This is a genomic window from Bradyrhizobium genomosp. I (2014) (genome assembly GCF_000261685.1).
Lineage (GTDB): Bacteria > Pseudomonadota > Alphaproteobacteria > Rhizobiales > Xanthobacteraceae > Bradyrhizobium.
The window spans coordinates 1-56583 of sequence record NZ_AJQE01000289.1 but is presented as its reverse complement, the minus strand read 5'-3'; the positions used below and the strand labels follow the sequence as shown (position 1 = coordinate 56583).

The 56583-nt window shown below is 62.4% G+C and carries 53 protein-coding genes, 1 tRNA gene and 4 pseudogenes (1 of these 58 only partly in view); 37 read left to right on the top strand and 21 right to left on the bottom strand.

The window, feature by feature from the left end; genetic code table 11:
- The 7 genes and pseudogenes from IC50_RS42080 to IC50_RS39380 form a co-directional block, all read left to right on the top strand.
- On the top strand, positions 1 to 1658 hold the 3' portion of the coding sequence (locus tag IC50_RS42080) for a ParB/RepB/Spo0J family partition protein (RefSeq protein WP_035711687.1). It extends 460 nt beyond the left edge of the window; the window shows 1658 of its 2118 coding nt (coding positions 461-2118); its start codon lies beyond the left edge, outside the window; it ends in the stop codon at positions 1656 to 1658.
- A gap of 180 nt (positions 1659 to 1838) precedes the next feature.
- A pseudogene (locus tag IC50_RS26755) lies at positions 1839 to 3116 on the top strand (SAM-dependent methyltransferase); the annotation flags it as partial.
- Positions 3074 to 4129 (top strand): P-type conjugative transfer protein TrbL, encoded by a 1056-nt coding sequence (trbL, locus tag IC50_RS26750; RefSeq protein ID WP_081492520.1) that lies wholly within the window; start codon positions 3074 to 3076, stop codon positions 4127 to 4129. The pseudogene IC50_RS26755 and the gene trbL, both read left to right, overlap by 43 nt.
- Before the next feature lie 92 nt (positions 4130 to 4221).
- Positions 4222 to 4905, top strand: coding sequence for a conjugal transfer protein TrbF (trbF, locus tag IC50_RS26745; RefSeq protein ID WP_035711685.1), 684 nt, complete (start codon positions 4222 to 4224; stop codon positions 4903 to 4905).
- The gene (gene trbG / locus IC50_RS26740) at positions 4902 to 5933 is read left to right on the top strand and encodes a P-type conjugative transfer protein TrbG (protein ID WP_035711682.1); all 1032 of its coding nucleotides are present in this window, start codon (positions 4902 to 4904) and stop codon (positions 5931 to 5933) included. Before trbF ends, trbG begins: the two co-directional genes overlap by 4 nt.
- Complete coding sequence (locus IC50_RS26735) at positions 5930 to 7141, top strand: TrbI/VirB10 family protein (protein WP_035711681.1); 1212 nt, start codon at positions 5930 to 5932, stop codon at positions 7139 to 7141. The genes trbG and IC50_RS26735 overlap by 4 nt, the downstream gene beginning before the upstream one ends.
- Before the next feature lie 4 nt (positions 7142 to 7145).
- Entirely contained in the window at positions 7146 to 7391 is a 246-nt protein-coding gene (locus tag IC50_RS39380) for a DUF2274 domain-containing protein (RefSeq protein WP_081492523.1), read from the top strand.
- Here IC50_RS39380 and IC50_RS26730 read toward each other — a convergent pair.
- From IC50_RS26730 to IC50_RS26720, 3 genes are all read right to left on the bottom strand, one after another.
- A complete protein-coding gene (locus IC50_RS26730) occupies positions 7358 to 8317 on the bottom strand; it encodes a LysR family transcriptional regulator (protein ID WP_050991102.1) in 960 nt (319 codons plus the stop codon). The two genes, IC50_RS39380 and IC50_RS26730, sit on opposite strands and share 34 nt — an antisense overlap.
- 81 nt (positions 8318 to 8398) lie before the next feature.
- Complete coding sequence (locus IC50_RS26725) at positions 8399 to 9031, bottom strand: acyl-homoserine-lactone synthase (protein ID WP_035711679.1); 633 nt, start codon at positions 9029 to 9031, stop codon at positions 8399 to 8401.
- A gap of 84 nt (positions 9032 to 9115) precedes the next feature.
- Positions 9116 to 9844 carry a LuxR family transcriptional regulator gene (locus tag IC50_RS26720; protein WP_035711677.1) on the bottom strand — a complete coding sequence of 243 codons (729 nt, stop codon included), beginning with the start codon at positions 9842 to 9844 and terminating at the stop codon, positions 9116 to 9118.
- 433 nt (positions 9845 to 10277) lie between these two features.
- Between IC50_RS26720 and IC50_RS43330 the strand changes: the two are divergent.
- Positions 10278 to 11039 (top strand): annotated as a pseudogene (locus IC50_RS43330) (amino acid ABC transporter ATP-binding protein); the annotation flags it as partial.
- A gap of 129 nt (positions 11040 to 11168) precedes the next feature.
- Positions 11169 to 11945, top strand: a complete 777-nt coding sequence (locus IC50_RS43325) for a methyl-accepting chemotaxis protein (protein WP_347369237.1) — start codon at positions 11169 to 11171, stop codon at positions 11943 to 11945.
- Positions 11946 to 12345: 400 nt separating this feature from the next.
- Here IC50_RS43325 and IC50_RS26710 read toward each other — a convergent pair whose 3' ends face one another.
- Positions 12346 to 13248 carry a LysR family transcriptional regulator gene (locus IC50_RS26710; RefSeq protein ID WP_035711675.1) on the bottom strand — a complete coding sequence of 301 codons (903 nt, stop codon included), beginning with the start codon at positions 13246 to 13248 and terminating at the stop codon, positions 12346 to 12348.
- A gap of 150 nt (positions 13249 to 13398) precedes the next feature.
- On the opposite strand from IC50_RS26710, the gene IC50_RS26705 reads away from it, so the two are divergent.
- The 9 genes from IC50_RS26705 (at position 13399) to IC50_RS26665 (ending at position 21817) form a co-directional block, all read left to right on the top strand.
- Positions 13399 to 14601, top strand: coding sequence for a pyridoxal phosphate-dependent aminotransferase (locus tag IC50_RS26705; protein ID WP_035711734.1), 1203 nt, complete (start codon positions 13399 to 13401; stop codon positions 14599 to 14601).
- Between the two features lie 35 nt (positions 14602 to 14636).
- Positions 14637 to 15455 (top strand): transporter substrate-binding domain-containing protein, encoded by an 819-nt coding sequence (locus tag IC50_RS26700; protein ID WP_050991100.1) that lies wholly within the window; start codon positions 14637 to 14639, stop codon positions 15453 to 15455.
- A gap of 21 nt (positions 15456 to 15476) precedes the next feature.
- On the top strand, positions 15477 to 16169 hold the full coding sequence (locus tag IC50_RS26695; RefSeq protein WP_050991099.1) for an amino acid ABC transporter permease: 693 nt from the start codon (positions 15477 to 15479) through the stop codon (positions 16167 to 16169).
- Complete coding sequence (locus tag IC50_RS26690) at positions 16166 to 16894, top strand: amino acid ABC transporter permease (protein ID WP_035711671.1); 729 nt, start codon at positions 16166 to 16168, stop codon at positions 16892 to 16894. The genes IC50_RS26695 and IC50_RS26690 overlap by 4 nt, the downstream gene beginning before the upstream one ends.
- A complete protein-coding gene (locus IC50_RS26685) occupies positions 16894 to 17616 on the top strand; it encodes an amino acid ABC transporter ATP-binding protein (protein ID WP_035711670.1) in 723 nt (240 codons plus the stop codon). The genes IC50_RS26690 and IC50_RS26685 overlap by 1 nt, the downstream gene beginning before the upstream one ends.
- A 22-nt stretch (positions 17617 to 17638) precedes the next feature.
- A complete protein-coding gene (locus tag IC50_RS26680; protein WP_035711668.1) occupies positions 17639 to 18346 on the top strand; it encodes a ribonuclease activity regulator RraA in 708 nt (235 codons plus the stop codon).
- 199 nt (positions 18347 to 18545) lie between these two features.
- The gene (locus IC50_RS26675; protein WP_035711666.1) at positions 18546 to 19805 is read left to right on the top strand and encodes a Glu/Leu/Phe/Val family dehydrogenase; all 1260 of its coding nucleotides are present in this window, start codon (positions 18546 to 18548) and stop codon (positions 19803 to 19805) included.
- Between the two features lie 30 nt (positions 19806 to 19835).
- The gene (locus IC50_RS26670; protein ID WP_035711662.1) at positions 19836 to 20621 is read left to right on the top strand and encodes an SDR family oxidoreductase; all 786 of its coding nucleotides are present in this window, start codon (positions 19836 to 19838) and stop codon (positions 20619 to 20621) included.
- Positions 20622 to 21055: 434 nt separating this feature from the next.
- The gene (locus IC50_RS26665; protein WP_035711659.1) at positions 21056 to 21817 is read left to right on the top strand and encodes an SDR family oxidoreductase; all 762 of its coding nucleotides are present in this window, start codon (positions 21056 to 21058) and stop codon (positions 21815 to 21817) included.
- 485 nt (positions 21818 to 22302) lie between these two features.
- Here IC50_RS26665 and IC50_RS26660 read toward each other — a convergent pair whose 3' ends face one another.
- The gene (locus IC50_RS26660) at positions 22303 to 22980 is read right to left on the bottom strand and encodes a GntR family transcriptional regulator (protein WP_050991098.1); all 678 of its coding nucleotides are present in this window, start codon (positions 22978 to 22980) and stop codon (positions 22303 to 22305) included.
- Between the two features lie 178 nt (positions 22981 to 23158).
- Between IC50_RS26660 and IC50_RS26655 the strand changes: the two genes are divergently transcribed.
- The 3 genes from IC50_RS26655 to IC50_RS26645 are packed head-to-tail and all read left to right on the top strand — an operon-like array spanning position 23159 to position 26329.
- Positions 23159 to 24583, top strand: coding sequence for an MFS transporter (locus IC50_RS26655; protein ID WP_244429650.1), 1425 nt, complete (start codon positions 23159 to 23161; stop codon positions 24581 to 24583).
- Between the two features lie 36 nt (positions 24584 to 24619).
- On the top strand, positions 24620 to 26014 hold the full coding sequence (locus IC50_RS26650) for an acyclic terpene utilization AtuA family protein (RefSeq protein WP_035711654.1): 1395 nt from the start codon (positions 24620 to 24622) through the stop codon (positions 26012 to 26014).
- A 6-nt stretch (positions 26015 to 26020) separates the two neighbouring features.
- Positions 26021 to 26329: a DUF4387 domain-containing protein gene (locus IC50_RS26645; RefSeq protein ID WP_035711651.1), complete on the top strand. Its 309-nt coding sequence runs from the start codon at positions 26021 to 26023 to the stop codon at positions 26327 to 26329.
- An 847-nt stretch (positions 26330 to 27176) separates the two neighbouring features.
- Here the strand turns inward: IC50_RS26645 and IC50_RS26640 are convergent.
- Both IC50_RS26640 and IC50_RS26635 read right to left on the bottom strand, forming a co-directional pair.
- Positions 27177 to 28667, bottom strand: coding sequence for a tyrosine-type recombinase/integrase (locus IC50_RS26640; protein ID WP_244429649.1), 1491 nt, complete (start codon positions 28665 to 28667; stop codon positions 27177 to 27179).
- Positions 28668 to 28757: 90 nt separating this feature from the next.
- Positions 28758 to 28842: transfer RNA gene (locus tag IC50_RS26635), tRNA-Leu, on the bottom strand.
- A 153-nt stretch (positions 28843 to 28995) separates the two neighbouring features.
- On the opposite strand from IC50_RS26635, the gene IC50_RS26630 reads away from it, so the two are divergent.
- Positions 28996 to 29535: a disulfide bond formation protein B gene (locus IC50_RS26630; RefSeq protein ID WP_035711643.1), complete on the top strand. Its 540-nt coding sequence runs from the start codon at positions 28996 to 28998 to the stop codon at positions 29533 to 29535.
- Positions 29536 to 29538: 3 nt separating this feature from the next.
- Here the strand turns inward: IC50_RS26630 and IC50_RS26625 are convergent, their stop codons facing one another.
- Positions 29539 to 30624 (bottom strand): AbrB family transcriptional regulator, encoded by a 1086-nt coding sequence (locus tag IC50_RS26625; RefSeq protein WP_035711641.1) that lies wholly within the window; start codon positions 30622 to 30624, stop codon positions 29539 to 29541.
- A gap of 88 nt (positions 30625 to 30712) precedes the next feature.
- Positions 30713 to 30997, bottom strand: a complete 285-nt coding sequence (locus tag IC50_RS26620; RefSeq protein ID WP_035711638.1) for a PsiF family protein — start codon at positions 30995 to 30997, stop codon at positions 30713 to 30715.
- Positions 30998 to 31198: 201 nt separating this feature from the next.
- Here IC50_RS26620 and IC50_RS26615 point away from each other — a divergent pair, with 201 nt between their 5' ends.
- Positions 31199 to 31681 carry a hypothetical protein gene (locus IC50_RS26615; RefSeq protein ID WP_035711636.1) on the top strand — a complete coding sequence of 161 codons (483 nt, stop codon included), beginning with the start codon at positions 31199 to 31201 and terminating at the stop codon, positions 31679 to 31681.
- 124 nt (positions 31682 to 31805) lie between these two features.
- On the opposite strand, the gene IC50_RS26610 is transcribed toward IC50_RS26615, so the two are convergent.
- Positions 31806 to 32354, bottom strand: coding sequence for a TetR/AcrR family transcriptional regulator (locus IC50_RS26610; protein ID WP_035711633.1), 549 nt, complete (start codon positions 32352 to 32354; stop codon positions 31806 to 31808).
- A gap of 108 nt (positions 32355 to 32462) precedes the next feature.
- Here IC50_RS26610 and IC50_RS26605 point away from each other — a divergent pair, with 108 nt between their 5' ends.
- From IC50_RS26605 to IC50_RS26585, 5 genes are all read left to right on the top strand, one after another.
- Positions 32463 to 32891: an acyl-CoA thioesterase gene (locus IC50_RS26605; protein ID WP_035711725.1), complete on the top strand. Its 429-nt coding sequence runs from the start codon at positions 32463 to 32465 to the stop codon at positions 32889 to 32891.
- Between the two features lie 3 nt (positions 32892 to 32894).
- Positions 32895 to 33371: a PaaI family thioesterase gene (locus IC50_RS26600; protein ID WP_035711631.1), complete on the top strand. Its 477-nt coding sequence runs from the start codon at positions 32895 to 32897 to the stop codon at positions 33369 to 33371.
- Positions 33372 to 33415: 44 nt separating this feature from the next.
- Positions 33416 to 33799 carry a CidA/LrgA family protein gene (locus IC50_RS26595; protein WP_035711723.1) on the top strand — a complete coding sequence of 128 codons (384 nt, stop codon included), beginning with the start codon at positions 33416 to 33418 and terminating at the stop codon, positions 33797 to 33799.
- Positions 33796 to 34518 carry an LrgB family protein gene (locus tag IC50_RS26590; RefSeq protein WP_035711628.1) on the top strand — a complete coding sequence of 241 codons (723 nt, stop codon included), beginning with the start codon at positions 33796 to 33798 and terminating at the stop codon, positions 34516 to 34518. Before IC50_RS26595 ends, IC50_RS26590 begins: the two co-directional genes overlap by 4 nt.
- 87 nt (positions 34519 to 34605) lie before the next feature.
- On the top strand, positions 34606 to 35268 hold the full coding sequence (locus IC50_RS26585) for a DsbA family protein (RefSeq protein ID WP_035711624.1): 663 nt from the start codon (positions 34606 to 34608) through the stop codon (positions 35266 to 35268).
- Between the two features lie 80 nt (positions 35269 to 35348).
- Here the strand turns inward: IC50_RS26585 and IC50_RS26580 are convergent, their stop codons facing one another.
- The 3 genes from IC50_RS26580 to IC50_RS26570 all read right to left on the bottom strand — a co-directional run bounded on the left by IC50_RS26580 (position 35349) and on the right by IC50_RS26570 (position 37703).
- A complete protein-coding gene (locus IC50_RS26580) occupies positions 35349 to 35555 on the bottom strand; it encodes a hypothetical protein (protein WP_027573305.1) in 207 nt (68 codons plus the stop codon).
- A gap of 81 nt (positions 35556 to 35636) precedes the next feature.
- The gene (locus IC50_RS26575; RefSeq protein ID WP_035711621.1) at positions 35637 to 36707 is read right to left on the bottom strand and encodes a phospholipase; all 1071 of its coding nucleotides are present in this window, start codon (positions 36705 to 36707) and stop codon (positions 35637 to 35639) included.
- 24 nt (positions 36708 to 36731) lie between these two features.
- Entirely contained in the window at positions 36732 to 37703 is a 972-nt protein-coding gene (locus tag IC50_RS26570; RefSeq protein ID WP_035711619.1) for a S1C family serine protease, read from the bottom strand.
- 277 nt (positions 37704 to 37980) lie between these two features.
- Here IC50_RS26570 and IC50_RS26565 point away from each other — a divergent pair, with 277 nt between their 5' ends.
- The 6 genes from IC50_RS26565 to IC50_RS26540 all read left to right on the top strand — a co-directional run bounded on the left by IC50_RS26565 (position 37981) and on the right by IC50_RS26540 (position 45284).
- A complete protein-coding gene (locus IC50_RS26565; RefSeq protein ID WP_035711616.1) occupies positions 37981 to 39399 on the top strand; it encodes a M20 family metallopeptidase in 1419 nt (472 codons plus the stop codon).
- 262 nt (positions 39400 to 39661) lie between these two features.
- Positions 39662 to 41452 (top strand): peptide ABC transporter substrate-binding protein, encoded by a 1791-nt coding sequence (locus tag IC50_RS26560; RefSeq protein ID WP_035711613.1) that lies wholly within the window; start codon positions 39662 to 39664, stop codon positions 41450 to 41452.
- 29 nt (positions 41453 to 41481) lie between these two features.
- Complete coding sequence (locus tag IC50_RS26555) at positions 41482 to 42441, top strand: ABC transporter permease (RefSeq protein ID WP_035711611.1); 960 nt, start codon at positions 41482 to 41484, stop codon at positions 42439 to 42441.
- Entirely contained in the window at positions 42407 to 43324 is a 918-nt protein-coding gene (locus IC50_RS26550; protein ID WP_035711609.1) for an ABC transporter permease, read from the top strand. Before IC50_RS26555 ends, IC50_RS26550 begins: the two co-directional genes overlap by 35 nt.
- Positions 43324 to 44319, top strand: a complete 996-nt coding sequence (locus IC50_RS26545; RefSeq protein WP_035711607.1) for an ABC transporter ATP-binding protein — start codon at positions 43324 to 43326, stop codon at positions 44317 to 44319. Before IC50_RS26550 ends, IC50_RS26545 begins: the two co-directional genes overlap by 1 nt.
- A complete protein-coding gene (locus IC50_RS26540; protein ID WP_035711605.1) occupies positions 44316 to 45284 on the top strand; it encodes an ABC transporter ATP-binding protein in 969 nt (322 codons plus the stop codon). Before IC50_RS26545 ends, IC50_RS26540 begins: the two co-directional genes overlap by 4 nt.
- A gap of 75 nt (positions 45285 to 45359) precedes the next feature.
- Here the strand turns inward: IC50_RS26540 and IC50_RS26535 are convergent, their stop codons facing one another.
- Positions 45360 to 45581 carry a dodecin gene (locus tag IC50_RS26535; RefSeq protein ID WP_035711602.1) on the bottom strand — a complete coding sequence of 74 codons (222 nt, stop codon included), beginning with the start codon at positions 45579 to 45581 and terminating at the stop codon, positions 45360 to 45362.
- Positions 45582 to 45755: 174 nt separating this feature from the next.
- Here IC50_RS26535 and IC50_RS26530 point away from each other — a divergent pair, with 174 nt between their 5' ends.
- On the top strand, positions 45756 to 46637 hold the full coding sequence (locus IC50_RS26530; RefSeq protein WP_035711599.1) for a DMT family transporter: 882 nt from the start codon (positions 45756 to 45758) through the stop codon (positions 46635 to 46637).
- 23 nt (positions 46638 to 46660) lie between these two features.
- On the opposite strand, the gene IC50_RS26525 is transcribed toward IC50_RS26530, so the two are convergent.
- The 6 genes and pseudogenes from IC50_RS26525 to IC50_RS26500 all read right to left on the bottom strand — a co-directional run bounded on the left by IC50_RS26525 (position 46661) and on the right by IC50_RS26500 (position 54199).
- A complete protein-coding gene (locus IC50_RS26525) occupies positions 46661 to 47218 on the bottom strand; it encodes an HNH endonuclease (protein WP_035711596.1) in 558 nt (185 codons plus the stop codon).
- A gap of 204 nt (positions 47219 to 47422) precedes the next feature.
- Positions 47423 to 48399: pseudogene (locus IC50_RS26520) on the bottom strand (peptidyl-alpha-hydroxyglycine alpha-amidating lyase family protein).
- Between the two features lie 121 nt (positions 48400 to 48520).
- Positions 48521 to 50296 (bottom strand): flavin-containing monooxygenase, encoded by a 1776-nt coding sequence (locus IC50_RS26515; RefSeq protein WP_035711721.1) that lies wholly within the window; start codon positions 50294 to 50296, stop codon positions 48521 to 48523.
- Between the two features lie 160 nt (positions 50297 to 50456).
- Positions 50457 to 51992, bottom strand: a pseudogene (locus IC50_RS26510) (acyl-CoA synthetase); the annotation flags it as partial.
- A gap of 15 nt (positions 51993 to 52007) precedes the next feature.
- Positions 52008 to 53192, bottom strand: a complete 1185-nt coding sequence (locus tag IC50_RS26505) for an ABC transporter substrate-binding protein (RefSeq protein ID WP_035711592.1) — start codon at positions 53190 to 53192, stop codon at positions 52008 to 52010.
- 32 nt (positions 53193 to 53224) lie between these two features.
- Positions 53225 to 54199 carry an NAD(P)H-dependent flavin oxidoreductase gene (locus tag IC50_RS26500; protein ID WP_035711719.1) on the bottom strand — a complete coding sequence of 325 codons (975 nt, stop codon included), beginning with the start codon at positions 54197 to 54199 and terminating at the stop codon, positions 53225 to 53227.
- A gap of 179 nt (positions 54200 to 54378) precedes the next feature.
- Here IC50_RS26500 and IC50_RS26495 point away from each other — a divergent pair, with 179 nt between their 5' ends.
- Complete coding sequence (locus IC50_RS26495) at positions 54379 to 55266, top strand: LysR family transcriptional regulator (protein ID WP_035711590.1); 888 nt, start codon at positions 54379 to 54381, stop codon at positions 55264 to 55266.
- A 97-nt stretch (positions 55267 to 55363) separates the two neighbouring features.
- Here the strand turns inward: IC50_RS26495 and IC50_RS26490 are convergent, their stop codons facing one another.
- Positions 55364 to 56017, bottom strand: coding sequence for a DNA-3-methyladenine glycosylase family protein (locus tag IC50_RS26490; RefSeq protein WP_035711585.1), 654 nt, complete (start codon positions 56015 to 56017; stop codon positions 55364 to 55366).
- A 115-nt stretch (positions 56018 to 56132) separates the two neighbouring features.
- Here IC50_RS26490 and IC50_RS26485 point away from each other — a divergent pair.
- Positions 56133 to 56583 (top strand): glutamate--tRNA ligase family protein (locus IC50_RS26485; RefSeq protein WP_035711717.1); only part of this gene is annotated, 451 nt, incomplete at its 3' end.

Sequence of the window (56583 nt, the reverse complement as noted above, 5' to 3'; positions counted from 1 at the left end):
AGCAGCGGCTGCGGCTGGCGTCGGTGTCGCCGAAGCTGCATGAGGTCTACGCCGAAGACGGCATGACGCTCGAGCAGCTCATGGCGTTCTCGGTCACAGCCGATCACGCCCGTCAGGAGCAAGTCTGGGAGAACGTCAGCCGTTCCGGTTATGACGAGCCTTACCAGATCCGTCGGCTGCTCACTGAGAACACCGTGCGCGGGTCCGATCGCCGGGCGCAGTTTGTGGGCCTCGATACTTATCAGCACGCGGGTGGCGGCGTTCTGCGGGATTTGTTCGAGCACGACGACGGCGGCTGGCTTCAGGACGTCGTTTTGCTCGACCGCCTCGTAACCGAAAAGCTCAAAGCTGAAGCTGAGACGATTGCTGCCGAAGGCTGGAAGTGGATCTCAGTCGCCGTAGACTTCTCCTACGGTCACACGCAAGGCCTACGAGAAATCGAAGGCAGACCTGTCGATCTCTCACCTGAGGAGCAGGCCACCATCGATGCGCTGAATGCCGAGCGGGCCAAGCTGGAAACCGACTACCAGGATGCCGACGAATTGCCCGAGGAGGTCGATCAGCGTCTTGGCGAAATCGAGTCGGCACTGGCGGCATTCGAAGACCGGCCGATGCTTTACGAACCGACCGAGATCGCCCGAGCTGGTGTCTTCATCAGCATCGATTCCGAAGGACGCCTCTCCGTGGACCGGGGTTACGTCCGGCCGGAGGACGATGTGCAGGAAACTGATCCTGATGTCGGGCAGGACGCCGACGTGTCGTCGACTGAAGGGCAGGAGCCTGGCACTTCAGTTCAGCGCGCGATCATCGCAGTCGCAGGTGGCGCTTCTGATACCGAAGAGGATGATGAGGACACGGCGAAACCTCTGCCGGATCGGCTGATCACCGAGCTGACGGCGCATCGTACGCTGGCATTGCGGGATGCGCTGGCAGAAAATCCAGCGGTCGCGTTCCAGGCAGTGCTGCATAACTTCGTGCTGACGGCTTTTTATCGGTTCGCGTCATCCGGAAGCTGTCTCGAGATCGGCCTTCGCACGCCGAACTTTCCAACTCAAGCTCCGGGGCTGAGAGAAAGCGTCTCCGCCAAGGCTGTCGAGGCGCGGCATGAGGCCTGGAAGGCGCGGTTGCCGAAGAGCGAGAACGATCTTTGGGATGCGCTGACGGCTCTCGATGGTGGTGCACAGGCGTCGCTGTTCGCCCATTGTGCATCATTTGCCGTCAACGCCGTCTATGAGCCCGCCAATCGCTACAATCAGGGGCGCGTCTCCGCTCACGGTGTCCGCACGCGACTCGACCAGGCTGATGTGCTGGCCCGCTCGGTCGGGCTCGACATGGTGCAGGCTGGCTGGCGACCGACCGTCGACAACTATCTCGGCCGGGTCACCAAGCCGCGAATTCTGGAGGCGGTGCGGGAAGCCAAGAGCGAGTCGTCGGCACAACTGATCGACCATCTGAAGAAGGCTGAGATGGCAAAGGAGGCCGAGCGTCTACTCGATGGCTCGGGCTGGCTGCCGGAGCCGCTGCGCCTCGTCGATTCCGATGCGGCGCCAGTGGCGCAGGAGAGCGAAGCGGGAATGCTGCCCGAATTCCTGGCCGACGATGAGGATCGGGAGAACGCGGGCGACGACGATCCGCAACAGCTTGACGCGGCTGAGTGACATGGAGCGGAACGGCTCCGGCCGTCCTACAGTTGCTTGGGGACCGGTGTGCGGCGCCGGTCCCCATTTTTGTGGGCGAGCGCTCAGAGGGAGAGTCGGGCCGGGAAGGGTTTGAGCCGTTGGGTCAAAGGAGAGCGCCTGATGGTTCGACCCGTTCCTGCTCTCCCGAGAAATCCTGTCATGACCGAATCTCTCGCGGGCGGCGCTGCCGCCGCGCCGCTCTCGATGCGTGCCGCTGCCACTCTCACCTCTGCTGCCATTGAGGCCGCCCGACAGATCTTGACTGATCTCGAACGCGGACGTCCCATCGATGCCGCCGTTCTGCGTAGCGCCATGGAGGCTGCCTTCGGTGCCTCGGACGCGGCCGGCGCCTGGAACTGGAAGACCGCCTATGACGTCTGCGAGGCGGCAACCGTTCTCTTCCTGCGCAAGTTCGGTCCGGCCATGCGCACCAAGGCTGGCTCGGCGGCCTCAATGCTGCCAATGCTCGCGCAAATCGCGAGCTGTCTGCCGACCCATACGCGGCGTTCCGAGGACAGTCAGGTGTTCCAGCAATTCTCGACGCCGATCCCGCTTGGGCTGGCCGCATGCACGGCAGCCGGCATTACGCCTGCCGACCGCGTTCTGGAGCCATCCGCTGGGACGGGCTTGCTCGCCATCCTGGCCGAGCTCGCCGGCGGCTCTCTGATGTTGAACGAGTTGGCCGTAGGCCGCGCGGCGCTGCTCGATCATCTGTTCGCCAACGTTAAGGTCACGCGGTTCGACGCCGCACAAATTGATGATCATCTCGACGCGGGGGTCGTACCGAGCGTCGTTCTGATGAACCCGCCGTTCTCCGCGGTGGCGAATGTCGATCGACGGATGGCGGACGCGGCTTTCCGGCACATCGCTTCGGCGCTCGCGCGCCTTTGCGACGGTGGACGCCTCGTGGCCATCGCTGGCGCGGGCCTTGCGCCGGATAACCCGGCGTGGACTGGCTCCTTTGTTCGCCTCCAGGAGCGCGGACGGGTCGTATTTTCCGCCGCGATCGACGGCGCCGTCTACGCCAAGCACGGCACCCAGACGGACACGCGGCTGCTCGTCATCGATAAGTTGCCCGCCGCCGATCCGAAGGCTTTTCCTGCCTCGCCAGGCATGGCCGGCGATGTCGCTAAGTTGCTTGGCTGGGTGAACCAGCATGTGCCTCCAAGGCTGCCCCTCGCCGCGCCGGTCGTAGCCGACGTCGTCGGGCGGCGTGCAATGTCTCGATCAGCGGGCGCTTCCGCATCACGTCCGTCGTCTACTTCGGAAAGTGCAGCGCCAAAGGGCGTCGAACTAACTTACGAGACGGTCGAATGGTCGCCGCCGGAAGGCGCCCGGCTAACCGACGCGCTCTATGAGGAGTACGGATTGCAGTCGATCCGTATTCCTGGATCGTGCGCGCATCCGACCAAGCTCGTGCAGTCTGCTGCGATGGCTATCTCATCGGGAACTGGAACAGCCTGGCGCGCATCGTCTTCGAGAGCTTTGCCGGTCTCGGGCTGAAAGCATCCGGCGCAAGCCTGTCTGCATCGGATTTCCTGCGGCCGGGAAAGATCGCTCAGGTAGGACTTGATGCCGGCCGACCATTGCTTGAGTCGATCTCCAACCTGATGGGCTACATCAGCTTTTTCGAGAATTTCGTCCAAATCGTCGTTCTCCTGTTCGCTTGGGTCGTGGTGCTGCTCGCCTTCTTCATTCTGGCGATCCAGCTCTTCGTCACCCTGATCGAGTTCAAGCTTACGACGCTGGCCGGCTTCGTGCTCATTCCCTTTGGCTTGTTTGGCAAGACGGCTTTCGCGGCAGAGCGGGTCTTGGGCAATGTCATATCCTCTGGAATCAAAGTTCTCGTTCTGGCCGTTATCGTCGGCATCGGATCGACCTTGTTCTCGCAGTTCACCGCTGGCTTCGGCGGCAACCAGCCGACCATCGAAGACGCGATGACGCTGGTGCTCGCGGCGCTTTCCTTGCTGGGTCTCGGGATCTTCGGTCCAGGTATCGCAAACGGCCTGGTGTCGGGCGGACCTCAACTCGGCGCCGGAGCCGCGATTGGAACAGGCCTTGCTGCCGGCGGCATTGTTGCGGCTGGCGCGGGACTTGCCGCTGGCGGTGCCGGTCTCGCTGGTGGTGGGATTACAGGCGCCGCGCGCGGTGGCGGCGCTGTCATAAGCGGAGCATCAGCCGCCTATCGAAGCGGCGGCCTAGCTGGCGTCGCGGAGGCGGGCGCTTCGGCTGCGACCAGTCCATTGCGTCGAGCTGCGGCTGCCAACGGACGTAGCTCAGCGGGCGATCAGGGCGCGAGTGCGGCGGCCGAAGGGCAGCCTGATTGGGCTCGCCGCATGAAGCGCGCCGAGACCATTCGGCATGGTGCCTCGGCTGCTGGCCAGGCCGTCCGCTCGGGCGATCATGGTGGTAGCGGTTCCTCCGTTGATTTGTCCGAAGGAGAGCGCTGAGACGGACCGGTCCACCTCTGCGGCACAGCGTGCCTCAAATCTTTCCATCCCACGACTTGAAAGCGATCACTCGATACCAGGGGCAACCATCGATGTTTAGACGAACTTCCGTTCATTACGGGCGCATGCCCGAACCGGTCACACCGTATCAGAAAGCAGCGCAGGTTTGGGACGAACGCATTGGATCTGCACGCGTGCAGGCCAAAAACTGGCGCCTGATGGCGTTCGGCTGCTTGATGCTATCGGCTGGACTCGCAGGCAGCCTTGTCTGGCAATCGAGCCAAGGATCGATCACGCCCTGGGTTGTCGAAGTCGATCATCTTGGCCAGGCCCAAAGAGTTGCACCGGCCAACATCGACTATCAGCCGACAGATGCGCAGATCGCCTACCATCTGGCACGCTTTATCGAAGATGTCAGGGGTCTACCCGCTGACGGCATCATTCTGCGCCAGAATTGGCTCCGGGCCTATGACTTTACTACTGATCGCGGCGCAGCCGCGCTCAACGATTATGCGCGCAACAACGACCCGTTCGCCAAGTTGGGCAAGCTCCAAATCTCCGTCGATGTCTCGAGCGTCATTCGCGCGTCGTCGGAAAGCTTTCGGGTCGCGTGGACCGAGCGTGTCTACGACAACGGTTCGTTGAACTCGACCGAGCGCTGGACGGCCATTCTCACCATCGTGATCGAAACGCCGCGAGATGCCGAGCGTCTGCGCAAGAATCCTCTTGGCGTCTACGTTCGCGCCATCAACTGGTCAAAGGAGTTGAGTCAGTGACCAAGACGAAGTCTGGCGTTCATTCGATGAATCACTTCGCAGAATCCAGGCTCAATTCGGCTTGGCCCGAGTTCGTGACCTCGAAGCGTGCATTCCTGTCTGCTCTTCTGCTTTGTTCTTCTGCGCTCGGTGGCTGCGCGACCTACCTTCCGCCGGAGATCAGCTATGACGCGGAAGTGCCTCCGTTGGCGCGCCCAGTGGCTCCCGACGACAAACCGAGACCGCTGCACGTTCCACCTCTCTGGAAACCCGCGCTCGGGGGCAAGTCGGGAGGGAAAGAAGACGCTGAACCCGTGAGCCGTGTTGAGACGGCAAACAGCGCGGCTCGGGTCGAACCACGCAAGCGGGGGTATTTCAACGCGGCGCAAATCTACGCCTACAGTCCCGGAGCGCTCTATCAGATTTACGCAGCACCAGGGCAGATCACGGATATCGCGCTCGAGGAGGGAGAACAGTTGACGGGATCGGGGCCGATCGCGGCCGGAGATACCGTACGCTGGGTTGTGGGCGATACCGAGAGCGGGAGCGGCGACACACGGCGGGTCCATATCCTGGTCAAGCCGACCCGAGCGTCGATCGAGACCAACCTGGTGGTCAATACTGACCGGCGCACCTACCTGATCGAGCTCCGCTCCCGCGAGCGGCCATACATGCCCTCTGTTGCCTGGTACTATCCAGAAACCGTGCGCGAACGATCGCGCTCGGTCGCCCTGAAGCCCGTTATTCCGGAGCCGGCGCAACGCATCTCCCGCTATGCCATCGAAGGGGACAGTCCTCCCTGGCGGCCGCTCGCCGCATATGACGATGGCCGCAAGGTCTACATCGAATTCCCGGCGGGGATTGTGCAAGGCGAGATGCCTCCGCTCTTCGTCATTGGTCCAGACGGCAAGACCGAACTCGTCAACTATCGTGCTTACGCCAACGTATTGATCGTCGATCGGCTGTTTGCTGCCGCGGAACTGCGGCTTGGCGGCGAACATCAACAGAAGGTCAGGATTGTCAGGACTGACGGGAGACCGTCGTCATGAACACGCGGAATGCAAACAATGACGAGCAAGCGGCTCCCTCGGAGACACAAGGGGAAAAGTCCGAAAGTTTCCGCTTGAGAGCAGAGCATCCGCGCGTGACAAGATTGTCACGGAAGGTCTTGGCGGGCGGGAGCGCGGTCGCATTGCTCGTCATCGGTGGGGCGGTGCTGTGGTCGCTGCAGAGCAATCGCCCCCGAAATCAGGCGGCCGATGAGCTTTACAGCACCGACCATCACAATGTTGCTGACGGCATCACGATGCTGCCAAAGGACTATTCTGGCGTTCCCCATCAGCCGATCCCGCAGCTTGGTCCGCCGCTGCCCGGTGACCTCGGTCGCCCCATCCTCGCGGCCCAGGGCCAGCCGCCGGCGATCGGCGGAGATCCGGAACAGCAGCGTCGAGAACAAGAAACCGAAGCTGCACGCATCAGCCATTTGTTCGCTTCGACCAATGGAAAGGAAGTGCGTCCGCCCGCGGCCGCGGCTGTTGAAAGCGACCGTCTTATGTCGCCGAACGCAACAAGTCCGGGCGACGATGGAGCGGCGCAAAACGGTCAAGACCGCAAGCTTGCCTTCGTCAACGCTTCTGTGGACCGCCGCACGGTCAGTTCTGACCGCATCACCACGCCGGCTTCACCCTATGTCGTGCAGGCTGGTACCGTGATTCCTGGAGCTCTGATCACAGGGATTAGATCCGATCTGCCCGGGCAAATCACCGCGCAGGTGACTGAAAACGTATACGACACGCCCTCCGGCCGGTTCTTGTTAGTGCCCCAAGGAGCGCGTCTGATCGGGGTTTACGATAGCCAGGTCACTTTCGGTCAGTCGCGCGTTCTGCTCGTCTGGACCCGCCTGATTATGCCGAATGGACGTTCCATCGTTCTCGAGCGGCAGCCAGGCGCGGACGCTGCCGGATATGCAGGCCTCGAAGACCAAGTCGACAACCACTGGGGCGAACTCTTCAAGGCCGCGGCATTATCGACGTTTCTCGCCGTCGGGACCGAACTGGGTGCGGGTTCGGACACCAACAGCAACGATAGCGCAATCATCCAGGCACTGCGACACGGCGCCTCGGATTCACTGAACCAGACCGGGCAGCAGATAGTTCGGCGCAGCCTTAACATCCAGCCCACTCTCACCGTGCGACCAGGTTTCCCGGTTCGCGTACTTGTCAATCGAGACCTCATCCTTGCGCCTTACGGAGGATAACGAGATGCCTAAGCTTAGAATAGGAGAATTGCTTGACGACAAGCCGGTCAAGATTACCGCCGAGCTTCCAGCATCCGTTCATAGGGATCTCATCGCCTACGCAGAGGCCCTGGCTCGCGAAAATGGACAGCGCGTTGATCCGGGGAAGCTAGTCGCCCCAATGCTAGCGCGCTTTATGGCCACAGACCGCGGGTTTGCAAAGGCGAGACGAACCAATCATTCTCCAAGAGCCGGCGTGGGTGAGGGATAGCGTTCTGCTAACAGGCTGAGGAATCGCTTCAGAGCCGGATTTTCATTGTCGTCGCGCCAATGCGCATGGAAGTCCACCCGGCTTGGTCCCGCTCCGTCCTGCAACTCCCGGTACACAAGGCCAGCGAAGCTTGCACCAATATCCGATTCCATCACCAGACTGAGCCCCATGCCCATACTCGTCAGACTCTTGATGATGCCACGGCTTACATCGTGGCGCTCTACCCTTGGGCGGTCGTCAGGTAGCACGAGCTTCGAAATCAAGAGATCCTCAAGCTCTGGCCCCGGATCATACTTGCTCAGAAGAATGTTTTCGTTACGCAAATCTGTCCAATAGACGATCTCACGTGACGCCAGGCAGTGATCCTGAGGCAGCGAGATCAGGATGCGTTCGCTCCAGAGCAGCAGTGATTTGATGTCCTTCGAAGGTATGCGTCCAGGACTAACGACCACGTCAGCTGTTCCGTTACGGAGAGCGGTAATCAGACGGAAGCGAGAGCGTTCCATCGTTACTAGTTCGAGCCGTGGGAGCAGCTTTTTGAGTTCTGCTATCGTAGCTCGCAAATTGCCGGTAGACATAGATGTGAAGAAGCCGATAACGAGATGGCCAGTATCGCCGCGACTACCGGACCTCCCTGCGTCAACAAGCATGTCAACTTGTTCTAGGATCAACCGTGCGATTCGCAAAACCGCTCGGCCAGCCAGAGTAGGCTTGATTCCACCGCTTGACCGCTCGAACAGCGAGGTCCCTACCAAGTACTCGAGCTGACCTATAGCACGGCTGAAGGCCGTGTGCTTGATCGAAAGCGCTTCTGCCGCTCGTCGAAAGCTTCCGTAGTCAGAAGCGGCAACCGTAAGTCGAAGCTGCTGCAGGTCAACAGCCTTTGCCGCGTGGCGATGATCGTATCTATTGCTAATTTCGGCCACGTTCGTTACTCGGTAGCAAGCCGCAAGACATGGCCTCCCGCTTTTCGCGGGACGCCATCTCGTCTGTTGGTGTTGATCGTTCTAGGCGGCCGCGAAAATTACTGGCGTCCAAAGAGCCGGCATCGAAAGGCCGCCAGCCTTGCGAAGGTTGGAGAGAATCTCACTCGAAATTGCAAGGTAACCCGCCACGGCCAAAGTATTGCCAACCGTGGAAGGATTGCCAATGCGTCGCAGGGGCCAGCCGGCGCGTCGAAGGATTCTTTCCATTCGGACATCGGTGACGGTAACGATATCGGTGAGCTGCCGTGAAAGCCCGAACTCGACCATTCCCGCAAACAGCTCGTAAGCGGCACGAGTGATGCGGTGATCCCCTTTTGGAGCGTCGGCAGCAACATCGATTGCGAATCTACTACTTTCCCAAACCTGAGGAGTTGACGGCGCGGGTTGGCCTTCAAGAAGCGCGGGAAAGGTGTCGCGAAGCATGGTCGGGCCAAGCGTGGGAAGCAGGCGAACGGAACCTTGCACTTGGCCGCTTTCACATAGTTGCGCTAGGTAGGCGGGGTGCAGTGCATCGAAATCGTCGATCTCCATGTCGCCGCTAGTTTGAACGTCCCATCCCATGCGGAGCTTGAAAACACGATGCCGCAGGCGATACATCTCAACGAGAGTGTCGGAAAATTCCCCATAAGAAGATTGTGTGATGAGCTGAATCATGGTCCCTCCAGGAAAGTGGTGCCACCTCCTTTGATCGGGATTTTTGATCTAATTCATCACCTGTAGTTGTAGGGGGTGCGTGTCCTAATTTCGCTCTTCTTTATTTGCAGCGGCTAGGCGCGTCACCGCTTGCACAACAGTCCGAACTCCAAGCTTTTCTTTTGCGTTCTCTAAATAGTATGCAACGGTGTTGCGCGAAATGCCGAGGATGCATCCAATCTCCCAAGCGCTTTTCCCTCGCGAAGCCCATTCCAAGCATTCAAGCTCGCGAGGAGACATGCGTACTCCACCGACACTTCGCTCGTTCGCGAACTTGCGGCGGACGTGGGCATGGAAGTACATTGCCATAAGCTGAAGAACGCGCGCGTGCGAATCAATGAACTGTTCGAATTGCGGCCGTCTCTCGTCAGCGGCAAACGTTAGTGCGGCGACTGGACCGTGCCCATCGTGAATGGGAACAGTAAAGCCAAATCGGATTCCGAATTGGGCGGCTTCATCGAGAAGTTGTCGCTCCGCCATCGAGGCGGATCTCGATGACAAATCAATTCCCCATCGGAACGGCTCGGGACTCTGAAGCGCCTCTCCAATAACGGGGTCGACAGTTTGGTATTTATTGCGCAAGTAATGTGTCGTCCATCGCGAAGGATATGTTGAGATTAGACGCGGCTTGTCATCCCTTGAGGGTTGGAGAGCGAGATAGGCGAAACAGGATAGATCCAAAGCGGTCGCGGTGTCCGCGATGACTCTAGAAAAATCCCCAAGATCGTCTGCCGCCGACAAGCGGTCGATAAAGTTCTGAAATACGCGATGCAATCCGCGATCTACCGTATGTCCCAGAATCGGCATGTAATATTGGGCTCGTGCCTATTTTGAGTTTGGCGAGAGATCCAGCACCCGCATCTAAATCTCTCTGAATACGCAATTATTTTGCTCCCTTAGCCCGTCGGAAGCAACATGGCGTGGCAAGCGAAACGAGGAATTAAATTCAACTGACTGATGAAGATTCGGCGAGGAGTTGGTCGGGCTTGCTTCACTCCAATTGAATGATCCTTGCTAGCGCGTCACTAGGCGGCGACGATAGGTGATCCGAGGCAAATCGAGATGCGCTATTCGAGGAGCTCAATCGCGCAGGCAATGTCAGCAACGAAAACGATAGTGTCGCATTCTATAAATTCAATTGACGGCTATTTCGACGGACGACAAGTTGCCTGCGGGCCGATCGAATTTGCAGATGTCGGCCGCAGGGATGGAAATGATCGATAATCCAGGCGACGTTAAGAAACGTTTCTCGCTTCGGCTGACTGACGTCAGCAAATGGTTTGGAACTCTCCAGGTATTGCGTAAAGTGGATCTGTGCGTCTCGGAAGGCGAGCGAGTCGCAATCGCCGGTCCGTCAGGTTCGGGAAAATCAACACTTATTCGTTGCATTAACGGGCTCGAGAGACATCAGCAGGGAAAAATTATCGTTGAGGGAATCGAACTTACCGACGAACAAGGCCAAGTGGATAAAGTGCGTCGTGAAGTCGGAATGGTGTTCCAGCAGTTCAATCTGTTCCCACATCTGACTGTTCTTCAGAACTGCACCCTTCCTTTGTTGAAAGTTCGCCGGATATCGAAGTCAGACGCGGACGATTTAGCAATGTCTTATCTCGAAAAAGTGCGTATCTCGGAGCAAGCGGGCAAATACCCGGGGTCGCTGTCTGGAGGACAGCAGCAGCGGGCTGCGATAGCGCGATCTCTCGTTATGAAACCCAAGGTTCTGCTATTCGATGAACCCACATCTGCGCTTGATCCGGAAATGACCAAGGAGGTGCTCGACGTGATGGTCTCTTTAGCGAAATCCGGGGGCGTAACAATGCTCTGTGTGACCCACGAAATGAGCTTCGCGCGTGAGGTTGCAGATCGCATTGTTTTCATGGAGTCGGGCGAAATCATTGAGGTCAATCCTCCGGCGGAGTTCTTCAGCAATCCCAGGCACAGCCGGGTCCGGGCATTTGTCGGCCAGGTGAACAAGGAGAAGGACGAAGCGCGCAGGCGGCTGCTCGAGACAACGTTGCATCGCTTCCGCAAAACCGTGGGGCGCGTAACGGAGGAGGCTTCTGATGCCGCCACGCAGATATTGAAGCGCATTGAGACGATGAAAAGCCAGATGGACGATGTGGATCAGCAACGACAGCAGATGGTGAATAGAACCGATGAAACCGTCGAAAGTGTCGAGGTTGTTTCATCTGCGACCGCGGAACTGTCGGCTTCGATTGCATCTATCTCTCTGCACGCAAATGAAACGGCCCAATTTGCCGCGGCCGCAAATAGGACGTGTCAGCAAACGAATGCGGCGATCAATACGTTAGACTCTCGGATAAGGAGTATCGGAGATATTCTGTCCCTCATTCATAAGATCGCTGCTCAAACAGATTTGCTTGCGCTAAACGCGACAATTGAGGCATCGCGAGCCGGCAACCTCGGGAAAGGCTTTGGGGTAGTTGCCTCCGAGGTCAAGGAACTCGCTAAGCAGACCGCCGCCGCAATCGAAGCAATCAAGCAACAAACCGACGGTATCCAGGAAGCTGCGAAACGCGCTATTGAAAAGATGCAGTCGGTGTCAGACTTGACGCAGCATACCGAAGAGAGCGTCGGGGCCATAGCGACAGCAGTTGAGCAACAAAGCGCCACAACAAGAGTGATCGCAGAGAGGGCCACCGCTGCAGTTAATGCAACCAGATCAGTCACTAAAAGCCTCGCCAACGTCGCTGCACATACCGCTGACGCCGGTCGCACAACTGGTGAGGTCCTGTCGGATGGTCTTGCCTTGGACAAGCTGTTCGCCAGTCTCAATGGGCAGATCGACGCCTTCATCCAAACTCTAACGGAAGACCGCCCGAACGCGGTCGACTCCCTTGAATGGCCGCGTTGAGCCCCGTACGCGAAGACGCGCCGTTACGCTTCGACAAGTCAGTTAGCGAACTCAACCGCCAAAAGATCAGCTAAATCCCGCTCCGCATAGTCGATGGGCCAACAACGAGTCATCAGGTTGATGGGTCGCGATGAGGCTGTCCAATAAAAGCAACGGTTCATCGCTCAACAAGATAAATCGCCCGTTCCTCCCTGACTGGCTGCGATTCAGCGACGCCGCGCTCTGGGCGGCGGTTTTTTTCCGCCAATGGTGGCGGTATTCAACCTCGTGAACGCAGATCAACACGTAGCGACAGGGCAGTCGTCCAACAACCATTCGATACTGCTCCGCTGCCCGTATCCAGCCAGTTACATCGATGACCGTCTGGCCTTGGAGCCCGGGGCGTGTCGTCTTCCGTCGGTCAAAAGAGGACGCACCCAGCCGCGAAATCGGCTGTCTCGCTGACGAGCGACATGACGGATGCTTGGATGTCGTCGTCGCGAACTCGTTTTCCGAGTACGACATACGGTACTCGAGGGAGTCGCGGCTTGGTATCAATAACGCATAGCCGTCCGGTCGCAATCATCGGCTCGAACATGTGTCTCGGTAGATAGCTGACGCCGTGTCCTGCCACCGTAAGAGCCGCAATTGCTGACAGGCTGCTGCTTGGCAGGGAATTCGTGATCTCAATTCGCCGCTCGGAAAGCCAGCGACGAATGATGTCGCCGAGTCCTGAAGCGTGCGCCTGGTCGATGATCGTATAGTTCATAAGTTCTTTAAGCGAGAGTGTGCGGGCCACTTCGACGTAACCCGGCCGACACATCCATGCGTAGTCGACGGCACCCAGCGACTGAACCTGGAGCGTCGGATTGTGGAAGGCATCAGGAACGACCGCCATATCTAACCGGTCATGCTCCACGGCGGCCACGAGCTCCGCGCTCGCGCCAACGACAGGTTCGATAACAACGGACGTCGAGAGCGTTTTTGCCCGCTCAGTGAGTGCGTGTAGCCAAGTCATGGCCGTGAGTTCGGTCACACCAACGCGAAGTACCTTCGGAGCGACGACTGATGTCTTCCCCAGGTCGATGACGCGCGTTCGTAGTACGAGCATTTCGCGCGCGAGCAGTAGCAAGCGTTCTCCGGTTTGCGTGAGGCGCATCCGTCGTCCGTTGCGCTCAAACAACTTCACTCCTAACGCTTCCTCGAGTTCTTGGATCCGTTTGGATATCGCGGACTGCGTGGTGTTGAGATGACGCGCTGCTCGCTCGAGCCCGGACAATTCGGCAGACCAGTAGAACCCTTCGATTTGTCTTAGCGAGAACATTCTGACCTCCCGACGATTGGACCCTTGGCCTGGCGTCACATGCCGAAATGGAAACTCTCATGATCGGTAAATTCCTTTTACGAATACAACGAAATGAGTCAGTTTCAAACCCGCTCGCATCAATGTCCCGTTTCAAGAGAGAAGGGAGGAATCCTCGTGTTACTCGCCGATAGGTTGAACCTCATCCAGCCATCGCCCAGCATCGGCGCGCTGAGCCGCGCGCGCGACCTCATTTCGAGCGGCCGCGACGTTTGCAATATGGCTGGCGGCGAGCCCGAGTTCGCAACCCCTCCTCATATTGTTGAAGCTGCGCACCGCGCCATGTTGGACGGCCAGACGCGCTACACGGCCGTAGATGGCACCCGGGCCCTCAAGGAGGCCATCTGCGCGAAGTTCTGGCGTGAGAACGGCCTGCGCGTCGATCCCTCTGAGGTCTCCGTCGGGGCGGGAGCCAAGCAGGTCATCTTCAACGCGCTCACTTGCTCAGTGCAGCCCGGCGACGAAGTCATCGTGCCAGCTCCGTACTGGGTCTCCTATCCGGACATCGTGCGCCTAAACGGCGCAAAGCCGGTATTCATCGAGACAAACTATCGGGCAGGCTTCAAGGTTACGCCTACACAATTGCAGGAAGCCATCACGCCACGAACCAAATGGCTAATCCTGAACTCGCCCAATAATCCAACCGGCGCCACCTACGACGAGGACGAGTTGCAGGCGATTGGCGCGGTCATCGAAGCCAACCCGCAGATCCACGTCCTCACAGACGATATCTACGAGCATCTGCGCTATGACGAGGCGCCCTTCACAACTTTCGCCAAAGCCAACCCCGATCTTGCCGATCGCACGCTGACCATCAACGGTGTCTCGAAGACATACGCCATGACTGGCTGGCGCATCGGCTATTGCGCGGGTCCCAAGTCCTTGATCAGGGCAATGGAGAAGATGCAATCACAAAACAGCGGCAATCCTGCCTCGGTCAGCCAGGCAGCGGCTCTGGCCGCGTTGAACGGTCCGCTCGACTTTCTTCCGAATTGGATCGCTGAGTACCGAATAAGGCGCGACCTGTTGGTGTCTCGCCTCGACGGACGACACGGGCTGCGTTGCCCATCCCCGCAGGGTGCATTCTACGTGTACGTCTCTTGCGAAGCACAGATGGGAAAGAGAACGCCGCACGGATCCACCATCCAAACCGATAGTGACTTCGTCATCCATCTGCTCGAATACGGAGTCGCTGGCGTGCAGGGGGCAGCCTACGGCTCGCCGCCGGCATTCCGACTCTCCTTCACCCCCAAAACCGAGACCGTTGAGAAGGCGATCGACCGGGTTCTGCAAGCTTGCGCGGTTCTGCGCTGACCGCATTCCCAATAATGTCACAGAGGAGATGCACGATGAAAGCCGTATTCGCAGGACTGATCATCGCCGTCGGCTGCATAGAAGTCGCTCACGCCGCACGCCTTGATGATATAAGGGCACGCGGCACGCTCGTGTGCGGGGTGTTCGGGGATCTTGTGCCGCTCGGGTTTGAGGATCCAAAGACGCGCACACTCGTCGGTTTTGATGTCGATGTCTGCAAAGGCGTGGCCGACAGCCTGCACGTCAAACTTGAACTGAACACGCTGTCCGTTGCCGCGCGCGTTCCTTCACTGCAAACAGACCGCGTTGATGTTGTAGCTGCTGCTATGGGCTATACCTCGGAACGTGCGAAGCAGATAGCTTTTTCCGCCGCCTATATTCAGGTGCCGATACCCGTCCTTGTACTATCCGATTCCGGTATCGAGGGCTTCAACGATCTCCGCGGCAAGAAGGTTAGCGCGATCCGCGGGTCTACGCCGGAGCTTTTCGCTCGTCAGAAACTGCCAGAGTCCGAGATCGTCACCTTCGACGATGGCCCTCTCGCTTATCTGGCCCTGCAGCAGCATAAGGTGCAAGCAATGGCGATTTCACAAGGCGCCGGCATCGGGTTCCGAAATCGCTCGGAACGCAAGGTCCGCTTTCTCGCTGAAGTGCTGCACTGGGAGCCGGATTGCATCGGCATCAAGCTGGGGGAAACAGCGCTTCTTGATGCCGTGAATGCCGGATTGGGCGAAATGGAAAAATCTGGCCAGTTGCAGACGATCTGGGACAAGTGGTTCGGCGACGGCACGGAGTACAAATTGACGCGTGAGAAGAAGCTGACGCCGCTCGCTGAATTCGAGAACCAGCCCTAAGCCTGCGCAGGGATTAGCCTAATGACGTTCGCGATCCTCGAGCAGGCGGATATTTGGCGCCTCTTCGCCACCGGCTTGCGCTTGACGGCAGAGCTCTTTGTGTTCGCGGCGATCCTCGGGTTCGGGTTCGGCGCGGCGCTCACAGCCTTGCGCCAATCGAATCGCTGGGCCGCGCCTCTAGTCATCGGCTTTGTCGAATATCACCGTAACGTGCCCAGCCTGGTCCAGTTGCTGGTTTGGTATTTCGCGGTCCCGCAGGTCCTACCTGCAATATTGCGGGGTTGGATCGAGCAGAATCTGGATGGATTCGTGTTCGCCATTGTGGCGCTCAGCCTGAACGCGGCAGCTTACATTTCCGAGGATCTTCGCAGCGGCTTCCGCACCTTGCCGAAGGGACAGTTCGAAGCCACCGAAGCTCTCGGCCTATCCCGGTTCCAAGCGCTTCGACTTGTCCTGCTACCGCAGGCTGTTCGGGCTTGCTTTCCCGCGCTCGTCAGCCAGACCTTAAGTCTCTTCAAGGCGACCACACTGGCGATGGCAATCGGTGTGGGAGAACTGATGTACGTCGCTCGGCGCATCGACGGCCAAACATACGCGACTTTTGCCGCATTCCTCGTGCCGACCATTATGTATCTTTGCTGCACCCTTGCGATCATGTTCGGAGGTGAGCGGATGCAGCGGCGCCTCGTTGCAACGGGAGCCGATAGCAGATGATCGACATTCTCTCCCGCTTCGGCACCTCGCTCCTCATAGGCCAGTTTCCGCACGGACCGCTTGGCGGAATCGCCCTTACGGTCGTGATGTCCGCGGTGGCGCTGCTGTGCGCCTTCCCCTTCGCAGTCGGGGTAGCAATGGCGCGGACATCACCGATCGCGGCCGTTCGCCGTCTGGCTGCCGTATATGTCTATTTCGTCCGGGGCGTGCCCCTTTTGCTGTTGATCTTCTGGGCTTATTTTGTGGTGCCTCTCGTCACTGGAGTCGGAACGTCGGCGACCGTTACGGTCATCTGCGCCCTGGTTGCTTATGAAGGCGCTTATCTCGGTGAAGCTATCCGTGGGGCGCTTGAGGCGCTGCCTCGAGGGCAGGTCGAGGCCTCCCGTTCGCTCGGCCTCGGATACTGGAGCACCTCGACCTATGTCGTACTCCCGCAGGTGCTGGTGAGCTGCCTGCCCAGTATGGTCAACCAATTCATCATTTTGGTGAAGGACACTTCCTTAGCTTCGCTTGTTGGTGTCCACGAACTGACGTTTTCAGCAAACCAGATCAACGCCCAACTGCTTACCCAGCCACTGGAAGTATATGCACTGCTGGCGGCCGCCTATTTTGTTCTCTGTTTCGCGCTCAGCCGACTATCGCAGTTTCTCGAAAGCAAAATCGCTCGGATCCGGTCCGGGTCGACGGGCAGTGCGGCGGTCGTGGCAATCGCGGAGGCTATTTGATGATCCAGTTCAGCGGCGTTGAGAAGCGCTATGGGGGTTACCTGGCTCTACGCGGGATCGATGGTGAAGTCGCGCGCAGTGAAGTCGTGGTTCTGTGCGGCCCTTCCGGCTCAGGCAAGTCGACACTGATCCGCACGGTGAATCGCCTTGAAGCGATCGACAAGGGCACGATTAAGGTAGAAGGTGTCGATGTCCGCGATGAATGTCAAAACCGGTTGCGCGCGAGGATCGGCTTCGTTTTCCAGCAGTTCAACTTATTCCCGCACATCTCGGCGCTCCGCAATGTGACACTCGCGCCCGTATTGCTTGGAAAATGGCCTAAGCGCGAGGCGCGAGAGAGAGCTCTCCACCTTTTGAATAGAGTCGGGCTAGGGTCGTTGGCAGACCGGTACCCCTCCCAACTGTCTGGTGGCCAGCAGCAACGCGTCGCGATCGCCCGTGCGCTCGCTATGGAGCCGCCCGTCATGTTGTTCGACGAACCGACGAGCGCGCTAGATCCCGAGATGGTCGGCGAGGTTCTGGCTGTGATGAAAGGCTTGGCTCGGGACGGTATGACCATGGTCTGCGTCACTCACGAGATGGGTTTTGCCCGCGAGGTTGCGGACAAGGTTTGGTTCATGGCTGAAGGAAAAGTTCTCGAGCGAGCGTCGCCGACAGAGTTCTTCACCGCTCCATCACACCCGCGAACGCGGAACTTCCTCGCCGCCATCCGTGCGGCGTGACTTAACACAACCTGGATGCGACATGACCGACACTCGAACCGATCTCGTCTCGCGGCTGCGGGACGTCACAACGGCAACGCTAACTACCGTGCTTTTGAAGCGCGGCCATCGAAACGTATGGATGCGTGGGACGCGCCCACTACGGTCCAATCAAAAGCGAATCGTCGGTCCCGCATTTACGCTTCGGTTCATCCCGTTCCGGGAAGATCTCGCGACCCCTGAGGCTTGGTCCGCGCCGATCTCGACGCGCACTGCCGTTGAGGCAATGCCGAACGGCTGTGTCGCGGTCGTGGACGCCATGGGCTGTACGGATGCGGGAATTTTCGGCGACATCCTCTGTGCCCGTATGGTCCAGCGCGGTGTAGCCGCGCTCGTCTCTGACGGAGTGATGAGGGATGCGGAAGGCGTCGGCAAGACGGCGCTTCAGGTGTGGTGCCAAGGTGTCGCTGCGCCGCCCGCCGTATCGTCCCTGACCTTCGTGCATTGGGACCAGCCTATCGGTTGTGGCGGCGTCGCGGTATTTCCGGGCGATCTCATTGTAGCGGATGGAGACGGCGCCATCGTGATTCCTTCCGCTCTTGCCGCCGATATCGTGGACGAAGCAGTCGAGCAAGAACGGGCGGAAGAATGGATCCTGGCAGAGGTGAATCGGGGCACTCCACTGAGTGGGCTCTATCCGATGAACGAGCAGACGAGGGCGCGCTACCTCAAGTTCGCTGGCAAGGCCTGAATCCATGGCTGCCAACAAACGTGCCGACAACCACTGCAGCGCCGGCTCTGACGCAGATGGCGGCTTGTTCCGATTCTGGTGATTGAGCACCTGCGCTGAGGCACCTGGGTAGTTGCGTGAACTTATCTGAACCGCCGAGGCGGACATTCGCCTTGACAAGGAGCGGCCTCAACCTGAGTGCCGACGGAGAGAAACGGAAATGACGATCTACACAGGGCCCGTATTCGAAATGGCCCGAACCCAGTTCGAGGCCACTGCCGATCACTTGGAAATACCGATCGAAGATCGGAAACGACTTCTCTATCCTAAGCGAGCGATTTCGGTATCTATTCCTGTCCACATGGATGATGGACTCACCGAGGTTTTTCAAGGCTACCGGGTTCAGCATCACCTCACCCTTGGTCCCACGAAAGGTGGGACGCGCTTTTCCCCAACCTTGGATGTGGGTGAAGTTGCGGCGCTCGCTGTCTGGATGAGTTGGAAATGTGCTCTTGCAGGCCTTCCCTATGGTGGTGCCAAGGGCGGCGTGGCATGCAATCCGGCGTCTCTCTCACGAAGGGAACTGGAGGCCATCTCTCGTCGCTATATGCAGGAGATGATTCCCTTCGTCAGTCCGCAGACGGACGTCATGGCACCAGATATGGGCACCAACGAGCAGGTTATGGCCTGGTTCATGGACACCTATTCCATGCACCAAGGCCACGCCGTTAACGAGATCGTCACCGGTAAACCCGTTGCCCTCGGCGGCACGGAGGGACGGCGCGAAGCTACCGGTCGCGGGGTCTCCTTCCTGGTAAACGAGGCATGCAAGGTCGTTGGCATCCAACCTTCGAAAGCCACGGCCATCGTGCAGGGCTTCGGTAATGTCGGAAGCGTTTCCGCATACACACTGGCGCGACGCTATGGCATGAGCATTGCGGGCGTGAGCGATCACACCGCGGCTTACTACGATCCGGCCGGCCTGCCATTGGACGGCATTGAGCAGCACCTCGCTCGACACGGTGTGCTAGCCGGCTGGAGCAACGAGGCGGTCATCGACCCCGCGAGTTTGTTGGAACAGCCGTGCGACGTTCTGGTCCCTGCCGCTACCGAGCAGGTGATCACCGGGGCTAACGCTGGCCGCCTCCGCTGCCGCATTCTGGCAGAAGGAGCTAACGGTCCGACCACACCTGAGGCGGATACCGTGCTCAGCGATCGTGGCGATGTGTTTGTGATTCCCGACATCTTGTGCAACGCGGGCGGCGTGATCGTCAGCTACTTTGAATGGGTACAAGATCTCCAGCGCCTGTTCTGGACGGAATCGGAAGTCAATGATCGGTTGGAGCAGCTTCTGCTGCACGCCTTCCATCTAGTCACGCGACGGGCCGCGGCAGATCGCGTTTCCATGCGAATGGCTGCCATGGCCATCGGTGTGGGAAGACTGCGCGCTGGCAAACAGATGCGCGGACTGTTTCCGTAGTCGAGCCAACTGCATCAAAGGAAGTTTTCAATGGACCTAGGTCTAACTGGCAAAACGGCGCTCGTGCTAGGCGCTGGCGGCGGTCTCGGCTCCGCGATAGCGGCGAGCCTCGCACGAGAAGGCGTGCATGTAGCTGCGGCCGACTTGGACATTAGCGCGGCGGAGCTTACCGCAAGAACTGTCCAGCAGGCGGGGCGCGGCGGGTTGGCTCTCGCCTGGGATCTGGCCGACCTCGACGTTATTGATCGTTATATCGGTCGGATCGAGCGCGACTTGGGCGATATTGATATCCTTATCAACAATACCGGCGGTCCGGCGCCGTCGCCCGCGGCAGGGCAGGATTCCGCGACCTGGAGTACGAGCTTTAAGTCGATGGTGCTGTCTGTCATTGCAGTTACCGATCGCGTGCTGCCCGGGATGCGCAAGCGTGGTTGGGGCCGGATCATCACTTCGGCATCATCTGGAGTGGTGGCGCCCATTCCCAACTTGGCAGTGTCAAATGCCTTGAGACTTTCGCTTGTTGGCTGGTCCAAGACCCTGGCAAGGGAAGTGGGCCGAGATGGAGTGACGGTCAATGTCACCGTGCCGGGCAGGATCGCGACGCCTCGGATCACCTTCCTAGATGAACAGCGAGCGAAGCGGGAAGGCCGCGAACCAATCGAGGTGGCGACCGAGAGTACAGCTTCCATACCGTTGGGCCGCTACGGCGACCCGCGAGAGTACGCAGACGTTGTAACATTTCTGTCGAGCCCGCTTGCATCTTACGTCACGGGATCGCTCATTCGGATCGACGGTGGTCTTATCCAGAGCCTCTAGCCCGATATAGGCTCAAGAACATTTCGCAAAAACTAGAATCTCGGAAAACACAGAGGGGATTAGCAAGTGACGCCCGTCGAACCGCTTGCGCCCCGCAATTGTGGAACACCACATAATGGGTTCTTAGAAGCCCCATTCATCGGCCATACTTAAACGGTGGGTTTTGGCTAGGAGGGCCGAGATTGCTTTGAATAAGGGTTGACCGACACTCTCTCCGCCGCTGCCCTTCTGTATTGTATCTAACGTCTGCCAGCCGACACCGATATTCTTGGCGGCCTTCGCAGCCGTCAGTGTTAAGCGGCCGGATTGAGGTGACGGCTAGGCGCCTCCTGCGGCGTGGCGGGGCGCGGCGGAACGGCCAAAGCCGCCGTGCCGCCCTTGTTCAGCCGGTCACCGTCCGGATCATCATCCCATCACCACATGAGGTTCGCTCAATGGATACCATCTCGCAGGCGCCGCTCATTCTGATAACAGGTGGAAGTCGTGGCGTCGGCGCGGCGACTGCACGGCTCGCGGCCGCGCAGGGGTACGATGTCGCGATCAGCTTCGTCTCCAAAGAAGCTGCCGCCCATGCAGTGGCGGCTGATGTGCAAGCCGCGGGGCGTCGGGCGCTGCCCGTGCGTGCAGATAGCGCGGATCCCGAGCAGGTGGCACAGCTCTTCGCGGCTATCGACCGGGAGTTCGGCCGTATCGATGTCCTGGTGAACAACGCTGCGGTTCTTGCGCAGCAGTCCCGAGTGGAGGATCTCGGTTTCGCGCGGATGCAGCGGATCTTCGCCGTCAACGCGATCGGCCCCATTCTCTGCGCTCAACAGGCCGCAAAGCGGATGTCCTATCGTCACAACGGGCGGGGCGGCTCAGTGATCAACGTCTCATCGGCGTCGGCCCGGCTCGGCAGCCCGGGCGAGTATGTCGACTACGCCGCGTCGAAGGGCGCGTTGGAGACATTCACGACTGGTTTCGCCAAAGAAGTCGCCCGCGATGGAATCCGCGTCAATTGCATTCGTCCCGGCCACATCTACACCGAGATGCATGCAAGCGGCGGGGAGCCGGGGCGGGTAGATCGCGTCAAGGACTCGATCCCGATGGGACGAGGCGGTCAGCCTGAAGAGGTCGCGCGGGCAATCCTGTGGTTGGCCGGCACCGAGGCTTCGTTCGTCACGGGAACGTTCCTCGATGTCACCGGCGGCAAGTGACTAAATGGATTTCTAGCCGCTGACGAGCCCGGACATTCGGCGGCAGCCCTTAATGAGTACTGTGCCAGCTCGTTTGTCGCGCTTTACTCCCGACGGCCGTCCAGTAAGTTGGCTGCATGCCCTTTCCTCGACCACACTTGCACACCGGCCGCTGCCACACCTTCATCTGCCACGGCGTCGGATTTGTTGAATCGCATCAGTCGATTTTTCGGAAAGCGTTGGCGGTTTTTCGTCAACCCATACTCTTTTGGGGCAAGTGTATGCAGCGATATGGGATCGGCAGAATTGTCTAATATCGGGCTCGGTCAGTCTAGCGCCCGGTTCGCACGACCGACCTGATGCTGTCCTCGGGCGAGGCGCTGGGCAGTTCCAGATGGCGTTTGACACGTAGGCGAAATGCAACCCCCATACGGCCAGTGAACTGGACCACTGGCCCATTTCTCCGCGGTGCACCAGTTAACCTACCACGTCTGTCGCCGACCGGATCAACCTTCGGCCACAGCTGTCGCGCCTGCCTTCCCCCGCAACTCCGTCATTAGATTGCTTCGGGACGCGATGAGATGCGCCCGCATCGCGGATTCGGCTGCATCGGCATCGCGGCGTTCGATCGCGACGATTATCGCTTCATGTTCGCGGTGCACAGCCTCGACGCGCCGCTTGGTTCGCGCGGTCACCACGGTGCTCTGAAACCTGCAGATCCGGAGCAGCGGATAAAGCTCGTTGCAGATGATGTCGGTGAGCCAGCGGTTTCGGCTGCCGCGCACGATCAGCATGTGCAGATCGTTGTGGACGGTGCCGGCACGGAACACGCCGCCGATGCCTTCGCGGCGAAAGCTGTCTTCGAACGCGGAAAGACAGGCGCGCAGCCGCCGTGTCTCATGCAAGGTCATGTTCTCGGCGGCCTGCCGGCTCGCCATGCCCTCGAGCGCTTCACGCGTCGTCAGCAGTTGCTCCATATCGTCGAGCGACAGCTGCACGACGCGGACGCCGGAGAACGGCGTGCGTTCGACCAGATGGCGCCCCTCGAGGGTGCGGATCGCTTCGCGCAGCGGCCCCCGGCTGACGCCGAACCGATCGGACAGCGCCTGCTCCGAAAGCTTCTGCCCCTGCGCCAACTCGCCGGTGAGGATCGCCTGTTCCAGCTGAGCGACGATCTGGTCCACGAGAGGGCCGCTGGCTGCCGGTAACGTCATGATTCTGATCCGGAATTGTCTTCCTCCCAGACTAGCAGAATTGCGTTCTCGGGCAAGGATTTGTTGTCAATCTAAAGGATTGTTGACAATCATAGCCATTGTATTCAATCTGGCTGGAAGAAAAGTCGTTCTTTAGGGGAGGTCCAAGGTGAACATCACGGCTCTCGCCGCTCGGCCAGCCGATCCGTTGCCGCATGCGCAGGCCGCTGCGATCACCGCGCGCATCGATCGGCTGCCCGAGAACAGGCACATATGGCGGCTGGCGGCCCTGATCTCGCTGGCGGGGATGTTCGAAGTGTACGACCTCTATCAGACCGCCTATGTCCCGGCCGGACTCGTGCGCGCCGGCATCTTCTCAGCCGGAGCGGCGGGGCTGTTCGGCCTGCCGGACCAGGCGGCGTTTGCGTCCTCCACCTTCCTTGGACTGTTCATCGGGGCGATCGCGTTTGCCTCGGTCGCCGATCGCTTCGGCCGCAAGAAGATCTTCCTGTGGGCGCTGGTCGGCTACAGCCTCGCAACGCTCGTGATGGCGCTGCAATCGACCGTGAACGGCATACTCACCTGCCGACTGGTCGCCGGAATCGGACTTGGCGTCGAGCTCGTCACCATCGACGCCTACCTGGTCGAGATCGTGCCGAAGCACATGCGCGGCAAGGCGGCGGCGATCATGCACGCGATCGCCTATCTGGCGATTCCGCTGGTCGCGTTCGTGTCCTATTTTCTGATTCCGATCGATCCCTTTGGCGTTGCGGGCTGGCGTTGGGTCGTGCTGATCGGCGCGGGCGGAGCGCTCGCGGTGTGGTGGTTGCGCGTCAACCTGCCGGAGTCGCCGCGCTGGCTTGCGCAGCACGGCAACATCGAGGCCGCCGAGCGGATCCTCCGCGAGATGGAGCAGCGCCTCGAGCACGATCTCGGCCACAAGCTGCCGCCGCCTGCGCCTGACATCGTCGAAGTCTCCCGTCGCGCAAGCTTTGCGGAAATCTGGCAAGCGCCCTATCGGCGACGCACAATCATGCTGATGGCGTTCAATTTCTTTCAGACCATCGGCTTCTTCGGCTTCACCAACTGGCTTCCGACATTGCTCGCGGCGCAAGGGCACTCCATCACCAAGAGCCTGCTCTACTCGGCCGTGATTGCGGTGGCCTATCCGCTCTGGCCGCTGCTGTGGGGCTTCACTGTCGCCGAACGCTACGAGCGCAAATGGCAGATCGTCGTCGCGTCAGGCGCGACCGCCGTGCTCGGCCTGGTGTTTGCCATGCTGACGATTCCCTCGCTGCTGATGGTGTGCGGCACGCTGATCGTCGGCACCAATACGCTGATGTCGTATGCCTACCATCCCTACCAGGCCGAGCTCTATCCAACCGAGATGCGCGCCCGCGCGGTCGGCTTCGTCTACTCGTTCGGCCGCCTGTCGACGGTGTTCACGAGCTTCATGATCGCATTCCTGCTAAAGGAGTTCGGCGCATCCGGGGTCTTCGTGTTCATCTCGTTCAGCATGATCGTGGTGATGGGATCGATCGGGATCTATGGTCCGCTGACACGCGGACGTTCGCTTGAAGACATCGCGCGCTAGCGCACCATCGTTCGCAGCTAAGGGGTAACCAGGTTCATGACCGAGAGTGCAGAGATCTCCGACAGGATCAGCATCATCGTCCCGACGGGAATGCTGGGCGGCGGCGTCAGCCGCGCGCAGATCCAGTACGGCCTCCGCCGCGGCGCCAGCGCCATCGCGGTCGATTCCGGATCGACCGACAGCGGACCCGCCTATCTCGCGCGCGGCATCTCGAAGATGAACCGCGAGTCGGTCAAGCGCGACCTCCAGATCCTGATGGCGGAAGCAGATGGCGCGAAAATTCCGTTGCTGGTCGGCACCTGCGGCACCAGCGGCACCGATTCCGGCGTCGACTGGACGCGCGACATTGCGCTCGAAGTGGCCACCGAACTCGGCATCAGCCCGAAGATCGTTTGCCTTTACAGCGAGCAGAAGGCCGACGAGCTGATCCGCAGGAACGGCGAGGGAAAGATCACGCCGCTGCCGCCGCTCGGGCCTGTCAGCGATGCCGACCTGAAATCCTGCGAGCATATCGTCGCATTGATGGGACCCGAGCCCTACATCGCGGCGCTGGAGGCCGGCGCAGACATCGTGCTCGGCGGACGCACGACCGACACGGCGGTGCTTGCCGCGGTACCCCTGATGCGCGGCGCCGGCGTCGCGCAAGCCTGGCACGCCGCCAAGATCGCCGAATGCGGCGGCCTGTGCACGGTCAACCCGAGCCTCGGTGGCGTCTTGATGCATGTCGGCCGCGACGCGTTCGAGATCGAACCGCTCGACATCGACAATCAATGCTCGCCGGAAACAGTGTCCGCGCACCTGTTGTACGAGAACAGCGACCCGTTCACGCTGACGGAGCCCGGCGGCGTGCTCGATGCCAGGGATGCGGACTATCGCTGGGTCGACAACCGCATCACCCGCGTCACCGGCTCACGCTGGACGCCGAAGCCCTACACCATGAAGCTCGAAGGGGCCCGCGGCGGCGATTTCCAGACCATCATGTTCATCGGCATCGAGGATCCTGATGTACTTGCCAACCTCGACGAGTTCCACGATCTCATGCAGAAGACGCTGACGGGGCGCATCAGGAAGACATTCGGCGAGGAAGCCGTTCGATTCGACGTGTCGCTGCGCATCTATGGGTGGAACGGCACGTCCGGCCGGCCCGTGCCGCGGGGCACGGTGCCGCCGCGCGATGTCGGCGTGATGTTCGTGGTCACCGCGCCGACGCAGGATCTCGCGAACCGGATGGCGAAGGCGTGCAACCCCTATTTCTTCCACACCCCTCTGCGCCCGGGCATCGAGATGCCGAGCTATGCATTCCCGTTCACGCCGGCCGAAATTCCGCGCGGCCAGCTCTATGAATTCGTTCTCAACCACGTCGTGCACACAAGCGACGCCTTCGAGCTCGTGCGCAGCGTGAGCATCGAGCCGCGCATGCGAACAAGGTAGCTCTCGATGCCTAAGCTCAGCGACATCTGCCGTCACGTCCGCTCCAAGAACGCCGGACCGTTCTGGGTGACCGTCGATCTGTTCTTCGATGGCGAGGAGAATTTCAGGCGCTATCGCGATACGCCTGCACTTTCACCGCAGGTTTTTGCGCGCCTGTTCGGCACCAACCCCGATCTGGTCAGACGCATCCCCGTCGACAATCTGCACGTGGTCAAGATTTCCTATCCGCGCCCGCATCCGCAAGGCTGGATGCAGGAACGCGACATGCATGCCGGGCAGCAATTCGCGCGATTGCTGGATCTGGAGATAGATTGATGCGCCCGGATCGACGTTGAGCAACAGAGGTCTCCCTCTCGGCAGTCGACATCGGTTTTAATCAGGAGGCGGCGCGCGCACCACCATTCTTGCGGGCCATTTGCTCAATTCCCTCGTTCGGAATCGCGAAAGCCAGCGTGAACGTTTGTTCTTCCGATACCAACACGATACCAACAAAAATACCAACACATCGGCCGGCTGAGATCGGATGAGAACTGACGGCGGTGAACGCCCGTGTACGCGGAACCTACTACGTTTCAAGGGCGTCCGAGCGCCGTGCGAACGGTTGCGGACGCTTTAGAACGGGCTTGAACAGCCTAGTTGGATCGAACCAACGAAAGAAAGGTCCATTTCCAGGGGCTTGACTTTAGGGCCCGCCAGCTTGCGAGGCAGAGTCCCGACGGCCCCGCTTGGTAGCCGGGCTTACTCCGACGGCCAAACGGATTGGGGCTCCCAACGCCTCAGCGAACCTTGTTCTCGTAGAATTGGGCGCAACGAAATCGCAACGAATTGGGTGAAACGAGCGTGAACAAAACAGAACGGAAGGGCCGTCACAGGGAGAAAAATCAATAGCTTAAAAGATGCTCACTGCGTTCGGGACGCAGGGAGCGCCTCGTCAGATCGCCACCTGAACGGAATGTCGGTATCGGTGGTTGCGCCTCCGCGATTTGACCTACAACTTGAATTCTGACGAGGCGCATCGCGCGCCTTACGGTACGATTGAGGCATCCGGTTCTCGATCTTCCGCAATAGAGGTTGTTTTTGCAGATCCGGCAGCGCGGGCCTTTCAACATTCCCCAAGGCTGCACTCGAGCCGAGAGGCACAACCAAGCTTGAAGACAGTGATTCAGGTTTGCCTGTCGCGCTTTATCGGCGTCACCTTCTTGGGATCGAGCCAGTCGTCGATCCGATCAGCCCAATGCTGCATCAGCTTCGTGCGCGAGCCGATCAGCGCGAGCGGTCCGTGCCTTTTGTACAGACCTTCCACAGTGGAGTTATCTAGATGCGCAAGCTGCAACTCGACGACATCACCATCCCATGCCTTCGCGTCCTTGATCTCTTCGTGGTGAGACAAAGTCGAGAAGGTGGTCCGAAATCCGTGGGCACAATGATCAGTCTTGGTGTCGATGCCAAGCAGCCGCAAGCGTTTGTTGAGCGTGTTGTTTGATAGAGGCGCATCCTTCGAGCAGGAAAACGCGTAGCGGCGATGGCCGGTCAGCTTATGAACGCTGCGCAAGATTGCAAGTGCCTGCCGTGACAGGGGCACGACATGGTCCCAACCGGTCTTCATCTTGGCGGCTGGAACAGTCCAGCGTTGTGTATTCCAATCGACCTCGCTCCACTCCATTTCATTGACCATGCCAGGGCGGGGAATGGTCAGTGCGTCGAAGCGCAAGGCAAGGCCAACAACGTCTCCAAACCTCGCTCTGGTCCACGGTGCGCTAATGAGTTTGAAGACGCGCGTCACATCACGTGGTTCGGTGACACCGGGACGCGGGGTCGAAATGTTGGCAATCATCTGCCCATTCAGGTTACGGAATGGATTGTAGCCGTCGCCTTCAACATCAGCATAATCACAGATTTGCTCACCGATGCTGCGCACGCGGTCGCGGGTTTCCAGCTTTCCGTCGGCTTCATATGAACGCATGAAAGCGAGCACGTCTGGACGCTTGATGTCCTGTCTGCTGAGTTTACCGAAGCGCGCCTTGACGTAGCCAACGCGCAGTTCGAGCACCTCGATGGTCTTGGGGTCTCGCACCGCGACAATCCTGCCGCGTTTGACTTTCTCGACCTTCTTCTTCGCCAGCCACTCATCGGCCCATTGCCCGAAAGGTCGGGCGGCGGCCTGCCTGTGCTTGTCCAGCTGCTTCTCGATGCTCGGGTCTTTGCCATCCTTGAGCAAGTCTTTGGCCTTGTCGCGCTCGCGCCGCGCGTCTGCGAGCGAGAACGTGCCATCCTTGCCATTGCCGTAGGGGCCGATGGAGTAGGTTTTCTGCCGGCCGTGCAAACGGTAGTCCATCCGCCAGAGCTTGGAGGCAGCGTTGCCAGGCCTGCTCACGTCCGGCGTGACAAAGAGATAGAGCCAGCCGCCGGTCACGTCGGAAATCTTGGCGGGTCTCCACGCGCCATTGTCGAATTTAGGTCGGGCGGCGCGGCAATCGATGTCGGTCTTGATCTGCTTGGGGTTGGCGTACGCGCCGTAGTTCTTGCCGGCCATCTGCTCAATTCCTTCGTTCGGAAAAGCGAAGGTCACCGTGAACGTTTGTTCTCCGATACCAGCAAAAATACCAGCAAATCCGGCGGCTGAGATCGGACGAGAACAAACGGTGACGGACACCGATGTACGCGGAAGAGCCTATTTTTCAAGGGCTTCCGAGCACTGCGCGGACGGTTGCGGAGGCTTTAGAACGGGCGTGAACAGCCTAGTTGGTGCCCCTGGCCGGAATCGAACCAGCACTCCTTGCGGAACTCGATTTTGAGTCGAGCGCGTCTACCAGTTCCGCCACAGGGGCCCTCGGTCGGCCTTGAGGCGGCGTCGCGAAGCCGGCGGACTATAGCCATGGACAGGACGGGGTCAACCCGCGCCAAAGTGATCCCGGCCGTTCTCGACAGCCGCATGGGCCGGGGCTACGGCTAAAGCTGCGACCCACCGGAAAGAGGCTGCCGTGACCACCCAGAGTGCCGCGATACCTGCGTTCAAGCAGGCCAGTGCGAGCCCCGCGCTGACTGCCTCGCTGCTGGTCACGCTGATCGCCGCGGTCACGATCGCTGGCGCCTGGTTCTTCCAGCTCGTGCTGGAGATCCTGCCCTGTCCGCTCTGCCTGGAGCAGCGCTATGCCTATTACCTCGCGATTCCGCTCGGTGCGCTGACGGCGATTGCGGCTCGAAGCGGCGCACCGCGGCCGCTGCTGCTGGCGGGGCTCGCGATCCTGGCGCTGGCGACGCTCGCCAATGCCGGACTCGGCGCCTACCATTCCGGCGTCGAATGGGGTTTCTGGAAAGGGCCGACCGATTGCTCCGGTCCCGTCGTCAATCTCGGCAGCGCCGCTGATCTGCTGTCGAAGCTCGACACCGTGAAGGTGGTGCGCTGCGACGAGGTGCAGTGGCGCTTCCTCGGCCTGTCGCTTGCCGGCTACAATTTGCTGATCTCGCTGCTGATGGCCGCGATCGCCGCGTGGGGATTTGTGCGGACGGCGAAGCGCTAAGGCCTAATCATCCACATCGTCCTGCGTGCGTCCGAACAGATGCACGATGCCCGGCGTCGCGATCGTCACGAAGACGAAACGCGATAGGTGATGGGCGCCGACGAAGATCGGGTCGATGTGCAGCGTCAAGGCCAGCGCCAGCATCGCATCCATCGCGCCCGGCGCGAAGGCGACGACGACGTCGGAGAATTTCACCTGCGTGGTCAGCGCCACGATGCCGACGAAGATGGCGGAGACGGCGATGGCCACGGCAAACGAGCCCAGGGCCGCGCTGAGGTGGCCGGCGAGCGTCTTGATTCGCATCCGCGCGAAACGGCTGCCGATCAGGGCGCCGATACCGACCAGCGCCACGCCGCGCACCCAGTCCGGCAGGCCGCCCTCGACCCAGCCGGCGCCATGCAGCACGCTGGATGCGATCATGGCACCGAACATCCAGCTCGCCGGAAACTTGATCAGCCGCAGGAACAGCGCCATGGCCAGCGAGGCCGCGACCAGCTCCACGAGATCGAGCGGCGAGGCAATCGTCGTCGTCAGCGACGGCGCGGCAGAGGGGGCGACGCCCGCGATGGCCAGCACCATCGGCAGCGCGGCGGTCAGGATGATGACGCGCATGGTCTGCACCACCGCGATGCCCGGCAGGTCGGCGCCGCGCTCGACCGCCAGGATGGTGATCTGCGACAGCGCGCCGGGGCTGCCGGCGAGGAAAGCCGAGGTGCGGTCCCAGCCATGAATGCGCTGGAGGTAGTAGCTCGAGCCGAACGTCGAGCAGAAGGTGGCGAGCGCGAGCAGCCCGATGGTGAGCGGATAGGCGCCGACCTGCTGGAGCAAATGGCGCGAGACGACCGAGCCGAGCGAAATGCCGAGCAGCACCAGCACGGTCTGGGTCAGGACCGGCGGCAGCGACAACTGGCGGCCGGCGATTGCGGCGATCCCGACCGCGATCATCGCGCCCGAGATCAGTCCGCCGGGAAGGCCGGCGACGAGAAACACGAGGCCGCCGGCGGTGCCAATGACGAGCGTCTCCACCGTGCTCAAGATCTTGGCACGGCTCGGCCATTCGAACGGCAGGGAGGCGGTGATTTGCTTCACACCACCTTATCGCAAATCGGCGGGAGGCGCACAATTGCAGGCTGGTCATGCCGCAATGCGCGCGCCTCTCACGCGGATCGTGAGGGACTTACTTCTTGTCGGCGGCGGGAGCGGCGCTGCCGGCCTTCGCCGTCTTGATGCATTCGGAGCGGAATTTCTTGCGCTCCTTGCCATGCAAGCCCTTGGCGTCGGCCTGCTTGGAGCATTCGAGCGACTCGGCCGAACGCTCCTTCGGTGCTTTCCTGTCGGTGGTGGCAGCCGCATCGGCCTTGGTATCGCCCTTGGCCGCCGGCGCGGCGGTCTGCGCGAAGGCGGTGCCGGTAGCGAGCAGGGAGGCGAGGGCGACGACAGCGAGGCGAGACGTGAAGGTCATGTGTTGCACTCTGCTTGGGAGAATGGCGAAGGGCTGGGAAGGTCGGCTCGCGTTGCTGAACGCGACATGAATGAGTTGAGCCGTGGGATCACTATATTTTCGCGCCGATAGTCATCGCATCCTTGTGGCAGGCGGCCGACACGCTACGATAGCAATCCTCGTTTCACTTCCGTCGGGGAAGACCAAGGAGGAGACCAAGGGATGACCATTCAGACAAGATTGTTGTGCGCGATTGCAGCGTCCGGTGTCGCGGCATTGCTGGCGAGCGCGCCGGCGCAGGCACTGACCGCGCAGGAGTGCAGCGCGAAATATCAGGCCGCCAAGAAGGACGGCTCGCTCGGGACCATGAAGTGGAACGACTTCCGCAAGGCCCAGTGCGGTGCCGATGCGACGCCCGCCGCCGCGGCTGCTCCGGCTGCGCCCGCCGCTCCTGCCGAGCCGAAGCAGGCGAAAAAGGAGGCTGCCCCCGCTGCGGCGCCGACGCTGCCGGCCGGACCCGCGATCTATCCGAACGCGGTCGATCCGAAATACGCCAAGGAGACCCCCGGCAAGGCGCGCCTCCACACCTGCGTCGACCAGTACAATGCCAACAAGGCCACCAACGGCAATGGCGGCTTGAAGTGGATTCAGAAGGGCGGCGGCTATTACAGCGAATGCACCAAGAAGCTGAAGGGCGCGGCCTGAGCTTCGAATCGATGCGATGGCCGGAGCAGCGCTCCGGCCATTTCGCTTGAATTGTTCGAGCATGATCTTCCGGAAATCCGCTGCATACTTTGCGCTCACGCGGCCCTTCGGGTCCGGATCATGCTCAGTCGAGCAGCTTCTCGGCCGATTTCGCCACGAGTTGCGCCCGCTTGCGCGGACCGCTCTCGACGAACAACAGGCTCTGGCCGAAGATGAAGCAGTAGAACAGGAAGGCCTGCGCCTCGGCCTGCTCGGCCGCAAGGCCGGTCGCGCGATAGAGCTCGGCGACGTGCTTGAGCCGCGCCGCGTCCACGCTCGCCACCGCCGCCGCGGCGTTCTCGTCCGAGCGAGCCCATTGCCGGATCGCGAGCTCGATTGCCATGCCTTCCGGATTGAGGCGTTCGGAATAGAGCTGGATCACCGCTCTCAGCCGCTCGCGGGGCTCTCGTCCGTCGAGACTTGTCTGCTGCACGATTGCGGCGACGCGTCCCTCGCGCCAGCCTTCCAGCATGGCAACGAGCAGCGCGGCTCGGTCGGCAAAGCGGCGGTAGAAGCCGCCCTTGGTGACGCCGAGGTTCTTGGCGAGCACCTCGACCCGCACCCCCTCCACCCCCGCGCGGGCGAGCTCGGCAAATCCCGCCTCGACCCAGACATCGCCCTTGCGGTTGTTCATGAAGGAAGCCTCACCCGTTCTTGATACGGTGCCGTATTGCTAGCGCGACACGGATTTGATACGCTACCGTATCGAGCATCAAAGATGAAAAATGCGGGAGGAAAGGCGATGGCGCAGGAGGTGACCTATCGCGGCACGGTCTATCCGTGGCAATGCGACCATGTCGGGCACATGAACATCATGTGGTATGTCGGCAAGTTCGACGAGGCCAACTGGAATCTGTTCGCCCGCCTCGGCCTGACGCCGAGTTACCTGCGCAGCTCGGGTCGCGGCATGGCCGCCGTGCAGCAGAACATTGCCTACAGGCGCGAGCTGCTGGCCGGCGACATCGTCGAGATCCGCAGCCATCTGCTCGAGATCGGCGACAGCTCGATCCGCTTCCGCCACGACATGACGAATGCCGAGACCGGCGAACTCGCAGCGACGTGCGAGATCACCGGCGTGCACATGGACCGCCAATTGCGGAAGTCCACACCGTTCGCCGATGCAATCAGAGAGATCGTCGTGAAGCACCTTTTCGAGCCGGCGGAGGCATGAGCGATGGCCCCGTTCGAGCCGAAAAACCCCGAGTACCGCACGGCGGCGACCGCGATGTTCGCCGCCCAACCGGCGATGCGCACGCTGGGCCTGTCGATCGTCGATCTGGCGCCGGGCCAGGTCGAACTGGCGATGCCGTATGCGGCCGCCTTCACGCAGCAGAACGGCTTCGTCCACGCCGGCATCGTTACCGCAGGCCTGGACAATGCCTGCGGCGTCGCCGCCTTTACCTTGATGCCGCGTGAGGCCGACATCCTCACCGTCGAGTTCAAGACCACGCTGCTTGCGCCGGCCAGGGGCGAGCGCTTCGTCTTCAGGGCCGAAGTCGTCAAGCCCGGCCGCACGTTGACCTTTTGCGAGGCAAAGGCGTTTGCCGAGCACGACGGCACGACCTCGCTCATCGCGACCATGACCGGGACCTTGATGGCGATGCTGCCACGCATTGCGGCCGCGCACGTGCTCCGCGCGTCCGACGCATAGCAGCGATTGACAAGCGTGCCGGTGCATCTCTTGATGCTATGGTCATGCCTGCAAGTCTCGGCCTCATCCTGCTCTGCCAATTGATCGGCGAAGCCGTCGTGCGCGGTCTCGGCCTGCCGTTGCCGGGACCGGTGCTAGGCCTCCTGCTGCTCTTGGTCCTGCTGTTGATGCGCGACCGCTTTGCGCCGATCGCGCGCGGGCCGCTGCGCAATGATGGTGTCGAGACGGCGAGCAGGGGCTTGCTGGCCCATCTCTCATTGCTATTCGTGCCGGCCGGCGTTGGCGTCGTGCAGAAGCTCGATCTGCTCGCATCTCACGGCATCGCCATCATCCTCGTGCTCGCGTTGTCGGTGGTCGTCACGCTGCTCGCGACCGTGCTGACCTTTCGCCTCGTCAGCCGCCTGTTGAAGCAACAGGACGCGCGATGAAGGACAATCCGTTCTCGCTCTGGGTCTATCTCTCGCAGTCGCCGCTGCTCTGGCTGACCGTGACGCTGCTAGTCTATGCAACCACGGATGCGGTCTCCCTGGCGATGCGGCGTCATCCGCTGGCCAATCCCGTACTGCATGCGATGTGGATCATCGGCGCGTTCCTGCTGTTGACCGGAACGTCCTACACGACCTACTTCGCCGGCGCGCAGTTCGTGCACTTCCTGCTGGGGCCGGCGACCGTCGCGCTCGCCGTGCCGCTCTATGAGAACCGCAAGCGCGTCGTCTCATCGATCGTGCCGATGCTGGTGGCGCTGGTCGCGGGCTCGGTCACGGCCGTGGTGTCGGTGGTGGTGCTGGCCGAGCTCGCCGGGCTGCCGCGGGACGTGGTGCTGTCGCTGGCCCCGAAATCGGTCACGGCCGGCGTTGCCATGGGCATCGCCGAATCCCTGCACGCCGACCCCTCGCTGACGGCGGTCGCGGTGATCCTCACCGGTATCATGGGCGCCATCATCGTGACGCCGCTGATGAACCGCACCGGCGTCACCGATTACCGCGCTCGCGGCTTTGCCGCCGGCCTTGCCGCGCACGGCATCGGCACCGCGCGCGCGTTCCAGGTCGACGAGATTGCCGGCGTCTTCTCCGGCATCGCCATGAGCCTGAACGCCTTGGTGACCTCGTTCCTGGTCCCCTTGGCGGTCACGCTGCTGGTGCGATGACATCGCCGCCGCGACACTCTATATGAGTTGTAACTATTCCTGGTCTCGAACCGTATCGATGGAGATGGGACCGAAACGGGACGAGATATGGCTGGATCTGGATTCAGGAACAAAGGCCTTGTGCCGACGCGACGTGCGGCGCTGACGCTGATCGGAGCGGGCGCTCTCGCGGTGGGCGGGGGCGCCTCGGCGTGCGCGGCGACCGACGACGAGGTGCTGACCGAAGCCAAGGTGCTGCGTGACCCCGACACGCCCGTCGCAGGCAATCCCGACGGCAATATCACGATCGTCGAATGGTCCGACTACAATTGCCCCTATTGCCGAAAGCTCGAGCCTGAGCTGCGCCAAGTCGTCCAAGACGACGGCAAGGTGCGGCTGGTGATGAAGGACTGGCCGATCCTCGGGCCGGTTTCGGTCACGGCGGCGCGGACCGCGCTGGCGGCGAAATTCCAGGGCAAGTACCATCAGGCTCATGACGCCATGATGGGCGTCAGCTCGCGCCTGACCGAGCCGCGCATCAACGAGCTGCTCGCGGCTGCCGGAGTCGACATGGAGCGGCTGAAGCGCGATCTGACGGGCCGCGCCAGGGACATCGACGCCATCCTCAAGCGCAACAACGAGCAGGCTGAAGCTTTCGGTTTCCGTGGCACCCCGGCCTTCATCGTCGGCAAGTACCGTGTGCCTGGCGTGCTCAGCATGACCGAGTTCGAGCAGGTCATCGCCGACGCCCGCAAGGCCAAGATGAACTGACGCGGGCGGCCTCCATTGCGCGCAACGAAATGCGCCGCCGCGGACCCGCGACGGCGCATTTTTCATGTGGTCGGGCGATATTACTTGGACGAGATCCGGACCCAGTCCTTGTGCGCGCGATCGCGCAGCGCATCCCAGTCGGCCTTGGCAACGTCCCAGTTCACGATGGTGCGATTGGTGATCGCGACCTCGCCATTGGCGACCGACGACGTCTGCATGGAATCATAGACGTAAACGCCGCCCGCAAGCAGCAATGCGCCCAGGATCATTCCGAAAAAAGTCTGCATGGCGAACCTCCGGTGACCGGCAACAACGTCGGCTCGAAGTGATGGTTCCGCGGCCATGCGGCGCATCTAAGGAGAGGTCGTTCATTCTCCATTCAGCCATTGCAGCAATTCCGCATTGATCTCGCGCGGATAGGTGTGGCTGAGGTCGTCGATCTCGCGATAGGTGACTTTGGCGCCGGCGGCGGCGAGCGCCGCCTGCGTCTGCCGTGCGGTCTGCACCGGAAACATCCAGTCGAGCTTGCCGTGAGTCATGAAGACCGGCAGGCCTTGCAGGCGCCTCGCGTCCGCCATTTCCGCCATCAGCGGATGGAAGGTCGCAGCAACGGGCGCGAGGTGGGTGAAGGGCGAGGCGCCGTCGAGCCCGGTGACGTAGCAGAAGGTGCCGCCGTCGCTCATGCCGGTCAGCAGCATGCGCGAGGCATCGATGCTCCAGCGGTCGCGCACCGTATCGAGGATACGCATGAGGTTCGGCGTGTCGGTGTCGTTGCCCATCAGCGCCCAGGTCGGGCCGGTCGCGGTCGGCGCCACAAGGATCGCGCCGAGACTGCGCGCGTCACGCAGCCAGCTCCACAGAAAACCGCGTCCGTTGCCGCTGCCGCCATGCAGCGCCATCACCAGCGGCATTGCCCGGTCGGGCATGTAATATTCCGGTACATAGACCGAGAAGCCGCCGCGGCTGCCGGGCTCATTGTGATCGTGGAAGATGCCGGCGTGCTCGCTCGCGCCGACGTCCAGTCGCGACAGCAGATCGTGATTCTCGCGATTGGCGGCGTTGAGAAAGAAGCTGCTCACGGGTGGAAACTGCACCGCCAGTGGATAGAGCGCCTCCTGCGCGCGCGGGACATGGCGCAGGGCACGGAAGACGGCGACGAGATCGCCATTGCCGCGCTCGACCTCGCGGATGCCGGCAAAGGCGGCGAGGGTCTCGTCGCAGGCGCGATCGAGCCGCTCGCGCAGGCCGGCGAACTGTTCTGGCCAATCGCCGATCGCGGCTCGTGCCGCTTGCAGCGCCTCGTCGGGCGCGCCGATCGCGTTCATGACCGAGGCGAAGGCCGGCGGGTGCAGATGCCGCTGGAAGAAGCCGAGCGCTTCCAGCGCATCGAGCAGCGGCGGCAGCACGGCCACGATGTCGTCCACCACGGCCTCGGTCATCGCCCGCGTCCTCAAGCCTTGGGATCAGTGCAGCTTCGGCGCCTTCAGGAGCTTGAAGCGATCGGTCGAGGTCACCGTGACGTCGAAGGTGACGCCTTCGTGATGCACGGTGAGCGGCACGTCGACGCCGGCGGCGCCGAGCTCCCACATCTTCCTGTAGAAGGCGGTTTGGCTCGTGACCTTGTCGCCGTCCACGGCGAGGATGACATCGCCGGTCTTGAGCTCGGCGCGGGCGGCCGGGCCGTTGGCGGAGATTCCGATCACCACCACGCGGTTATCGATCTCGGTGGAGTAGAGCCCGAGCCAGGGCCGTGCCGGCTTGTTGACGCGGCCGAACTTGCGCAAGTCCTCAAGGATCGGCTTCAAGAGGTCGATGGGCACGATCATGTTGACGTGCTCGGCCTTGCCGTCACGTTCGCGCTCGAGCTGGAGCGAGCCGATGCCGATCAACTCTCCGCGTTCGTTGAGCAGCGCCGTGCCGCCCCAGTTCGGGTGAGCGGGACAGGTGAACACGGCCTCATCCAGCAGATATTCCCAGTAGCCGGCGAATTCCTGCTTGGCCACGATCTGGCTCGCGACCGATCGCGTGCGCCCGCCGGCGCCGCCGACCACGACGCGGTCGCCGATCCGGGTCGCCGCCGACGAGCCGAGCGGCAGCGGCGCGACGTCGAGCTGGCCGAGCGCCTGCACCAGCCCGAACCCGGTTTCGGAATCGAAGCCGAGTGCATGACCCTCCACGACGCGTCCGTCGGCCCGGTGCAGCCAGACCGACTCTGCCTCAGTGATGAGATAACCTATCGTGAGCACCAGCCCGTCGTCGATCACGACGCCATTGCCGGCGCGCTCGGTGCCAAGCGTCTCGGCGCTGAAGGCGTCCGGCGGGACGATGGCGTGGAGGCCGACGACGGAGCCGAGCGCGCGGTCGAGATCGAAGCCGTAGTCGCTCGCCCGCGGCTGGTTCGCCGGCGGCACTCTCCATTCGGTCAGAGCGGGCATGGAGTTCTCCTGGCTGAGAGCATCGCTCCGGCATGGCCAGCGGAACGAAGCGCGAAGCACACATAATTTAGGCCGGAGCAGGCCGTCTTGAAAGCCTCGTTCCCAACTATTCCTGAGAACGCCGCGTGAAATCTTCGAAAGGCGCCTCGTGCACAGAAGGCGGGCGCGCGCGATCCGGCACCGGCCGCATGGCTGCTGTCCGGCCGGATGCTAGGCGCCGCATGCCGAAGCTGCTAACCATTCCCGCTTCGTTTGACCAGGGATCACGGACCGAAGCATGGACAACCGCAGCGACATCTGGCGTGGCGTCGACACGATCAAGACACGTTTCATCGACCTCAGCGACAGGGTCTGGGGCATGCCCGAGGTCTGCTACACCGAGGCGCGGTCCGCGGCCGAGCATCTCGCCGAGCTGCGCCATCAGGGATTCCGTATCACCGAGAACGTTGCCGGCATCCCGACCGCGGTGATGGGGGAATGGGGCGAGGGCGGTCCGGTCATCGCCTTCATGGGGGAATATGACGCGCTGCCCGGCCTCAGCCAGGAGGCGGGTGTCGCCGAGCATCGCCCGATCGAGACCGGCGGCCATGGCCATGGCTGCGGTCACAATCTGCTCGGTTCCGCCGCGCTGCTCGCCGCGACCGCTGTGAAGGACTGGCTGGCCGAGACCAAGGTGCCCGGCCGCGTGCGCTACTACGGCTGCCCAGCGGAGGAAGGCGGCGCGGCAAAGGCCTTCATGGTGCGCTCCGGCGCGTTCGAGGACGCCGACATCGCCATCACCTGGCATCCGCACAGCTTCTGGGAAGTCGCGGTGACGCCGTCGCTCGCCAACACGCGCGCGGATTTCATCTTCACCGGCCGTACCTCGCATGCGGCTGCCTCGCCGCATCTCGGTCGCTCCGCACTCGACGCGGTGGAATTGATGAACGTCGGCGTGAACTACATGCGCGAGCACATGCCGAGCGACGCGCGCGTGCATTACGCGCTGCTCGACACCGGCGGCATCGCCCCCAACGTGGTGCAGGCCCACGCGCGCGTGCGCTATTCGATCCGCGCCCGTGATCTTCCCGGCATGAACGAGCTGGTCGAGCGCGTGTCCAAGATCGCTCAGGGCGCCGCGTTGATGACCGAGACCAAGGTCGAGATGAAGATCATCTCCGCGGTCTCCAACATCCTGCCGAACGCGCCGCTGGAACAGGCGCTGCACCAGGTGATGGAAGAACTCGGACCGCCGCATTTCGACGATGCGGACAAGAGCTTTGCAAGCCAGATCCGTGCGACGCTGAGCGACAAGGACATCTCGTCGGTCTATTATGCGATCGGCATGGAGCCGACCGATCGGCCGCTGGCCGACTTCCTGGTGCCGCTCGATGCCAAGCGCAACCCGCTGGTCGGCTCGACCGATGTCGGCGACGTGAGCTGGGTGGTGCCGACCGTGCAGGTTCACGCGCCGACGGTTGCAATCGGCACGCCCTTCCACACCTGGCAGGTGGTGGCGCAAGGCAAGAGCCCGCACGCCCACAAGGCCATGGTGCAGGCGGCCAAGGCGATGGCCGGTCTCGGCATCAAGGCGTTGACGGAACCGGAACTGATCAAGGCTGCCAAGGCGGACCTTCAAAGGCGGACGGCCAAGACGCCTTACGTCTGTCCGCTGCCGGATCACGTCGCGCCGCCGCTCGACATGTCCGTGGCGTAGAATTTCACCTCGATACTTCGTCTGATGCGGCGAACAAATTTTCCGCAGTGCAGCGTGCAATCGGGCATGTTTTGATGCTGGATTGCCGAGCGGATGGGCTGCGGAACGCAATTTTGCCCAACAGACAGCCAGAAGACCGTTTGCATACATACGGTCCCAGTTGACGCGCCCCCCATTCGGTGTGCCATCTACTGCCAGCCAAATGGGCGGCCGTCTTTGTCGGCCGTCTTCATCACGATGGGAAACCAGACGGGGGACAACCATGCTGGATAAAGAACTGCGTTCGATGATCGGCCAGGTGAAGGACGGGCGAATGGATCGCCGCGCCTTCATCAAACGCATGGCCGCGGTCGGTCTCACCGCTCCCCTGGCCAACCAGATCCTCGCGCTCGGCGGCGTCGCCATGGCGCAGAGTCCCGCGGTCTATAAGCCAACCAAGCGCGGAGGTGGCGGGCCTCTCAAGCTATTGTGGTGGCAGGGGCCGACGCTGCTCAATCCGCATTTCGCCACCGGCACCAAGGACCAGGACGGGTCGCGGCTGTTCTACGAGCCGCTCGCCAGCTGGGACGCCGACGGCAATCTCAATCCGATTCTCGCCGCAGAAATTCCCTCGGTTGCAAACGGCGGTCTGGCCGCCGATGCCAAGTCGGTGACTTGGAAAATCAAGCCGGGAGTCAAATGGCACGACGGCAAACCGCTCACGGCCGACGACTTCGTATTCACCTGGCAATACGCCAGCGACCCCGCCACGGCCGCCGTCAGCATCAGCACCTATGGTGAGATCACGGTCGAGAAGGTGAACGATCTTTCGATTCGGATCCTGTTCAAGACCCCCACGCCGTTCTGGGCAAATGCCTTCGTCGGCGCCTATGGCTGCGTTCTCCCCAAGCATCTGTTCTCTGACTACAAGGGCTCGAAGTCCCGCGAGGCGCCGAACAATCTGGCCCCGGTGGGCACCGGCCCGTATAAATTCGTGGAGTTCAAGCCGGGCGATGTCGTCCGCGGCCAGCTCAATCCCGACTACCATATGCCCAACCGTCCGCATTTCGACACGATCGAGATGAAGGGCGGCGGCGATGCCGTCTCGGCGGCGCGGGCGGTGATCCAGACCGGCGAATTCGATTTCGCCTGGAACATGCAGGTCGAAGATGACGTGCTGCTGCGTCTGGAGAAGGGCGGCAAGGGCAAGACGCTCTATGCCACCGGCGGCGACATCGAGTTCATTGCGATCAACTTCACCGATCCGAACACCGAGGTCGACGGCGAACGGTCCTCGATCAAGACCAAGCACCCGATCTTCTCGGACCCGAAGGTGCGCAAGGCGCTTTCCATGCTGGTCGACCGCGAGTCCGTCAAGAAGGCGATCTACGGGCGTGCAGGCCGCACCACCGCCAACTACCTCAACGGTCCCGAAAAATTCGTTTCCAAGAACACCTCGTGGGAGTTCAACATCGAGAAGGCGTCGAAGATGCTCGACGAGGCCGGATGGAAGGTCGGATCGGACGGCATCCGCGAGAAAGATGGAAAGAAGTTCAAGCTTCTGTACCAGACCTCGACCAATGGTCCGCGCCAGAAGACCCAGGCGATCGTCAAGCAGGCCTGCCAGAAGGCGGGCATCGATGTGGAGCTCAAGTCGGTCGTTGCCTCGGTGTTCTTCTCGTCGGACGTTGCCAACCCGGACACCTATCCCAAGTTCTATGCCGACATCGAGGAGTTCCAGATCCCGATGACGCAGCCGGATCCGGCCCTGCACATGCGCCGCTACATCTCCGCCAATGTGGCGACGAAGGAGAACAAGTGGCAGGGCCAGAATTTCCCGCGTTACGTCAACAAGGACTATGATGCCGCCATTGCAGCGGCCGAGACCGAGACCGATCCCGTCAAGCGGGCCGCACTCTACATCAAGTGCAACGATCTGCTTTGGCAGGACACCGTGTTCATCCCGGTGATGCATCGCCTGAAGGTGGAAGCCGCGGCCAACACGTTGCGGCCGGCGCTGAGCGGCTGGGCGAACGAGACGGACAACATCCAGGACTGGTATCGGGAGGCGTGAGAGACTGCCGCTGAGAGGATCTCTCCCTGATGAGTCAGTATGTCCTGCGCCGCTTGCTGATCGCGATTCCGAGCCTGCTCGGCATCTCGGCAGTGTTGTTCTTCGTGCTGGCGCTGGCTCCCGGCGACCCGTTCTCCGAACTTGCGACCAATCCGAACGTCCCGCCCGAAGTGCAAGCCGCACTTCGGGCCAAGTTTGGCCTGGATGATCCGATCTATCTTCGTTACCTGCACTGGCTGTCGGCCATGATGCACGGCGACTGGGGTTTTTCGTTCGTCAGCCGGATGGACGTCGATAAGCTCATCCTCCAGCGCCTTCCGACCACGCTCTACGTGATCGGGTCGGCCCAGATCCTGGCGCTGCTGGTCGCGATTCCCGTCGGCGTCTATGCCGCGACCAAGCCCTATTCTGTATTCGACCAGGTCGCCAACACGCTCGCCTTCGTTGGCTTCTCGCTGCCGACCTTCTTCACCGGGATCCTGTTCATCCTGATCTTCTCGGTCACGCTGGACTGGCTGCCGTTCGTCTACACCACCGACATCAATGCAACGGGCATCCGCTGGGTCTTGGAGATGATCCGTCAGGCGATCATGCCGGTGGCGGTGCTCGGCCTGTTCCAGGCGGCGTCGATGACGCGCTTCGTGCGCTCGGCAATGCTCGACGTCATCCGGCTCGACTACGTTACCACGGCGCGTGCCAAGGGGCTTGGCCAGGCCACGGTCATCGTCAAGCACGTGATGCGTAACGCCATGATCCCGGTCGTGACGCTGATTGCGTTGCAGATGCCGGCGGTGTTCGGCGGCGCCATCGTCACCGAGCAGATCTTCCGCATTCCCGGCATCGGCTCGCTCCTGATCTCCTCCATCCTGTCCAACGACACGCCGGTGGTGATGGCCGTGACCTTCGTCTTCGCGTGCCTGGTCGTGCTGTTCAATCTCATCGCGGACGTGCTCTATGGCTGGCTTGACCCTCGCATCTCCTTCCGCTGAGCGGCGCGCCTACTCGCCGTGGCGCGAGACGTGGCGGCGTTACAGCCGCCACCGGCTCGCCGTCGTCAGTGCCTTCCTGCTCCTCATTCTGATTCTGGCGGTGGTCGTTGGCCCCTTCGTCTGGCGCATCAAGATCAACGACATCGACATCGTCGCGGGCCTGCAAGGGCCCTCGCTCGCCCATCCTTTCGGGACCGACGATCTCGGCCAGGACATTCTGGCGCGGATGATCTATGGCGGCCGCATCTCGCTCGCTGTCGGTCTCGCCGCCATGCTGGTCTCGGTGTTCATCGGCACGCTGATCGGCGCGCTCGCCGGCATGTCGCGCGGCGCGCTCGGGCACGGCCTGATGTGGCTCACGGACCTGTTCCTGTCGCTGCCGCAACTGCCGCTGTTGCTGCTGCTGATCTATCTCTTCCGCGACGGGCTGAAGCAGGTGTTCGGCCCCGAGGGCGGCATCTTCATCCTGATCGTGCTGGTGATCGGGGGGCTCCGCTGGATGCCGGTCGCGCGCCTCGTGCGCGCGCAGTTCCTGTCGATCCGCGAAAAGGAGTTCGTCGAAGCCGCGCGCGCGCTCGGCGCCAGTCCGGTGCGGCAGGTGGTGCGGCACATCCTGCCCAATGCGGTCGGCCCGGTGATCATCGCCGGCACCATCGACGTCGCCGCCGCGATCATCGCGGAATCGACGCTGTCCTTCCTCGGCCTCGGCTTTCCGCCGGATACCCCGACCTGGGGCCGCCTGCTCTATGACGCCAAGGATTTTCTCGACATCGGCCCGCACTGGGCGCTGTTTCCGGGCGGCGCGATCTTCATCGCGGTTGTCGCCATCAACTTCATCGGCGACGGCCTGCGTGACGCGCTCGATGCGCGACGGGTGATCTGATGGCGCCGCTGCTCGAGATCAAGGGCCTGAAAACCCACTTTTCCACCGACGACGGCATCCTCCAGGCCGTCGACGGCGTCGACATCTCCATCAACAAGGGCGAGACGCTGTGCGTCGTCGGCGAGTCCGGCTGCGGCAAGACCGTCACCGCGATGTCGATCCTGAAGCTGATCGCAATGCCGCCGGGCCGGATCGCGGCGGGCCAGATCATCTTCGAGGGACGCGATCTGGTGCCGCTGACCAGCAATCAGCTGGACGAGATCAGGGCCAAGGAGATCGGCTTCATCTTCCAGGAGCCGATGACCTCGCTCAATCCCGTGCTCACGATCGGCGAGCAGATCGCCGAGAGCCTGCGCCGCCATGAGGCGGTGACGAGGAAACAGGCCCTGGAACGCACCATCGAGATGCTGAAGCTGGTGCAGATCCCGAACGCCGAAGGTCGCGTGCACAACTATCCGCATCAATTCTCCGGCGGCATGCGCCAGCGCGTGATGATCGCGATGGCGCTCGCCTGCAAGCCGAAGCTGATCATCGCCGACGAGCCGACCACCGCGCTCGACGTCACCATCCAGGCGCAGATCCTCGACCTCTTGCAGGACATGAAGGAACGCTTCGGCATGGCGGTGATGTTGATCACCCATGCCATGGGCGTGGTCGCCGAGACGGCGCAGCGCGTCGTTGTGATGTACGCCGGCAAGGTGGTGGAGGAGGCGGCCGTCGACGAACTCTTCGGCAATCCGCGCCATCCCTATACGCAAGGGCTGATCCGCTCGATCCCGCGCATCGACCTCGACAGCGAGCACAAGACGCGGCTCGAGGCGATCGGCGGCTCGGTGCCGATCCTGATCAACCCGCCGGTCGGCTGCCGTTTTGCGCCGCGCTGCAAGTTCGCCATGAATGTCTGCACCGAGAAGGAGCCGCTGCTGCGCGAGATCGCGCCCGGTCACCGCATGGCCTGTCATCTCGGCGATGCGAACCTGGGAGCCGCATCATGAGCGAACCCTTGCTCCGCGTCAGCGGCCTGAAGAAACATTTCCCCGTGCTCGGCGGCTTGCTGTCGCGCCAGGTCGGCACCGTCTATGCGGTCGACGGGGTGTCGTTCTCGGTCAATCGCGGCGAGACGCTCGGTCTCGTCGGCGAATCCGGCTGCGGCAAGTCGACGACGGGACGCTGCGTGCTGCGCCTGATCGAGCCGACCGACGGCGAGGTCACCTTCGACGGCCAGGACGTGCGCAAGCTCGGCGGCAACGATCTGCGCGCGATGCGGCGGAACATGCAGCTGGTGTTCCAGGACCCGTTCGCCTCGCTCAATCCGCGCATGACGGTCGGCGCTATCCTCGGCGAGGCCTTCACCATCCACAATCTCGCGACCTCCGCGAAGGAGCGCGAGGAGCGCGTTGCGGGCCTCCTGATCAAGGTCGGGCTCAAGGCCGAGCACATGCGGCGCTATCCGCACGAATTCTCCGGCGGCCAGCGCCAGCGCATCGTGATCGCGCGCGCGCTCGCGGTCGAGCCGAAGCTGATCGTCTGCGACGAGCCGGTCTCCGCGCTCGACGTGTCGATCCAGGCCCAGGTGATCAACCTGCTGGAAGACCTCCAGGCCGAGCTGAACCTGACCTATCTGTTCGTCGCGCACGACCTCTCCGTGGTCGAGCACATCTCGGATCGCGTCGCGGTGATGTATCTCGGCCGCATCGTCGAGCTGGCGAAAGCCAGCGACCTCTACCGCAACCCGCAGCATCCGTACACCAGGGCGCTGCTGTCGGCGGTGCCGGTGCCCGATCCCAAGCTCAAGCGCGAGCGCATCCGCCTCAAGGGCGACGTGCCGAGCCCGATGAAGCCGCCGTCGGGTTGTCACTTCCACACCCGCTGCCCGATCGCCCAGCCGCGCTGCGCGGAAAGCGCACCGGCGCTGAAGGAGGGCGCGGCGGGGCATTTTGTAGCGTGTCACCTGGCCTGATGCGGCGCAACGTGATGCGCGAACGGGCCGGCCTTTCGCGCGCCGGTGCCGGATCGCCGCGATGCGCCCGCCGCGTCATCCCTCCAGCGTAAAGCCGACGCGCAGCGTCACCTGATAATGGCGTACGGCGCCGTTCTCGATGTGGCCGCGCGTCTGCACCACCTCGAACCACTTCATCTCGCGAACGGTCTTGGCGGCACGGCTGATCGCATTCTTGATCGCGTCCTCGATCGACGTCTCCGACGATCCGACGAGGTCCAGGATCTTGTAGACGTGATCACTCTCGGTTGCGGGCATGGGTCTTCCCCTGTTTCGATTTGCGGCCGGCGAACGCGTTCGGTGGAACGTGCATGCGAGCGCGCATGCCGTTGACTCTGAACGGGCACGGCCGCTTCGGGTTCCTTGCTCCGTGATGACCCGCATGCGCCAGCCGAGGTGGAGCCGGCCGCGCTTGCCTGCTAAGCGCTAGCCATGGATTCGGCGCGACGCGACAGGACGATCGGCTCTCTCTGCCTTTGCGTGACGGCGTTCGGCTGGGCGCTGAACTGGCCGCTGATGAAGCTGTTGCTCCAGCAATGGCCGCCCCTGTTCGCGCGTGGCCTTGCCGGGGTTTGCGCCTCGCTCATTCTCGGCACCCTGGCGCTGAGCCGCAAGGAGTCGTTCGCCGTGCCGCGCGAGGCCGTCCCGCGGCTGCTGTTTGCGACCTTCACCAACGTCTTTGCCTGGATGGGTCTCGGCACGGTCGCGATGAAATATGTGACGGTGAGCGAGGGCGCTCTGCTCGCCTATACGATGCCGATCTGGGCGATGCTGTTTGCCTGGCCGGTGCTGCATACGCGGCCGGGCCCACGGGATGTCCTTGGGCTCGTGCTCGGCGTTGCCGGCGTCACGCTGCTCCTGAGCGGAAACGGCCTCGCGTTCGGCGCCGACAAGCTGCTGGGCATTGTGCTGGCGCTGCTCTGCGCCATCCTGTTCGCGCTCGGCAACGTGCTCAACCGCAAGCCGCTGCCGATGCCGCCGCTGGTCGTCGTCGCCTGGCAGGTCGGGCCCGGCTGCGCCGCGATGCTGATCCTCGGCGTGGCGTTCGAGCATCCTGATATCACCGCGATTACTCCGCTGGGGCTCGGCTGCTTCGTCTATATGACGCTGGTGCCGATGGGCATCTGCTACGTCACCTGGTTCGAGACGCTGCGCCGTTTGCCACCGACCTCGGCCTCGACCGGCATGTTGATCGTTCCCGTGATCGGCGTGATCTCCGCCGCCATCATTCTGGGGGAGCCGCTGGGCTATCGCGAATGGACGGCGATGGCGCTCACGCTCGGCGGCGTGACGCTCGCCTTGCAGCGGGGATAGCAGCAGCGCACGCAGGCTCGCCCCTACGGATCCAGCTCCGTATCCCAGTACAGATAGTCGAGCCAGCTGTCGTGCAGGTAGTTCGGCGGGAAGAGCCGACCGTTGCGGTGCAGCTGGTGCACGGTGGGTGCGAACGCGTTCTGGCGCGGAAACATCCTGGCTTGCGCCGGGGTGAGATTGCCCTTGCGCAGGTTACACGGCGAGCACGCCGCGACCACGTTCTCCCAGGTGGTCTGGCCGCCCTTGCTGCGGGGGATGATGTGATCGAAGGTGAGGTCTTCGGGGGAGCCGCAATATTGGCAGGCGAAGCGATCGCGCAGGAAGACGTTGAAACGGGTAAAGGCAGGATGGGTGGTCGGCTTGACGAAGGATTTGAGCGAGACGACGCTCGGCAGCTGCATTTGCTGCGTGGGACTTCGAACCGCCTGATCGTAATGCGCGACGATGTTGACGCGGTCGAGGAACACCGCCTTGATCGCGTCCTGCCACGACCACAACGACAGTGGGTAGTAACTCAGCGGCCGGAAGTCCGCATTCAGCACCAAAACCGGCCAACTGCCTTGCGAGACATGTGCGTTCAAGTAACGCTCCCGGCCTCCAATATACGCTGCGAAGCAGCATGTCCTGACATACTACATGCAGCGTGACGGGATTGTGAAGCCCGTTGAGCAACTTATTCAAGAGCAAGCAATGCGGCGGCGGGGTGGCAAAAGTGCTCAAAAAGCCGCGATCCCTGGGGCGCTCGGAACCAGCCGCCCCAGCGCGTCATGGCCTTGCCGGGGCAGCTACTCCCGTACCCGCTCCAGCTTCTGCAGGCACCGCGTCGCGCGCACCGCGGCCGGCATCTCCTCGTCCGGAAAGCTGGTCTCCCAATTGGTGACGCCGACCTCGCCGACATAGATGTCGCCCTTCGAGTCCAGCGCGATGCCATGCGGCGCGAGGAATTTGCCGCTGGCAACGCCCGGCCCTCCGCGCCGCCAAGCCGCGCGATGCGATTTCCCTTGGCGTCCACGATCGACAGTCGCGGGCCGAGATTGGGTACATTTCGGTTGATGGCGAGTCCGGGGCCGAGTTCGCCAATCACAAAGGTCGGGCTCCTTCCGCCGTCGCAGCAGCACAGCGCACAGGGCCGGTGCAGATTGTTCCACTGCGTCTCGTATTGGCCCTCGCCGTTGAACACCTGGACGCGGTGGTTCTCGCGGTCGGCGACATAGACCCAGCCATCGGCGTCGGTCGCGATGTTGTGCACGATGTTGAACTGACCGGGATCGGTGCCTGGCTCGCCCCAGCTTTTGATCAGCTTGCCGTCGGGCGTGAACTTGTGCACGCGCGCATTGCCATAGCCGTCGGAGACGTAGATCTCGCCCTTCGGCGACAGCGCGGTGTGGGTGCAGCGATGGAACGGCTCGCCGCTCATGAACGGCGCCGGCTTTGCCGGGATGCCGATCGTGAGCAGCACCTTGCCGTCGGTGCTGCATTTGCGCACCGTGTGGTCGCCGTCATCTGTGCAATAGAGGTTGTCGTCCGCATCGATGTGCAGGCCATGCGCACGGGAGAACAGTCCTTCGCCCCAGCTGCGCAGGAAATTGCCCTCGCGGTCCAGCACCACCATCGGATGGGCGCCGCGGTTGAAGACGTAGATCCGGTCCTTGCTGTCGACCGCGACCGAGGCGACGTCGGTCAGCTGCCAGCCGTCGGGCAGCTTGGCGAAGTTGTCGACGACGCGGTAGCGGTGCTCGCCGCTGCCGAGGATGGCCGGCATCTGTAGTCTCCTTCAAATTCCTATCAGGGTGCGACGCTCGCTCCACGCTGTCATTGCGAGCGCAGCGAAGCAATCCAGAATCTTTCTGCGGAGGCAGTCTGGATCGCAATGACGATGAGGTTCAAGCGGCGCGCATCCCCCGCTCCAAAATCCCTTCCTCGACCGCCTTGATCTGGAGCGCGAGATATTTCGAGTTGATCCGGCATTGCGCGAGGCTGCCGGCGATGAACCAGAGCCCGGGCTGCTTCGTGCGCGTATACATGTTGCGGAGCTCAAAGCCGTCGCCGAAGCCCCAGATCGGACCGACCCGGTCGGCGACGGCATCGCCGAACAGCTGACGCACCAGATATTCCTGCGGCTTGTAGCCGGTCGAGAGCACGATGAGGTCGGCTGCAATGGTCGAGCCGTCCTTCATCCGCGCGCCGTTCGTGACGAAGCTCTCGATGTCGGAGAACTGTCTGAGCTTGATCTTGCCCTCGACGATCAGGTTGGAGCAGCCGACATTGAAATAGTAACCGCCGCCGCGGCTGAGGTACTTGAATTGCCAGCCGGTGCCGGCCTCGCCGAAATCGAGCTTGAAGCCGATGCGGGTGAGGCCGTCGAGCAGCTCCTTGTCGAGCGCCTTCGACTGCTCCGTCAGCATCACATGCGTCTTCTTCGCGAGCGGCGTCGGCATCGAGGCCGCGATCAGGTCGTTGTCCTCGAGCGTGCCTTCATTATAGGTCGCATAAGCGAGTTGTGCCGACGGCTCGATATTGGTGACCAGTGTCGGCGAGCGCTGCACCAGCGTCACCTCGGCGCCGCTGGAATGAAGATCCTGCGCAATGTCGTGTCCGCTGTTGCCGGTGCCGATGACGATCGCGCGCTTGCCGGTCCAGGTCTCGCCGTCCTCGTAGCGGCTGGAATGCAGCAGCGTACCCCTGAAATTGTCGAGAGTTGGGATGGAGGGAATGTTGGCGACGCCGCTGACGCCGGTTGCCATTACCACGTGATGCGGATGCATGGTCCGCTTGCTGCCGTCGGAGCGCCGCAGCGTCACCGTCCAGCGTCCTGTCGCATCGTCGTAGGCGCCGCCCTCGAACTCGGTGCCGGTCCAGAAGTTCAGCTCCATCGCATCGACGTAGGCCTCGAACCAGTTGGCGAGCTTGTCCTTGGGGATATAGGTCGGCCAGCTCGGCGGAAACGGCATGTAGGGCAGGTGATTGACCTGCACCTGATTGTGTAGCGTCAGCGCGTGATAGCGCTTGCGCCAATTGTCGCCGATGCGTGCCTCGCGATCGACGATCAGCGTGTCGACCTGCAACTGCTTCAGCCGCGCTGCGATCGCGAGCCCGGCCTGGCCGCCGCCGACCACCAGCACGGCCGGATCGCGATTCGCATAGTCGCGCGAGGCGTTGCGCAGATCGAGCCAGTTCGGCCCGCGGAAATCGCGCGAATAGGCCTGGCCACGCGGGCGCGAGGTGCCGAGCTGCTCCTCGAAACCCTTGAGCTCGTCGAGTGCGGTCAGGAGCGTCCACGCCTTCAGACGGTCGCCATCGCCAGTGTCAGGGACGAGCCGCACGATGCCGCTGCCGCGGCCGATCGCGGTCTCGAAACCAAAGATCGCTTCGATAGTGTTGGTACCGGCGCGTGTCACCCAGCGCGGCGGCGCGCGGTTGGGCGCGATCCTGAAATGAGACGGCGCCGCTTTGGGCGCGAACGCCGTCAGCTGTTGCACGACCGTGTCGCTGCCAGCGATTGTTTGCAGGTTCCAGCTCAGCGCCAGCACATCGCGCCAAAAACCGTCGGCGAGGAAGAGGCGGTTCAGGGTGGCGCTATCAAGCTTGCCCAAGGCGCGCTCGAATTCATCGAGCCAGGCCTGTGCGGAGACGGAAATATCCTTGGTCTTGTCCAGCATGCGCGACCTCATGGCCGTCTTCGCGGCGTTTCCTCTGAGGCTGACGCTATACGGTTTCGCGGACCGCCAAAAGCGGGCGACCCGAGCGAGGCAGGCATGCGGCCCTGCTCGGACGGAATATGCCGGGCGATGCTTCAAGCCCGGATTCGGTGACGGCCGGCTAAGGCCCAGCCGGCGTGCGGTCCGCCCAATAGGGACCGCGGAGCTTGCGCTTGAAGATCTTCCCGGTTGCCTCGCGGGGCAGCGCATCCAGGAACTGGATCTCCTTCGGCACCTTGAAGTTGGCCAATCGCTCGCGCAGGAAGGCCTGCACCGCGGCGGCGGAGAGCTGCTCGGCGAAATCGGGCTCGATGCAGGCGCACAAGCGCTCGCCATATTCCGCGTCCGGGATGCCGAACACGGCGCAATCGCGGACGCCGGGCATGGTGATCAGCACGTTCTCGATCTCGGCAGGATAGATGTTGACGCCGCCCGAGATCACCATGTCGCGCTTGCGGTCGCACAGGAACAGATAGCCGTCCTCGTCGAGATAGCCGACGTCGCCGACGCTGACGAGACCGTCGCGCCCGGCCTCGGCGCGCGCCTGCGCCTTGCCGTGGTAGTCGAAATCGGGCACCGCCGTCTGGCGCATGTAGATCTCGCCGATCTCGCCAGCGCCGCACAGGCTGCCGTCCTCGCGGAAGATCTTGACGACGCCGCCTTCGATGGCGCGGCCGACCGTGCCAGGCTTCCTCAGCGCCTCCTCGGCCGAGTGCCACACCGGGATGCCGGTCTCGGTCGAGCCGAAATATTCGTTGATGACCGGTCCCCACCACTCGATCATGGCCCGCTTCACCTCGGGCGGGCAGGGCGCCGCGCCGTGCACGACGAAGCGCAGCGACGACAGGTCGTAACGCTGCCTGGCGGCCTCGGGCAAGCGCAACAGGCGGACGAACATGGTCGGCACCATGTGGATGTGCGTCACACGGTGGCGTTCGATCAGCGCCAGCAGCTCCTCGGCGTCGAACCGCGCCTGGAGGACGATGGTGCAGCCGTTGCGGAACGCCATCATGCCGTAGGAATGCGGCGCCGAATGATACATCGGTCCGTTGATCAGCACGACCTGGTCCTCGCGCGGCTTGATGCCGTAGGCGATCGCGCCGACGCGCTCGGATGCAGCGGCCTGTTCCGGCTGCATCGGCATGCGCCGCACGCCTTTCGGCATGCCGGTGGTCCCCGAAGTGTAGATCATCGCTGCGGCCCGGCGCGGCGGCTCCTGCATTTCCGGATGGCCATCGCGCCAGCTGCCCCAATCGGTCAGTCCCGCCGGGACTTCGGTCAGCCCAGGGGAAATTGCGAAGGTCGCGGCGAGCTCGGGCGGGGTCGCGACGACAAGCAGGCGGACATCGTCCGGAATGCCGGCGCGAATCTGCGGCAGTAGATCGGCATGGCAGATCAGGATCCTGGCGCCGCTGTCGATCAGGATGTAACGGACCTCCTCGGCCTTGAGGTGCCAGTTGATCGGCACCACCGGGCTGCCCAGTGCGGCCGAGGCCGCAACCACCTCGAACAGGACGAAGTCGTTGCGCAGCATCATGGCGACCGGCGCGCCTTCGGCAAGGCCGAGGGCGCGAAGTCCGCTCGCGGCTCGTTTGATGCGCGCCTGGATCTCGTCATGGCCGATCCGGCGTTCGCCGCTGATGATCATGGTCTGTCCTTGTTCCCGCTCGAGTCAGCGATCGTCCAGCACGTCGCCGAATCCCACCCAGCTCTTGCCGTTGAAGCGCCGGAGCCGAAGCTGCTGGAACGGCAGATAGTCGTCTGGCCCGGTGGAGACTGCGATGCCCGGCAGCAGCAGCGGCAGCTTCACCTCCTTCAGCGAGGCCGCCTGGCGCATGATGTTCTCGCGGCTAAAATCACCGTTGCACGCCCTCAGCACGGTCATCAGCAGCGTCGCGTAGTGGTAGCCGGCCGCATAGTTGGAGTTGGAGAGGTCCGCGTTCGGCATGTACTGCTTCATGAAGGCGAAGTACTCCTTCACCCCGGGATCGCTGGCCCATTGCGGGTCCATCGTGTCCTTCTGATTGCTCGACGAGATCAGGCCGACGGCGTTGTCGAGCCCCGCCGGCTCCAGGAACGAGATCGACGAGGCCGACGTCGGCACGAAGAACAGCTCGGGCTTCCAGCCGATCTCGGCCACGCCCTTGATCATCTGCGAGGTGAACTTGCCGAGCACGACGCCGAACAGCACGTCCGCGCCCGACGCCTTCAGGGTCGAGAGCTGCGAGCTGATCGTCGGCGCGCTGGTCTCATAGGTCTGCTCCGCCACGATCATGCTCGCGGCCTTGTCGCCGAGCGCGCGCTTGAAGCCGGCGACATAGTCGCGGCCGAAATCGTCGTTCTGGGACAGGATGGCGATCTTGGCGCCGGGCTTGGTCCGCAGCACATGCTTGGCATAGACCACGCCCTCGGATTCGTAGGCGGCCATGCCGGGCATCGTCCACGGATATTTCTGCGGATCGGCCCATTTCGTCGCGCCGGAAAGCACGAAGAGCTGGGGCACCTTCTTGCCGTTGAGGTAGCGCTGCACGGCGCTGTTGGTGGCGGTGCCGAGCGAGCCGAACATCATCAGCACCTCCTCCTGCTCCACCAGCTTGCGGGTCTGCTCGACCGTCTTCGGCGGCGAGTAGGCATCGTCCAGCGTGATGAACTTGACCTTGCGGCCGTTGATGCCGCCATCGGCGTTGATCTTCTCGAAGAAGGCTTCCTGCGCCCGTCCGATCGCGCCGAAGCCGGAAGCCGGCCCGCTATAGGGCAGGGTCTGCCCGATGCGGATCTCGCCCGTTCCTTCGGCATGGGCGCTCCCGCTGGCGAGCGTCAGCAGGGACAGGCCGATCATTGCGGCTGCGAGCTTCATTGTATCCTCCCGTTTTTTGCCAGTCCGAAACGTCAGGCGCTCACGCGCATCAGGAAATCCTGCCGGGCCTGATCGAATTCACTCTTCATCCGATCGACGAGCTCCGCGACGGGAGGGACATCGGTGATCTGGCCGATGCCCTGGCCCGATCCCCAGATGTCGCGCCACGCTTTCGATTTCATGTTGCCGCCGGAGCCGAAGTTCATCTTCGATTTGTCCGCGGCCGGGAGATTGTCCGGGTCCAACCCGGCGGCGGCGATGGAGGGGCCGAGATAGTTGCCGTGCACGCCGGTGAACAGGTTGGTGTAGACGATGTCGTGCGCGGCGTGCTGTGTCAGCGCCGACTTGTAGGCCGCGTCGGCATTGGCCTCCTGCGTCGCGATGAAGCGCGTGCCGATATAGGCAAGGTCGGCGCCCAGCGTCAGCGCGGAGGCGATGCCGAAGCCGTCGCTGATCGCGCCCGACAGCAGGATCGCGCCGTCGAACCATTGCTTGACCTCGCGCACCAGTGCGAAGGGCGACAGCGTGCCGGCATGTCCGCCCGCACCGGCGCAGACCAGGATCAGGCCGTCGACCCCCTGCTCGGCGGCTTTGCGCGCATGCTTGACGTTGATGACGTCGTGGAACACCAGCCCGCCATAGGAGTGCGCGGCCTCGACGATCTCGGCCGGCGGCCGCAGCGAGGTGATGATGATGGGCGCCTTGTGCTTTACGCAGGTCTCCATGTCCTTCATCAGCCGGTCGTTGGAGGCATGGCAGATCTGGTTGACGGCGTAGGGCGCGACCCTCTTGCCGGGATTGCGCGATTTGTATTCGCCGAGCTCGTCCTCGATGCGGCTCAGCCACTCGTCCAGCATCTCGACCGGACGGGCATTGAGCGCGGGAAACGAGCCGACAACGCCCGCCTTGCACTGGGCGATCACCAGCTCCGGTCCGGAAACGATGAAGAGCGGCGAGCCGACCACGGGCAGCTCGAGCGAATCCCTCAAGAGAGTGGGCAGCGCCATCATGTCCTCCTGAAACGCCGCCCCGCCGGCGGGCGGATGACGAGGCGTTTCCCTGTTGATCGTCGCGCGGGTGGATTGCCGCCCGTGTCGCGGATTTGATCCCACTATAAGGTTGGACGGCGCGCTCCGGCCGTTCAATAATGAACGGATCGTCATTCAGATATGAACAGAGAGTCCGGATGGACTGGGACCTTTGCAAGACCTTCGTCGCGGTCGCCGATACCGGCAGCTTCACCGCCGCCGCCCGCCGGCTGCACACCAGCCATCCCACCGTCAGCCGCAAGATCGCGGCGCTGGAAGCTCAGCTCGGCACCCGATTGGTGGCGCGCGCCGCCGACGGCCTGGCGCTGACCGCGGATGGAAGGACGTTGCGCGAGCACGCCGAGGCAATGGCGGCCGCGGCGCTGCGGGCTGAGACCGCGGTCGCGGCGGGAGGACACAAGGCGCGCGGCATCGTCAAGCTGTCGATCGGCGCGACGCTGGCCTCACATTGGCTGATGCCGCGCTTGCCCGCCTTCCTGCGTGCGCACGATCATATTCAGCTGGAGATCATCACCCATCCGTTTCCGGCGAGCGTGCGCCGGCGTGAGGCGGACGTGGTGCTGCGGCCCTTCGACAGCGGCGAGGAAAACCTGGTCGGTCGCAAGATCGGTCGTCTCGGCACGGGATTCTATGCCTCACGCGACTATGTCGCCGGGCGGCCCTTGCCTGAACGGCGTGGTGATTGGAAGGAGCACAGCGTCATCGGTTTTGCCGACCAGGCATCCAATGCGCAGCTTGCGCGCTGGAGCGACGTCGTCACGCGGCAGGCGAGGGTGGTGATGCGCTGCTCGTCCCAGGGGGACATGCTGGCGGCGGCCCGTGCCGGGATCGGAATCTCCGCGCTCTCGTGCTTCGTCGCCGAATCCTATTCCGATCTCGTGCGCGTCGCTCCGCAGAAGCTCGCCAGCGTGGCGGACCTATGGCTGCTGGCCCATCCCGATCTCGTCGAGCTTCCGGCGGTGCGCGCCGTGGTAGACTTCGTGGCCGAATGTGCCCGGGCCGACCGCGCGAGGCTGCGGGGTTAGAGCATGATCCGGAAAAGTGTGTAGCGGTTTTCCGAAAAGATCATGCTCAAACAATAATCTAAAGCGCGATGACGATTCACCCTAATCGCATCGCGCTTTAGCCCGATCCCGCGAGCACGCCCTCGCGTTTCTTCACGGCACGATAATAGCTCCACCACAGATGCGCGGCCGCGCCGCGCAGCGGGCGCCAGGGTTCGGCGAGCGGCGCCATCTGCTTCTCCGTCGGCCGTGCCTTCAGACCGAGCCCGATGCGGATGCCCTCCTGCACGGCGAGGTCGCCGGCCGGCCAGGCATCGCCGTGGCCGAGGCAGAACAGCAGGTAGACGTCGGCGGTCCAGGGGCCGATACCGGGTAGCGCGATCAGCGTGTGATGCGCGGCATCGGCATCTTCTTCCGCGAGCACGTCGAGGTTCAGCCGCTCGGCGGCGATTTCGCGCGCCAGATGCTTCAGCGTCTTGATCTTGGCGGCGGAGAGGCCGAGCCGCCCCAGCCGGTCGGTGCGGGCGCGGCGCACGGCGTCATGGTCGAATGGATCGAACGCGGCCGACAGCCGTTCCCAGATCGCCGCGGCACTCGCGGTCGAGAGCTGCTGGCCGCAGACGATGTGGGCAAGGCCCGCAAAGCCCGGCTCGCGCCGCCGCAGCGCCGGCATGCCCGCGATCTCGAGCACGGGCTTAAGACGCGGATCGCGCTTGATCAGCGCCTGGACGGCTTCTTCGAGATCGGATTGGGTTTCGAGGTGGATGGTCATGGTCGCTCAACTTGTCATGCGCGGGCTTGACCCGCGCATCCATCTCCTATCGTAACAGAGTCGTGGAGGATTGATTGCCGGGTCAAGCCCGGCAATGACGAGGTCCATGAAAGCGATGCCACCCGTTTTCCGATTTGCCCCCAGCCCGAACGGCCATCTCCATCTCGGCCACGCCTATTCGGCGCTGCTCAATTTCGAGCGGGCGCGAGAGACCGGCGGGCTTCTGTTGCTGCGGATCGAGGACATCGACGCGACGCGGTGTCGGCCGGAATTCGAGGCTGCGATCTACGAGGATCTCGCCTGGCTCGGGATGGCCTGGGAGACGCCGGTGCGGCGGCAGTCGGAGCACCTCGCCGACTACCGCGCCGCGCTGGACAAGCTGTCGGCGCTTGGGCTCGTCTATCCCGCCTTCGAAAGCCGCGCCGAGATCGCAAAGAGTGTCTCCGTGCGTGAGGCTGACGGTCCGTGGCCGCGCGATCCCGACGGTGCGCCGCTCTATCCCGGCAACGCGAAGTCGCTCTCAGCCGCCGAGCGCGATCATCTCATCGCATCGGGCGTGCCTTACG

Excerpts from the sequence above, each read along its gene's own strand:
- trbF (WP_035711685.1), top strand. The coding sequence starts at position 4,222 with ATGTTTAGACGAACTTCCGTTCATTACGGGCGCATGCCCGAACCGGTC.
- IC50_RS26735 (WP_035711681.1), top strand. The coding sequence starts at position 5,930 with ATGAACACGCGGAATGCAAACAATGACGAGCAAGCGGCTCCCTCGGAG.
- IC50_RS39380 (WP_081492523.1), top strand. The coding sequence starts at position 7,146 with ATGCCTAAGCTTAGAATAGGAGAATTGCTTGACGACAAGCCGGTCAAG.
- IC50_RS26725 (WP_035711679.1), bottom strand. The coding sequence starts at position 9,031 with ATGATTCAGCTCATCACACAATCTTCTTATGGGGAATTTTCCGACACT.
- IC50_RS43325 (WP_347369237.1), top strand. The coding sequence starts at position 11,169 with ATGAAAAGCCAGATGGACGATGTGGATCAGCAACGACAGCAGATGGTG.
- IC50_RS26710 (WP_035711675.1), bottom strand. The coding sequence starts at position 13,248 with ATGTTCTCGCTAAGACAAATCGAAGGGTTCTACTGGTCTGCCGAATTG.
- IC50_RS26700 (WP_050991100.1), top strand. The coding sequence starts at position 14,637 with ATGAAAGCCGTATTCGCAGGACTGATCATCGCCGTCGGCTGCATAGAA.
- IC50_RS26695 (WP_050991099.1), top strand. The coding sequence starts at position 15,477 with ATGACGTTCGCGATCCTCGAGCAGGCGGATATTTGGCGCCTCTTCGCC.
- IC50_RS26690 (WP_035711671.1), top strand. The coding sequence starts at position 16,166 with ATGATCGACATTCTCTCCCGCTTCGGCACCTCGCTCCTCATAGGCCAG.
- IC50_RS26685 (WP_035711670.1), top strand. The coding sequence starts at position 16,894 with ATGATCCAGTTCAGCGGCGTTGAGAAGCGCTATGGGGGTTACCTGGCT.
- IC50_RS26680 (WP_035711668.1), top strand. The coding sequence starts at position 17,639 with ATGACCGACACTCGAACCGATCTCGTCTCGCGGCTGCGGGACGTCACA.
- IC50_RS26675 (WP_035711666.1), top strand. The coding sequence starts at position 18,546 with ATGACGATCTACACAGGGCCCGTATTCGAAATGGCCCGAACCCAGTTC.
- IC50_RS26670 (WP_035711662.1), top strand. The coding sequence starts at position 19,836 with ATGGACCTAGGTCTAACTGGCAAAACGGCGCTCGTGCTAGGCGCTGGC.
- IC50_RS26665 (WP_035711659.1), top strand. The coding sequence starts at position 21,056 with ATGGATACCATCTCGCAGGCGCCGCTCATTCTGATAACAGGTGGAAGT.
- IC50_RS26650 (WP_035711654.1), top strand. The coding sequence starts at position 24,620 with ATGACCGAGAGTGCAGAGATCTCCGACAGGATCAGCATCATCGTCCCG.
- IC50_RS26645 (WP_035711651.1), top strand. The coding sequence starts at position 26,021 with ATGCCTAAGCTCAGCGACATCTGCCGTCACGTCCGCTCCAAGAACGCC.
- IC50_RS26620 (WP_035711638.1), bottom strand. The coding sequence starts at position 30,997 with ATGACCTTCACGTCTCGCCTCGCTGTCGTCGCCCTCGCCTCCCTGCTC.
- IC50_RS26615 (WP_035711636.1), top strand. The coding sequence starts at position 31,199 with ATGACCATTCAGACAAGATTGTTGTGCGCGATTGCAGCGTCCGGTGTC.
- IC50_RS26610 (WP_035711633.1), bottom strand. The coding sequence starts at position 32,354 with ATGAACAACCGCAAGGGCGATGTCTGGGTCGAGGCGGGATTTGCCGAG.
- IC50_RS26605 (WP_035711725.1), top strand. The coding sequence starts at position 32,463 with ATGGCGCAGGAGGTGACCTATCGCGGCACGGTCTATCCGTGGCAATGC.
- IC50_RS26600 (WP_035711631.1), top strand. The coding sequence starts at position 32,895 with ATGGCCCCGTTCGAGCCGAAAAACCCCGAGTACCGCACGGCGGCGACC.
- IC50_RS26595 (WP_035711723.1), top strand. The coding sequence starts at position 33,416 with ATGCCTGCAAGTCTCGGCCTCATCCTGCTCTGCCAATTGATCGGCGAA.
- IC50_RS26590 (WP_035711628.1), top strand. The coding sequence starts at position 33,796 with ATGAAGGACAATCCGTTCTCGCTCTGGGTCTATCTCTCGCAGTCGCCG.
- IC50_RS26585 (WP_035711624.1), top strand. The coding sequence starts at position 34,606 with ATGGCTGGATCTGGATTCAGGAACAAAGGCCTTGTGCCGACGCGACGT.
- IC50_RS26580 (WP_027573305.1), bottom strand. The coding sequence starts at position 35,555 with ATGCAGACTTTTTTCGGAATGATCCTGGGCGCATTGCTGCTTGCGGGC.
- IC50_RS26575 (WP_035711621.1), bottom strand. The coding sequence starts at position 36,707 with ATGACCGAGGCCGTGGTGGACGACATCGTGGCCGTGCTGCCGCCGCTG.
- IC50_RS26570 (WP_035711619.1), bottom strand. The coding sequence starts at position 37,703 with ATGCCCGCTCTGACCGAATGGAGAGTGCCGCCGGCGAACCAGCCGCGG.
- IC50_RS26565 (WP_035711616.1), top strand. The coding sequence starts at position 37,981 with ATGGACAACCGCAGCGACATCTGGCGTGGCGTCGACACGATCAAGACA.
- IC50_RS26560 (WP_035711613.1), top strand. The coding sequence starts at position 39,662 with ATGCTGGATAAAGAACTGCGTTCGATGATCGGCCAGGTGAAGGACGGG.
- IC50_RS26555 (WP_035711611.1), top strand. The coding sequence starts at position 41,482 with ATGAGTCAGTATGTCCTGCGCCGCTTGCTGATCGCGATTCCGAGCCTG.
- IC50_RS26550 (WP_035711609.1), top strand. The coding sequence starts at position 42,407 with ATGGCTGGCTTGACCCTCGCATCTCCTTCCGCTGAGCGGCGCGCCTAC.
- IC50_RS26545 (WP_035711607.1), top strand. The coding sequence starts at position 43,324 with ATGGCGCCGCTGCTCGAGATCAAGGGCCTGAAAACCCACTTTTCCACC.
- IC50_RS26540 (WP_035711605.1), top strand. The coding sequence starts at position 44,316 with ATGAGCGAACCCTTGCTCCGCGTCAGCGGCCTGAAGAAACATTTCCCC.
- IC50_RS26535 (WP_035711602.1), bottom strand. The coding sequence starts at position 45,581 with ATGCCCGCAACCGAGAGTGATCACGTCTACAAGATCCTGGACCTCGTC.
- IC50_RS26530 (WP_035711599.1), top strand. The coding sequence starts at position 45,756 with ATGGATTCGGCGCGACGCGACAGGACGATCGGCTCTCTCTGCCTTTGC.
- IC50_RS26515 (WP_035711721.1), bottom strand. The coding sequence starts at position 50,296 with ATGCTGGACAAGACCAAGGATATTTCCGTCTCCGCACAGGCCTGGCTC.
- IC50_RS26505 (WP_035711592.1), bottom strand. The coding sequence starts at position 53,192 with ATGAAGCTCGCAGCCGCAATGATCGGCCTGTCCCTGCTGACGCTCGCC.
- IC50_RS26500 (WP_035711719.1), bottom strand. The coding sequence starts at position 54,199 with ATGGCGCTGCCCACTCTCTTGAGGGATTCGCTCGAGCTGCCCGTGGTC.
- IC50_RS26495 (WP_035711590.1), top strand. The coding sequence starts at position 54,379 with ATGGACTGGGACCTTTGCAAGACCTTCGTCGCGGTCGCCGATACCGGC.
- IC50_RS26490 (WP_035711585.1), bottom strand. The coding sequence starts at position 56,017 with ATGACCATCCACCTCGAAACCCAATCCGATCTCGAAGAAGCCGTCCAG.